This is a genomic window from Allobaculum fili (assembly GCF_020969955.1).
Taxonomy (GTDB): Bacteria; Bacillota_I; Bacilli_A; order Erysipelotrichales; family Erysipelotrichaceae; genus Allobaculum; species Allobaculum fili.
The window spans coordinates 1-55,410 of record NZ_JAHDSX010000012.1; the positions used below are offsets into that span (position 1 = coordinate 1).

A 55,410-nucleotide genomic window follows, 5' to 3' on the forward strand; every position below is an offset into this window, starting at 1 on the left:
CAAGCAGGGATCGGATAAGCGCTGAAAGCATCTAAGCGCGAAGCCGAGCCCAAGATAAGATCTGCGGTATATAAGACCCCTTGAAGACGACAAGGCGATAGGCTGGAGATGGAAGCGAAGCGATTCGCGGAGTTGGCCAGTACTAATCGGTCGAAAGCTTAATCTAAGATTCGAGAAAGCTATACGCAAGAAGCCACTACGAAACCAACGATCGCGTTAGATCGTTATGTTGGAAGACTGATGTTTGTTTTTGGAAGATCCATTCAAAAAAATCTAAGTACGGTGACGATAGCCTGCAGGATACACCCAGAAACATATCGAACCTGGCCAGTTAAGCTGCAGAACGCCGACAATAGCCGCAAGGCAAAGATAGGAAGTTGCCGAACATGAAGAATCCCCCGAGAGATAAAGGAGAAATCCGATATCTTTCGGGGGATTTTCTTTTTATTGTCTCGTCGGTTTCAACCTTCGAGCGGGTCGGATACTCGATTACGGCAACTGGAAGTCAGTCTGGGCAAGCTGACGAATACGGGTCTCGTCTTGCCCAGTCATGCCGTATCTGTGCCGCAATGGGCACTTCCTGCTCATAAAAAACGGTCTCTCTTGGATACCGGATTGCTGCATGGGGCGTTTGCAGAGCGTATACAACGTGTACAGCTTGTACAGTTCGATCTGCTGCAAAGCTGTGTCCAGATAAGGCCTTAGCTAATCCGGAATGGGCGCTCCACAAAGCAAACGTTTTCTCTTCGCTAAACATCAAACGGGCGGTCCCGTTCTGTATCTGCCGTTTTACATGATCCTGTTTTATGGTAGTTTCCAGGTATAGCCGCTGGGCTTCGGCATCTTCATTTTCTTCCCGTTCGCAAAGAAAACCCCTGCGGTCCGGTTATGTCCGGTCAGCAGGGGTTTGGCGTTTCTTATGGAAAATCAGGCTTCAGGGGTTACGTGTTTCTCGTTCCATGAGTTGAGAAGATCTTTCAGAGATGGAATGGTGGAGAAGGTATCGATCGAGTAAACGAAGGCACAGTCGGTGTACAGATCCGAGCCGAGAACCAGATCCAGATCGTCGTAGTAGTAACGGGGATCGATGATGGTAATCGATGAGAAATACGGAAGGAGATACTGGATCATGCTGTTGGCATAGGAATCCTTGAACAGCAGCAAAGTCCGATCGGTCTGGGCATCGGTATCGATCCGTATGCGGGACTGGTTGGCGCCCAGGAAAACCTGATACTGATCCTTGGTTTTCAGCGCATCCTTGTTATAGATCGAAGACGACTGCGTACCGTCCGCCCAGGTCACAATGTAGCCCGGGTTGTTTTTGGATACTGCGATTTCGATACGGTCTTCCAGACCGACGGATCCGGTTTTGGACGCGAGCGTTCCTTCGAACGTATCGGAAACCGGCATGCGATCGAAATCTTCGGGATTGGGCGCGATGCCCATGGAATTCAAAAGCTGAATCGACGCAATTGCCGCACCGAGAGAAGTCCAGTGATGGTCAGTTCGATAGTAGATGTATTCGTTTTTCTGATCGCTTAAGCCGGAGCGGACATCTACGCCGGCCGGTCCGTTCAGCGACGAATAGATCAGATCGAACGATGGATTGACATCGCGCGCCTGCGCATCGAGCGGCAGTTTCTGCGGCTGAATGGTGGCGGCAGATGGTGCTGTCAGCACGTAGCAGGGAATGCCCTGCAGGGAAGAAAACTGATTGATCGCATCCACGCTGGAGCGGATAAGATCTTCATTCGCCTCTTCCGGATTCGCGAGCAGCGCTCCTTTTCCGAGAAAAACAGAATTCAGCTCACGCTGACCGGACAGCTTTCGAATCAGATAGTTCGCGTGAAAAAACGTATTTCGGCCGGGAATCTGGTCCGTGAACCAGGTGTTCATTTCCTCGCCGGTTTTTCCGGTTTGCAGCGCATTCAGCGACCAGTCTGCCCCCCTGGCCAGCGAACGGTTTTCAACATCGGAAAACGAGCGGTCGGGCTCAATGAGGGAAAGGACAAGCATTCCCGCCAGAAGAACGCTCATCGAGGGAACCAGATAGGGATTGGTTCTTTTCTTTTTCTTCATTGGGAAGTCTCCTTTCTAAAACGCCGCATAGAGGAAGGTCTGCGCCGTAGCGCTCACCAGGAACGATACGCAGATCAAAAAGACAAGGCACCAGCTGACGGTAACCAGAACCGAGCTGGCTTTCGGGAACAGGCGATGAACCAGACGGCCCAGATAGACGCTCAGACCCGAAGAAAGCACAATCGCAAGGATCAGCAGGAAAATGGACTGACAGAGCACAAACAGCGCGTCTGCGTCTGCAAAAGACGATACGCCGATAAAGAAGTAACGGCCGATGACGGAAAGTCCGCCAAGCAGCGTCGGCGAGAAGAAGAAGGTCCAGCCGATCAGCTGCGTCAGCACGAGATAAATATGACGAACCCAGTGCGGCATCTTCTCCATGAACTTGTTGATCCACTGGTTTTCCGCCAGAATCAGAGCGCCCTGATACAGTCCCCACACCAGGAACGGAAGGGTTGCTCCATGATACAGGCCGGTCAGTACCCACACCGTCAGGACGTTCAGAATCCAGCGCGTATGACTGACGCGGTTGCCGCCCATCGGAATGTAGACGTACTGCCGGAACCAGCTGGTCAGTGAAATGTGCCAGCGTCTCCAGAATTCCTGAACGGAAAGCGCCATGTACGGCAGGGAGAAGTTGGGATCGATCGTAAAGCCAAAAAGCGAACCGATGCCGCGAGCCATGCGGGAATAGCCGGAAAAATCGAAATAAAGCTGGAAAAAGTAGGCAAATCCATACAGCAGGGAACCGACCCAGCTCGTATTGCTGGCGAGGGCCGCAAAGATCAGAGCAAAGTTATCCGCAAGGATGACTTTACGAAAGAGCCCCTGTAAAAACAGCGTCATGCCGTCGAACGTCTTCTGTCTGGATGTCGGATGATCTTCAAGCTGTTCCTTCATTTTGGCGTAATGGGCAATCGGTCCCATGTTAATGCGGCCAAAGAACGCGGCGAAGACACCGAATTCCACAAAGGAAGCCGGTGCTTCGGCTCTTCCGTAATAGACGTCAAACAGGCAGGACATGCAGGAGAACATGTAAAACGAAAGTCCCATCGGCATCAGAGACGGCAGGCGCGAAAGCGTTGGGCTTAAAAAGCCAAACCAGACGCCGATATAGCGATAGAACAGCACGATGAACAAATCCACGCCAATGGCTGTCCAGAGCATGATTTTGCTCGTGTGTTCGTCTTCGCTGGCGCCGATCGTATGGGCAGCTCCATAGTTCCAGAGCAGAATGATCAGAAGCGTAAGCAGAGACGTCAGACCGCCCCACGCGTAGAAGAGCAGGGAAACGATCAGAATGTAGAGATTGGCCAGGTGCGTACGGCTGACATAGCGATAGAGCAGCCAGACGACGGGCAGAAAGCCAAACAGAAAGGTCAGATCCGTAAATACCATAAATCCATCATCCTTCCTTTAAGGCCAGTTCAAACGTCGACTGGATCTGTTCCGGATGGTCGCCGGTATAGTAAAGTGCGTAGTTGTCCTGGACATCGACCAGGGCGTTTTCCATCAGGCCGGCCTGTTCAGGGGCATAGCCCGAATAAATGTCATGCTGGGTGGAGATGCGGGACTCGACCGCCTCTTCAAATTTCTGCGCCTGTTCCGGAGTGGAAAAACGTACGAGCACCAGTTCGCTGGCGGACATGGCGTCGTCCACACGGTACATGGCCGCATTCTCGAATTCATCCGGATTGAGATTGATGTAGCGGCGAATTTTTGACGCCGATACTTCCGGATAGACGGCGGAATCAAGCGTTTCGGTGAGTTTCGCCTGAACGGTTTCAAAAGGGACTTCGGAATGAATCTTTCCGCCAAAGAGCTGAAAACCGAACAGCGCAAGCAGCAGAACCAGAGCCGCGCCCTGTAAAAACAGATAGCGTCTGGATTTAGAGGAAGACTGAAAATGCATGGGCAGGCTCCTTTCGCTAAAACAAAAACAGGGAAAACAGTCCGTAAGGACTGAAAAAGGTCAGAATCCGCATCCAGTCCAAAGGGAAAAGGAAAGCGGAATTTCAGAAAGATCCAGAAGGTTAATTCATGCCGGCCATGATCATGTTCTGGGCCCATTCGGGGTAGAAGCTGGTCAGAAAGTGAATGCCGTCGCGTTCATAAATGTTCGCGTGCCCGCCTTCGCTGAGGGAATCGTTATCCACATACGTCCAGCCGCGGCGTTCGCACATTTCCCTGATCTGCCGGTTGTAATCATCGATCTTCGTCCAGCGCGGATTCTGTTCTGTCTGTTCTGGAGAAGCGGAAATGATCGAGTTGATAATGATCTGCGTATTGGGAGAAACCGCGAGAATCTTATCGATGTTTTCTTCATAAATTTCGGCATAGCCGTTGTCGCCGCGATCCGCGCCGACATTGAGTTCCATATCGTTTACGCCATAGGAAAAGTAAATTTTCTGCGGCTGAACCTGAGCAATCTGATCCACAAAATCGGGAATGTTCAAAATCGTATCGCCGGCATGGGCGTCGACCTGTTCGGCGGGCAGGAAGCTGTACGCTTCAAAACCGTACATGCGGGAATCCCCAAGAAGCAGAGAATTGCCAAAAAGGGAGAAGATCGAGCTCTTCCCGGACTGAACGGCTGCCAGCATCCGCTCTCTTCGCCGTTCGGAAAGCGAAGAGGAGAGGTCCTTAGTATCTTTTGTCGCCTGCGCTTCGAGATAGTCGCGGCCGGCTTTCAGATCGCTGTTGGGACGCGATAAAAAGAAGACGGCAGTCCCGATCAGAATGCAGGCAGCCAGAAAGACGGGCAGACCAATTCTGGAAAAGCGGGAGCGGCTGGATTTTTTATCGGCAGCCGGTTTCTTTTTTTTCGTGCGCGCAGAAGGCGATGCCGCATTCTTATTCTGTCTCATACACACCTCATCAAAATCTATATCGACTGGAGTTTCTTTTAAATTCCAGATTTATACAAAACCAAAAAAATGGGAAACAAAAAGATGGCTGTTCGCCATAAATTTGCCGATTCCTGAACGGAAAGAACGGAAGGCGACGGGATAAGTTTGAAAAAGGCGCGCTTCCGTTTTCGCCAGAAACTTCTGTCGAAAAAAGAAACAGTCGCCAAAAAATTCGTATTCGCGTTCCTTGCTCATTATCGCATATTTCCAGGGACTTAGCCGTCCCGATACGGCAAAAAAGAGGGAAGCGCCTTCGGTTATCAAACGAAGGAACACATTCGCCAGACCAGTGGAAACTTCGTGCGCTTCCAGGCCGGTTCCGTTTGAGTGATCGGCTTTGAAATTGCCCGGAACTGTTGATTTCCTTATCGGATCTGGACAGCATGTACGCTCATTATAGGGGATCCGTACGGGAAAAGAAGGTCAATCTCCGGTTTTCTCCAATTCCCTTTCGAAAACGGGTAAAGCGCAGAACACCGTTCTCAGTACGGTTCCTGCGCGCTCGTCTGTACGGTCAGCTTGTAGTACGTGCGGGCGGTCAGCTTATAAATCAGATAGTAGACCAGCGAGAACACGGCGAAGCAGAGAATGGAGATCGTATAAAACAGACGATCCGGAATTCTTGTCATGCCCGTAAGAATCAGCCGCAAAATCGGCAGAGCGAACAGCGTATGGATCAAGGCCACATTTAAAGGCAGAAAGAACAGAATGCGCGTCTGCCGGGTAATCAGCCTGCGCAGTTCCTTTCGCTCAAAGCCGAGGTTTTGCAGGATCGTAAAGCGTCTTCGGTCTTCACTGCCTTCGGAAAGCTGCTTGTAGTACATGATCAGAATCACCGCAAGCATGAAGAAGGCACACATGTAAATGCCGAGCAGAAACAGCGCGTTAAAAAGCTCCATGACGTCACTTCGATAGGACGTCCGAAACTGACAGTTAACACGGAAGGCATCCGAGTAAACCGCTGGATCCAGCCGTTTCGCAAATTCTTCTTCCAGGTGCTGCTGGAGGACGGGATCGTCCGCGCCGGGAAAATCGATCAGAACCTGCCAGCGCTGATTTTGCGAATCCATCGTTTCCGGAATATGTCCGGCGTAAAGATAGCGGGACATCAGATAGGCAGGGATAGTTCCTTCCAGCGTTTCGATCAGGCTGTCGTCTTCCACAATTTCATACATTGCCGCCATCGAATCGGATCCGGAAGCTTCTGTCGCGGCGCTGCTCAGCGGAATATACAGCTTCAGCGGGTCCGGCTGGACGGCTGTTTCGGTCAGCGCCAGCAGCTGACCGTCCTTAAGGGAAAGATGCGTTCCATTCATGCGATTCAGATCGTCAAGGTCGAGTATGGCCACATACTGGTCGGAAACATCGGCACAGAGCATCCATGCAGTGTGCAGGACGTGCACGGAAGACGCATCGATCGAAAGGTCCTGAAGAATGTCTTTGGAGTCCTGTTCAAGCTGCGTGCTGTCAAAAGCCAGCGGTTCTTCACTGAGCAGATCGATATCCACTTCGACAGGCGCAGGCATGACGGCCTGCACATTCATTTCCATGCCCGTCACCAGCGACAGTGTGGAGGACATGGTCACAATGAGCATGGTCGACAAAATAGCGATATTGGCCAGCGCCCATGCGTTTTTGCGCAGACGAAATTTCTGTATGGACAGCGAGACAAAATGGTCCGGCGTGTAATAAAACCGTTTCCACTTCTGAAGCAGGCTCAGAAACGCCTGAGCGCCATACAGAAAGGTGAGCCAGGTGCCGATAATGACGAGAAAGACCGCCGCAAAAAACAGGAAAAGCGCCGCACTTGGAGACTCGGTCAAAAGCGCAATGAGATAGCCGCTCACCAGACAGGCGAGCCCCGCCAGAGCGGCGATCCAGTGGGTCCGGCGGCCGCTTTGCGAGACGTGAGAGGCCTGCATGGATGCCAGCGGATCGCTGCTCCACAGCTGCAGAAACGACCACAGAAAAAGCGCCCCGTAACAGAAGGCGGTCCAGCAGCACAGACCGCGCAGGCCGAGCGGGGAAATGTGCAAAGACGTCAGAGGCAGCACTTCAATCATGCGGCAGATGAACAAATACAGAATCTGATCAAAGCTGACGCCAACGAGCAGAGAAGCCGGTACGGTCACCAGAGCAAACAGACCCAGCTGATAAAACAGAATGCGGTAGAGGTGGCGCTTCTCCATGCCAAGCACCATCATCAGGCCGTTCTGTTTCTGGTTGGCCGAAATCCAGGCGGAATTGAGATAGAAGAAAAGAATCAGAGTAAAAAAGATCAGAAGCGGCAGTTCGAGGAGGAGCATTTCCCGATACCAGGAAATGCCGTAAATCGGTGAGGCTGAAAACATCGGGTTTTCGATCATCGACAGGACGGAATACACCATGGCGCCCATAAGAATGCCGCCGCCCGCAAACGGGACGGAAAGCCTGTAGTTTTTCTGAATGAAGTGCAGGGCGAGATGGAGATAGAGACGTTTTTTCATAAACCGTGCTCCTGACGGTTCATTAAAAGCAGTGCGTCCGTAATTTTCTGGGCAAACTCGCTCTGGCTTTGCCCCCCGCGGTAAATCTGATGGAAAATGCGGCCGTCGCGAATGAACAGCACCCGGTTCGCAAAACTGGCGGCCATGGCGGAATGCGTCACCATGACGATCGTCTGGCCGCGCGCATGAAGCCGCTCAAACAGCTCAAGCAGCTGATGCGAGCTCGAAGAGTCGAGCGCGCCGGTCGGCTCATCCGCTAAAAGCAGATCGGGATTACAGATGAGGGCTCTGGCCGCTGCGGCCCGCTGTTTCTGTCCCCCGGAAATTTCAAAGGGGTATTTATTGAGGATGGACTGAATGCCAAGTTCATTGGCGATGGAGCGCATTTTTTCTTCCATTTGCGCCGGAGCTGTGCGGTTTAAAACAAGCGGAAGCAAAATGTTGTCGCGAAGGGTAAAGGTATCGAGCAGCGCGTAGTCCTGAAAGACAAAGCCGAGATGATTGCGGCGAAACGCGCTGCGCTTTTTTGCGGAAAGGGAATAGAGATCTTCGCCATCGATCAAAACGCTTCCGCTCGTCGGAGCGTCGAGCCCGGCGAGAATATGGAGCAGCGTAGATTTTCCAGATCCGCTTTCGCCCATGATGGCGGTAAATTCGCCGCGCTCAATGGAAAAGCTGACATCCTGCAGCGCCAGCGTACTCAAAGAGGAAAAAGACGAACGATAAATTTTCTGAACATTGCGTACATCCAGTAAAGCCATGTCTTTCTCCTTTCTCTTCTGGACACCGGGCTGCCGCTTTCAGGCAGCTTTGGCTTTTTCCAGAGTCTTTCCTGCATGCAGACAGGCAAATAAGCAAATGCAATTATGCAAAAATGATTTTTCATTTAGGGGATCAGTCGCTGATCCAGGAGCTGACCGGGAAAGTCAGCCGCACATCCAGACCGCAGGGCCCCGGCAAAGGCGGTGCTGGTGAGCAAGCCGGTGCATTCGGATCCTGCCGACGGACAGTGCTGTCCACCCCTTCATCCAGATCTTCTTCCCCTTCGACATCGCTGTCGTCTTCGGGTGCATCGAGATAGACCAGCGGACAGCTGCGGTTTTCGAGTTCAATGGAAATGGAGAGCTGATCGCAGACTCCTTTGACCAGAAACAGGCCCAGACCGCTCGAAGCGGACATGTGCGTTCGGCCGTTTTCGCCGGTAAAGCCTTTTTCAAAAACGCGGGGCAGATCCGATTCTGGAATGCCCGGTCCTTCATCCCGGAGGATGCACGTTGCCCCCTCGGAAACGATCTGAATGACGGAAAAGTCCGGGGCGTATTTCAGGGCGTTGGACAGAAGCTGCTCAAAAATAAAGGTCGCCCACTTCTGATCGGTACACACTTTTTCGCCGCGCAGATCGGTTTCCAGACGGATGTGCCGCCGAATGAACATTACGGCGTTTTCCCGCAGAACGGGACGGATGATGGATTCGAGAGAATACCAGCCGATCTGAAAATCGCTGCCTTCCATGCGTACGTACGCCATGGCCAGCGAAATACAGGAATCGATGCGCTGGCATTCGTGGTCGAGCGCGTCCGCATGCAGCTCGGGCAGTTCGAGCTGCAGATGCAGAGCGGAAAGCGGCAGCTTGATCTGATGCGCCCACAAAGAAAAGTAGTCCTGCATTTCGGTACGCATCTTCTTTTCCTGCGTCGACTGCTTCTGCATTTTTTCTTTCTGGTCCGCCATCTTTTTCACGCAGGCGTCCACTTCGACTGGATAGAGCGAAGGGTCAAAATCTTCGGCCTGAAGCAGATGCCGGATGCGGTGCAGACGGCCTAAATAAAACCCGCACCAGATGATCAGAGCGATCGCACTGAGCATGAGATACAGAATGGCGGGTTCAACCGGCAGCTGATACAGCCACAGTAAAGCGGCCATTAAAAGGCCGCTGACCAGCCACGCGGCAAAGAGCAGACGGTTTTCGCGCAGCATGATTTTTAAGTAGTCCCAGTACTTGTGTTCCATAAATGCGCCTTTCTTCCTTTCTGCTCCATTTCCGTTTTGGCTTTTACTTTACGGCTTCCAGAACCCAGAAGCCTTTTTCGCGCAGCGGGCGTTCGACTTCAAAGCCGAGCGACTCCAGATAGTCCACAGCGCTCTGGGCGCCATGCTGCTTGCGGATGACAATATACAGCGTGCCGCCTTCCTTTAAGTGGTCATACGCCTGCGCAAACAGGGAATAGATGACGGTTTTGCCCGTACGAATCGGCGGATTGAGCACGATCGAGTCATACAGCGCGTCGTTGATGTGATCGGCTTCCATGATTGTTCCGTCAACGTGATTGGCTGCATAGTTTTCTCTGGCCAGATGGCAGGCCTGCGCGTTCGGATCGATCCCGGTAATTTTGCACGGGTGAAAGCGGGAAAGAATCACGCCGATCACGCCGATGCCGCAGCCCAGATCGAGGACGTTTTCCCCCAGATCAGCCGCACGGTGCTCAACAATGTACTCGCAGAGAATGCGCGTTCCGGTATCGAGCCTGTCCTTGGAAAAGACGCCGTCGGAAGAGAGAACGCGAAAGGACTGTCCATTCAGCTCAAAGGTAAACGGTGTTTCGGTGCGATCCAGATTCGGATCGTTTTCATAATAGTGAGACATAAAAATCTCCTTTCCATACGCCCTGTTCCTGGAAGAAGAGGGCTGAATTCAGCCGACTGAGAAGAAGATCGGACTTTGTTTTCAGTTTGGCGTCTTTTCGGGTAATTCTCAAAAATATCTGCCTGAGCAATACGGACTTTCCGCACGCCATGAGAAATGGAGAGGATCTTTTCGCATCCCGTACGTCCAGTATGACCAGAGAAACGAAAGAAAAGCGCCATTCTCTTAAAAAAGAAAGGATAGCCCGCAAAGCGCGGACTATCCTTGAAATTTCTTAACGACAGATGAACTAGTCCTGCGGACGGGTTACCTTGAAAATCTGGGCGCCCAGAGCCGGAAGCTGGACGTTGATGCGCCAGGGCTGGCCTTCGAGCGGGAGATGGAACGCGCGCAGAACCTGCGGCTGTTCGTTTTCAATGCGTCCGCCAAAGCGGGACCACTGCGTATTGATGACTTCCTGATACATGCCCTGGAACGGAACGCCGAACTGGAGCGTGTACGGGTTGGTGGAGAAGTTGATGATGAAGACGAAGACATCCTTCGAACCCTTGCGCATGAAGGAGAAGGTGTTGTGATCGGAATCATCGGCGTTGATCCACTGGAAGTTGGTCGGATCGTAGCCGTAGAAGAAGGCGTCGTTTTCGGTGCATACGCCGGTCATTTCCGCGAAGAAGCGTTCGAACGAAGAATGCATCGGGTACTTGCGCAGGAACCAGTCGCAACCTTTCTGCTCATCCCATTCGCGCAGCATGCCGAGCTCGTTGCCCATGAAGTTCAGCTTCTTGCCAGGATGTCCGAACATGTACGTGTACAGCGCGCGGGCCTGTGCGAACTTGTCTTCGTAGCTGCCCCACATCTTGTCGACGATGGTCGCTTTTCCGTGAACGACTTCATCGTGGCTGAGCGGCAGAATGAAGTGTTCGGAATAGAAGTATGCCATCGAGAAGGTGATGTCGTTGTGGTGCCATTTGCGGTAGATCGGGTCGAGCTTGAGATACTTGAGGGTATCGTTCATCCAGCCCAGGTCCCACTTGTAGTCAAAGCCAAGACCGCCGTCGAGAGTGGACTTACAGACGTTGGGGAAGTCGGTGGAGTCTTCCGCAATCAGCATGATCTTGCCCTGGTATTCGGAGTTCAGCATGTAGTTCATGCGCTTGATGAAGTCGGTCGCGCCTTTGTTTTCCCCCATCATCTTGTTGCCTTTCCAGAAAATGGCATTGGAGATGGCGTCCATGCGCAGACCGTCAAAATGGTATTCCTTCAGCCAGTAGTTGGCTGCGGACATGAGGAAGGAACGTACGGTTTCTTTCCAGAGGTCGAAGTTGGCGGTGCCCCATTCGGAGTTGGCGTCTTCGGGCTTGGAGTATTCATACAGCGGCGTGCCGTCAAAGCTGGCAAGCGCGTAGGCGTCTTTTACAAAGTGAACCGGTACGAAGTCCATGATGACGCCGATGCCGGCTTCGTGCAGACGGTTGACGAACTCTTTCAGTTCGATCGGGGTGCCGTAGCGGCTCGTTACCGCAAAGAACGCGGAAACCTGATAGCCCCAGGAACCGTCAAAGGGGAATTCGGAAAGCGGCATGACTTCCACATGAGAGAAATGGTACTTCTTGCAGTGCAGAATCAGCTCATCGACGATGTCGCCGTAATGAACGAAGAGCCCTTCTTCGTTCTGGCCCGGATCGTTTTCGAGTTCTTCGACACGAATGTTCTTGTCGCGCCAGCTGCCGACGTTCATTTCATAAATGGAGACGGGAGAATTAAACCCTTTGTTCCGGTTTTTCATCCATTCCTGGTCCGTCCAGCCGTCAAAGGCAAGGTCGGTGATAATCGAATCATGATCGGGACGCAGCTTGGCCTGGAAGGCAAACGGATCGATCTTGTTATTGATCTGACCGTTCTTGGACGTGATCTGATAGAGATAGGCTTCTCCCGGCTTCGCGTTTTTTACGGTAGCCATCCAGACGCCGTTCTCATCCTTTTTCATTACATCTTCTGTTTCGTCCCAGCTGTTGAAGTCGCCGATGACCGAAACGGCTTTGGCATTGGGGGCATATACGCGAAAAGCGATCCCGTCGTCCGCGGCATGCGCACCGAAATATTCGTAGGCGTTCAGTTCCCGCCCCTGAAAAAAAGCGGTGAGATCCATGGTTTTCATAAATGTCCTTTCTCAATCGGCTATCGGACAGCCAAGGGCAGGCTGCCCGACCGATTTTGTATCTTTTCCTGATCATATTAATGAACGAAAAAGCCAAAATTCGGGAATTTGGCTTTTTATTAAGCGTTCTCTTTTTTGAATATTCTCTTGTTTATTGTAGCGGAAAATGAAGGAATGTGAAAAGAGACAACAAAAGGGATCTGCCGGTCTCAATGCGCCATAAAACATTTTTTAAGGGCTTTCAGACGGTTCGGGCCAGAGAGGTCAGGGGTTATCGGGCGTTCGAATTGACAGGATCTTTCTTCAGAGCATCCGCACTGGATTCCTGGCTGGAAAAACCGTTTTCTGCAGGGGATTCCAGAGACGGTCCCGGCATATTGTGGAGGCGCAAATCGGGATGATCGCTGGCGGCATCTTCGCGCAGAACCTGCTCGTATTCCGTAAGAATTTCATCGAGTTGGGCATACGTCGTGATTTTGGAAAGGCGATCCTTGTAGGCGTGGCTGCGCGGCAGTCCCTTGAGATACCAGCTGGCCAGACCGCGCATCTGCGACAGCGCCACCCTCTCGGGCAGATCTTCGCAAAGGTAGTGGGCATGACGCCGGCAGGCATCCATGCGCATGGACAGCGTGAACGGATGGGATGTCCCGTTAAAGTAGTCGGCGCATTCCTGAATCAGATACGGATTGCCGACCACGCCGCGGCCGATCATGACGCCGTCGCATCCGGTTTCTTCCATCATGCGGACGGCATCATCCACGCTCAGTACGTCACCGTTGCCGATGACCGGAATGGACACCGCGTCCTTGACCTTCTTAATCCAGGACCAGTCGGCTTTTCCTTCGTACATCTGGGCGCGTGTCCGGGCGTGCAGCGTAATTGCGCTGGCCCCGGCGGCTTCCATGGCTTTCGCCATTTCGACGCAGTTGATCGAGGACGAGTCAAAACCCAGACGCATTTTGACGGTGACCGGCTTCTGGACCGCATCCACGATAGCGCGCACGATCTGGCTGGCGTAATCGATGTCCTTCATTAGATAGCTGCCGGCTTTTGCCTTGATGACTTTGTTGACCGGGCACCCCATGTTGAAATCGATGATGTCGCAGTCGGTTTCCTGATCGAGAATTTTTGCCGCGTGAACGATCGTGTCGATATCGTGGCCGAAAATCTGAAAGGAAACCGGATGATCATCCGCTTCGCACGCCAACATGCGGCGGGTTCTGGCGGAATCGTAGTACAGAGCCTTGTCGGAAACCATTTCGTTGCAGACAAGCCCGGCTCCGAATTCACGCGCAATGCGCCGGAAGGCCCGCGTCGAAACGCCGGCCATCGGGGCGATGACGATTGGAGAGGGCAGCTCAATTTCCCGAATCTTCAGCGACATGGGACTCCAGTTCTTCGGTTTCTTCGAGATGCTTCTCGGTATCGTTGAGAATTTCACGCAGTTCGTGTTCGTTGAAGTGATACGTGCTGCTGCAGAAATTGCAGGTGACTTCGGCACCGTGGTCTTCTTCGATCATGGCTTTGATCTGATCGGGCGCTACAGTATGCAGCAGACCGGCGGTCTTTTCCTTCGAGCAGGTGCACTTGAAGGAAATCGGGATCGTTTCGAGCACTTCGGTATCGTCAAACAGGTCTTCGGCCAGAAGCGCCAGAGAGGCGTCATCGTAATCCTGAATGATGGCCGTCATCGGTTTAAGGCCGCTTAAAACGTGCTCGCAAATGCGGATATTGGTATCGTCCGCATCCGGCATCATCTGCAAAACGAGCGCGCCGGCAGCGAGCACTTTGCCTTCTTCGTTCATGCGAACGCCGACGCTGACCGCAGTCGGGGTCTGTTCACTCAGAGTGAAGTAGTAGGCGAAGTCCTGACCGATTTCTCCGTTCTGGAGTTCTACGGTGCCGGACCAGTTTTCCGACATCGAAAGGTCCTTGGTTACGGTCAGCGTACCTGGCAGACCGATCAGGCTGCCGGCGGTTACGTTGGGATCGCCGTCCAGGCCGGCTTCCGGGTTGTCGACAAAGCCGCGGACGGTACCGTCGGCCTGCGCATCAACGACGATGCTGCCCAGTTCGCCCTGGCCCTGGATGTTGATCGTTAACATTTCTTTTTCGCTTTTCAGCATGCTTCCCATGATGGAAGCGACAGAGAGCACACGACCAAGAACATCTGCGCTTGGCGTGCTCATGCGGAAGCGGTCCATCGCTTCCTGAACCAGATCGGTCGTCCGGTTAATATACAGGCGGACATGGCCGTCGAGAGCCATGGCTTTGACAAGAGAATCTTTCATGTCTGTACCTCTTTTCTATGCATTTTGTATCCGATTTTAAAACTTCGACTAAACGCGCCGGGCACGACGCGTTTTCGATTTCATGAAGCCTGTACGCATAAAATCGTATGTAAACCATACGGATTCAGACAGGCTTTTATATTTCTTTATTATAGTCAGTTTCTGCTAACACTCCGTTTGGAAAGCCTGATCGAGCCGCTAGGCGATACAGGGCATTTTTCAAACTGCAGGAAAGAAAAAGCACTCGCTTTCTCAGTCGAAAGGGAGTGCGATTTTTATAAAGAATGGAAAGCCCGAAGCTGCGGAACTAGTGCTTTTTGGTCAGCTCGTTGAGCGCTTCGTCCATGTCTTCCTGCGAAAGACCGCGATGCGCTTCCGGTTCGGAAGACGTCTGACCGCCGTCTTCTTTTGGAAGAGCGGGCAGCGCAGCATCAGAAGACGAATCGGAATGGCTTTCGTTCGCATCCGAAGAAGCCGCCGGTGCTGTTTCGGCCGGTGCCGGCTTTTCCGGCGCGTTTGGATCGGTAAGCGTTCCGTAGTTCATCAGGTTGTTGATTTCTTCGCTGGTGAGCGTTTCGTGATCGTACAGGTTGTGAGCGATCAGATCGAGCAGTTCCCGGTTTTCTGTCAGGATCGCCTTGCACTTTTCATGGCACGAATCGACAATCGAACGGACTTCGCGGTCGATTTCGGTCGCAACACCGGCGGAGTAGTCGGAGCCTTTCGTGTAGTCGCGGCCCAGAAAGACGTTGCCTTCCGGATCGGCGTACTGAATCGGGCCGAGCGAGGACATGCCGTAAACGCGGACCATGTTTTTCGCGATGGACGTCAGACGTTCGATATCGTTGACCGCTCCGGCGGAAATTTCGCCAAAGACGATTTCTTCCGCCGTACGGCCGCCAAGCAGACCGGTAATTGTCGCTAACATTTCCGATTTGCGGTGGAAGTATTTTTCCTCACGCGGCGTCATCAGGTTGTAGCCGCCGGCTTCACCGCGCGGAATGATGGTGACTTTCTGCACGATGTCGGCATCTTCGAGCTTCAGACCGATAACCGCGTGACCGGCTTCATGATAGGAAACCAGCCATTTGTCTTTTTCGGTGTATTTCTTCGATTTTTTCGCCGGGCCCATCATGACGCGGTCAATCGCCTCGTCCAGATCGGTCTGGGTAATTTTCGCTTCGTGGTTGCGCACCGCGAGGATGGCACTTTCGTTAAGCACGTTGGCCAGATCCGCACCGGAGAAGCCCGGGGTACGCTGAGCGAGATTTTTCAGGGAAACGCCAGGTTCGAGTTTCTTGTCCCGGGCGTGTACTTCCAGAATGGCTTCACGGCCGCGCACATCCGGCAGAGAGACCGTGATGTTGCGGTCGAAACGTCCCGAACGGCGCAGGGCCGGGTCGAGAACGTCCGGACGGTTGGTCGCCGCGATGACGACGATGCCGTTGTTGTTGGACATGCCGTCCATTTCGACGAGCAGCTGGTTGAGCGTCTGTTCGCGTTCATCGTTGCCGCCGCCCATGCCGGCGCCGCGCTGGCGGCCGACCGCATCAATTTCATCGATGAACAGGATGCACGGAGCGTTTTTCTGCGCGTTCTTGAACATGTCGCGGACGCGGCTTGCACCGGTTCCGACGAACATTTCCACGAAATCCGAACCGGAAATCGAGAAGAACGGAACGTTGGCTTCGCCGGCAACGGCTTTGGCCAGGAGCGTTTTACCGGTTCCCGGAGGACCGACCATCAGGATGCCTTTTGGAATGTGGGCGCCCATGTCGGTAAACTTTTTCGGCGAGCGCAGGTAGTCGATGATTTCCTTGACTTCCTCTTTTTCCTCATCGCAGCCGGCGACATCCTTGAAGCGGACTTTGACGTCGTTTTCAATGCGGGCGCGGGATTTGGAAAATTCAAACGCCTTGTTGGCGCTCCCTCCACCGCTCATTTTCGAAAGCATGAAGTAAAACAGGACGCCGATCAGCAGCAGCGGAATGATCTGCGCAAGCAGGCTGACCCAGAGGCTGTTGGCGGAAGGATCGCTGACGGTAATCGTACCGCCGTTTTTTTCGAGAGTGGTCGTGAGCCATTCCATGTTTTCTTCCGTGTTCGGAACGATGGTGGAAAAGGCTCGCTTGTTGGCGCCGCTGGTGTAGACGCCTTCGACTTTGATAATGGAGCTTGAGATGTTGAGGGTGGATTCGTCAAAATGCGCGGTATCCGCGATTTTCTGAAAATCCGTATAGTTCATTCGGTTGACGGATCCCCGCGTGGAGAACCCGATAATCGAAATGAGGATGATAATCACAAAAAGCGTGGGCAGATAATTCAGCCATTTTTTCATGGAAGCTCCCCTTTCTTTTTTCTATTTCCTGGTTTGCGTAGTTACGTGCCGTTCGCTTTTTTCAAAGCGTCGCTTTGCCCGTTCAGACGCGCATAAGCATGCCGTCTTAGCGGTAGGCTTCTTCTTTCAGTACGCCGATGTAGGGCAGGTTGCGATAGCACTGGTTGAAGTCGAGTCCGTAGCCGACAACGAATTCGTTGGGCACTGTAAAACCGACATAATCCGCTTCAATATCGACAACGCGGCGGTCCGGCTTGTCGAGCAGAGACACGATGCGCACATCGTTTGCGCCCTTGTTTTCGAGCAGACGGCGCACTTCACGAATGGTGCGGCCGGTATCGACGATATCTTCCACGATCAGAACGTTTTTTCCTTTGACAGACAGGTCGGTGTCCTTGTTGATTTTGACATCGCCGATCGATTCGGATCCGGAATAGCTGGAAACGGACATGAAGTCGATTTCAATAGGGTGACGGAAATACTTGATGAGTTCCGCCATGAAAGGAACGCTGCCTTTGAGCAGACCGATCACGATCGGGACGATCCGCTTTTCCTCATAGTCGGCTTCAATCTGGCCGGCGAGTTCCTTGCAGCGAGCTTCGATTTCGTCTTCGCTGATCAGAACGCGTTCAATATCTTCACTGATCACTTTTGACATGATGAAATGTACCTATCCTTTTCTGTTGTATATTTGAAGTTTCTTCTTGTTCTGGAAGTTTCTTCAATGCAAAAACGGCCCGTCTGATCCAGAGAGCTTCTGTTCAAAGCTCTTCTCTTTGCACCTGGTCAGGCAGGCGAAAAAGCGTAAGAGATCGGGTCAACGCAATGCGAAATCCTCGGAATCTGGATGAAACACGCGCCCGCATTTTCTTTATTTTCAGCCTGCAGGGCACACGAAGAGGATTTTATTCAAACGCAATGCTTAGGGGAAATTTTACCATAAAAAATAAGGGCTTTTCCACATAATGATAAACATCACAGCCCGTATCCATCGCAAAGAGAACACCTTGATCCGAAGCGATCACCCGATAGAGATCGCGCTCGATAGCCGGGATTTTTCTGGAGATCATGCGCCGGCGAAGATGAAGTCTTCCACCGCGCATTTCAATGGTATCCCCGTTTTCCCACGGACGGATGAGCAGGGGGAAATCGTCATCCGAAACCGAGAAAGTTTCCATACGGGTGCCGTGCGTGCTCAGCTTCATGCCGTACCAGACGTAGTCCATCTCGCAAAGCTGCTGCAGCTGGGCAAGCGAGCCGACATAAAAGGGAAGCGGAGGCGCTTCCTTTTTGCGCAGACAGATTTTGCCGTCCACGTTCTGAATCCAGAAATTTTCGATTTCCTTTCGCCTGCCGCTTTGAAGCTGTTCGATCAGCTCTTCCATATGGCGTCTGGAAAAATGATGCTTCACATGCGCAAAGAGCAGCTGATCGAGAAGCAGCCAGCCATCCTCCCTGTTCAGATCGTCCATCGTTACGCCCTGTCCGCTTCGCGTTTGGGCGTTTTCCTTTCGCCTTTCCAGTTTTCGATTATCGGCTTCCATTTCGCTCAGCCACGCCTGTTTCTGGCTGGCGCTGGCGGGTTCGATTGTTGCGTGGCGGATCTGATTGCGCCGGTAGTCGTTTTGAAGATTGCTTTCGTCAATTCCGTACGGCAGACGGCGCCGGTCCATTTCCTGCTGAATTTCGGCTTTGGAATACGCCAGCAGCGGCCGATACAGCCGAAGGCCTTCGTAGTCAGTCCATTCCTGCAGACCGTAATGGCTGACGATGGCGTTTCGCTCCTTTTGCATCATCCACGTTTCGATCGAGTCGTCCATATGATGGCCGAGCGCAATCGTGTCCGCTCCCGTCATTCGACAGAGCCGGACAAAAAAGCCGTACCGGTCGGCTCTGGCCTGCGCCTGAAAATTGCCGGCTTCATGGACGGCCGGATGCAAAATCCACAGGGTTTTCTGGTGCTCGGCCGCAAACTGACGAACGATCGCCTCATCGCGCGAAGCACTGGGGCGATGGTGATAGTTCACGTGGGCAATAAAGTAGGGGACATGGCGGGATTCGAGAAACCAGAGCAGGGCCATGGAATCCGGACCGCCGCTGACGGCTGCACAGATCATGGCTTTATTGTAGCGAGTGCCCAAAACAATTCACGCAAAAACGGACCTTCGCTTCGCTCCGACCAAAAAGCCGGTGCCAAAGACACAAAGGTCCGAAAGGGAAAACGGCTTAAAAATAAGTCCCGTACATTAAGGAGAAAACGGCCTGTGTACTCAGCCACGCCAGGCCAAGCGAGCAGAGAAAGAGCAGAACGATCGGTCGAGAGCCGCTGTTCTTTCGGGCATCCCTGGAAAAATCCAGACTTTGCAGGCCGTAAAAGGCGAGGCAGAAAAACGCCGCAAAGACGATCATGTACAAAATGCGGCTGCTGTTCATCGAATCGGTCCTATGTACGCGGGATAGACAAAGGGATAAATTTCCGCGAGATTTTCGCAGGCTTCTTCCATGACGTCGTCATCGACGCAAAAGCCCATCAGACACGAACCGGAGCCGGTCATCAGAACGCGGACCAGGCCGTTGTCCTGCATCTGTTCCTTCTGTTCGACCAGTTCGTCGAGCGCTTCAAACGCCTGCGGCTCAAACGCGTTGACCATCGTCTGATACAGCAGACCGATGTCCTTTTTGCGGACCGCATCCGAAACGATATCGATATCTAAAGCCGAAGACGGGGCGCTTTCAAAGCGTGCGAACGCCTCGGGCGTCGAGATGCCCTTTACGCCCTGTACGAGCAGAACCGGAATGTGCCAGTCGCTCGCAATTTCCTTTACCTGTTCGCCGGCACCGCCTATGCGAGTAAAGGCGTTGTGCAGGCAGCAGGGAACGTCGGCTCCGACCAGAAAGCCGAGCCGGTCCATGTCTTCCATGGACAGACCAAGCTGTTCCATGTCGTTGAGCGCCTGAATCAGCGCGGCGGCATCGGCGGAGCCGCCGCCCAGACCGGCTTTGTCGGGAATGGACTTGGTCAGGGTAATGACATAGTGATTTTTCAGACCGGCATGCTCGCGAAGAACGGCCAGCGCTTTATGCAGGGTGCTGCTGCCTGGCAGCTTGAAGCCGACGGCAGAAATGATATCTTCTTCCGTATTGGACGGTTCGATATCGAGTTCATCGTAAAGAGAGACCGGCGCGTTGACCATATCCATGATGTGGTAGCCGTCCGTGTCCCGTACGCCGAGAATATCGAGAGCCAGATTGACTTTGGCATAGGCTTTAACTTTCATAATTCACCTTAAACAGGCGGATGAAATCATCCACGCTCAGCTGCTGGGCCCTGGTCTGCAGGGGAATGCCGGCTTTTTCCAGCATGGCCTGCGCTTTGGCTTTGTCTTCGGTCCAGCCTTGAAGATTGTTATAGATGGTTTTGCGGCGCTGCGTAAAGCAGGCTTTGACCATCGAAAAGAAGCACGCTTCATCTTCTACGGGATGTTCGTTTCGAAACCGAAACTGCAGCACCGTACTGCCGACATTGGGGGACGGCCAGAAGACGTTGCGGTTGACGTCCATGACTTTGCGGATCGTGCAGCGATACTGCGTGATGACGGAAAGCGCGTTGTAGGACGCCGATCCGGCGGTAGCCGCAAAGCGGTCGGCGACTTCCTTTTGCATCATGACGGTAATGGCGGCGATCGGCTCGGTCGCTTCAAACAGCTTGAAGAGAATCGGTGTTGTTACGTAGTACGGAAGATTGGAAGCAAAGCGGACGGGCAGTCCTTCTTTGGCAAACGGCGCCAGAAGCACATTGACATCCACATTCAGAAAATCTTCCTGAATGATTTCGAGATGATCGCTGCCGATTTCTTCTTTTAAAATGGGCGGAAAGCGCGGATCGATTTCAAACGCGATGACTTTTTCGTTGTCTTCGCAAAGATACTGGGTCAGGGCGCCAATGCCCGGACCGATTTCGATCATGACGCCTTTTCCGTCGCCCGAAGCTTCCCGGGCGATTTTTTCAACGACGCCAGGTTCGACGATGAAGTTCTGGCCAAAGCTCTTTTTCGTCTGCGCGTTCCACTTTTCCTGGATTTCGCGCGTCCGGCTTTTGGTAGCAATTGGACGATCGATCATAAAACCTCCTCAATCTGCGTACGGGTGACGCCCATCGCGTTCAGCCGCTTGAAGCACGTTTTCGCGTTGCAGGGGCCGATGCGGAAACGATCGCAGACTTGTTTTCGAAAGGCGGCGTCGCCTGTCAGGCCCAGATCGAGAAAATCGTTCCAGGAAAGGGTGGACAGACGCTCGTCGTACGAAATGAGATGCGAAAGGCTTTCGGCGAGATCTTCGTATTCGGCATGCTCGACGCCGACTTTCTTGTCGGTTTTGGCTTTGTCGCGATCGATATAGGCGTGTTTCACGCCGGGAATTTTGCGGGAAATGATGCTGCGGATGTGTTCGCCCGAGCGGTCGGGGTCGGTAAAGACGATGACGCCGCGGCTTTTCTGCGCCGCCGCGATCCGATCGAGAATCTGACCGGTGACATGACTGCCGCACGTTTCGATCGTGTCGCAGTCAAAGAAGGTTTTCAGCCTTCGCGTATCGCTGCGTCCTTCCACGACAATGACTTCATGAATGTGCATGGACACACTCCTTTCCAGGAAAGAAAAAGATTCGAAAAAGAAATACGTAAAAGCGATTCGTTCCAATGAACCGAAAAGCGATTCCGAACGAAACGTCCTCCCGTATAAAAAGCATAAAAGATAAAAACGCGTAAAAGAATCAGGAGGCAGGAAGAGACAAAAAGCCAGGGAGAGATCCCCTGGAATTGTCTTCTGGAGTACAGACTCAGGCTTTTGGCTTGGCGGAACTGGCCTTGGCGAGTTCAGCGGCCGTTCCGGACTGCGTTGTACCTTCCGGCTTTTTCTGATGATGGAGCAGTCCGGGATTTTTCTGGGGATTGTCGCTCCACGTAAAGCCTTCGCCGCGGACTTCGTGAACGGAGTTGGCGATCACAAAGGCGTGCGGATCGATGTCCGCGATTTCCCGCAGCAGCTGGCCGTATTCACGGTTGCGTACGCAGCACATCAGAACCGGGCGCTCCTGTTCGGACCAGGCCCCCTTGGCGGAAAGAATGGTTACGCCGCGGCTGAGGGTATTGAGCAGGAACGTCTGGATTTCTTTATGCTTATCGGAAATGATCATGACATTCTGCGCGTTTTCACCGCCGAACGTCGAAATCCAGTTGATCGCAAAGGAAGACGCAAAGACAGCGGCCAGACCAATGAGGATGGAATTCAGACCGAAAATCCAGAGACCGGAAAGAATGGTCAGCGTATCAACGATCATGACGCACTGGCCGGTCGGCAGACCGGCGTACTTGTGGATTAAAAGCGCGGGAATGTCCATGCCGCCCGTACTGGCATTGACACGAAAGACCAGACCGAGGCCGGCACCGGTCAGCAGACCGGCATAGACGGCGGAAAGGACGGGGTCCACTTTTTCAAAGGGCGTCACATCCAGCATGGAAAAAAGCGAGACGAGCGTCGGGTAAAGAAATGTGGAAATGAGCGAACTTGCCGCGAATTTTCTGCCCAGACAAAGATAGCCCAGAACGAACAGGGAAATGTTCAGAATGGCAATCATGGGCACGCGTCCAATCGGCAGAAAAGAAGAGAGAACCATGGACGCGGTCGTTACGCCGCCGCACAAAATGTTCTGCGGCAGAATAAAAAAGACCGAAGCAAAGGCCACCAGCAGGTTGCCGGCGATGATCAGAAGCAGGCGGCGCATATTGGAAGCATTAAAATTAAAATAGGAACGAAACGTTTTCATAGATCACACCTTCTGTTTAGTATATCATGCACGCCTGCGCCACAATCTGTGCGCGCGACGCGCACAGAAAATAAAATCCGGCTTTGCATGGCGAAAAGAAATCCCGTGCGTGTCCGGTACCATAAGACTGTATTCCAAGGAAAAACGGTGACAGGAAGCCGCAGAGTCTTCAGAATAAATGCGCAAAATGCGCGCATGAATAAATTTATATTGCGTAAAAATAGATTTTAGTATAAAAGAAAAACAGCCGACCCATTCGGTTCGGCAGAAAGCGAGGGTCATAAGATGAACTTTGAACCCAGCACGACATGGATTGCCCCTTCGGCGCTCCATCTCAGCCTCTATCGAAAAATCATTGAAGAAAACGGAAGCTGCCTCAATCAGAACGTCATGACGCTCGACACCTGGCTTGCCCAGTCGCTGTCCCGTCCCCGCACGCCTCTGATCCGGCTTCTTTACGAATACAGCGCAAGGCTGGACGATCTGTCGCCCGACAACCTGTTTTATGCCTCCCGCAGAGATTATGACTTTCTTCGCGAATGCGAAAACTTCATGCTTCTCTGTCAGCTTTACGATCTCAAGGACTTTCCCGTCCGAACGCGCCGCGAAAAGGATCTGAAGGAAATTATCGACCGGCTCATGCCCGTAAAACTGTGGGTAGACCAGGCGAAAACCCAGGCGTTTGAAGGCGCTTCAAGTCTGCGCATTCTCCTTACGGAAAGCACGCTCATTGACCGGTACTGGATCCGGCTTCTGGTTTCCAAAGGCGCGCACGTTGAAAAAATGCGTCATCATAAGCGGTTTTACTACTGGTCGTGTTCGAATGCGCGCAAGGAAATGGAAGTGTGCGCGGATGCGATCGTCCGCAATAAACTGGATGCTTCGACGTGCATGATCGCACTGGCCGATCCCGAACAGCGCTGGGTGCTGGCCAGAGCACTCGAATCGCGCGGCATTCCGTTTACCTTTATTCAAAATGACGGTTCGCGAAAAATTGTCGATCAGTGGAAAAGCGCGCTGACCTGGGTCATGAAAAAGGATGACGAATCCCTCATGGCGCTTCTGGAGACGCTCTATCCGATGGCCGCCTGCGATCTGCGCCGCTATTTGCGCCTCTTTGGAAACGAGGGGACGACGCTGCAGAGTCTTACATGGCGTCCCAACGCGCTGATCAGCGAAGAAACGTTTCTTTCTCTGCAGGCGCTTGAAGTCAGCGCCTCCCAGTGGAAGCCAGTTCTCGAATCGCTGCAGGCGCTCGATCTGAACTCCATCGACACCATCGGCCGTCTGATCATGGACCAGTCCCCGGATCCCAGTCCGGACGATCTCAACGCCTTTGAAGGCGTCATGAATCTGATTACCGCAGTACGCAGCGAACTGCATAAGCCCGAAGATCTCGCCCTTCTCATTCGCGAACTCGATAATCTGCAGCCTTCGCAGGCCATGAGCGAACTCAACGGGGTTCTGATCGGTTCGCGCGCGCAGATTTGCGGACTGTACGAAAACGTATTTTATATCGGAGCCGACGCAGCGCATTTCCCAGGCTCGCAGGTGCGCGGCGGCATCTTTGATGAAGCGTACATGGACCAGCTGAATTTCCCTTCGCTCGAGACACGCACGCAGGAGCATTTTGAAATGCTTACGCAGGTTCTCGAAGAGCCGGAAAGCCTGTTTCTGATGACGGCGCAGTCCGATTATATGGGAAAAAGCATCGATACGAGCCATGAGCTCAATACGTGGCTCGGTCTGCTGCCCAAGTTCATGGCGCCGGCGGAGCCGATTTCCGATCCCCGGCCGTCCTTTACGTTAAAGGGCATGCACGCGTCTTCGCTGTTTGCTTCCCAGGACGGCATTTTGCAGACTAGACCGCGCTCGCTGGCCGCCTTTGAAGACTGCGCTCTCAAAAACATGCTCCAGTACGGGCTCCGTCTGAAAAAACCGCCGACGGAGCGGGATCTGTTTAAGGTCAGCTCGGATCTGCTCGTACGCATGGTCGAAGAGGCCGGAAGCCGCTTTGGCGTTTCGTGCGATCAGCTGAGCCGCGAGCAGATTGAAACGCTGCTTACCGACGAATTTTCCTTTGCGCGCGAACTGTTTGCCGAGCGCCGCAAGAGTGAACTCGATGCGCTGTATGCGCAGAGTCTTCTTCGCATGGAGCGGATTTTCCATTCGCTCAAGCCGCTGAGCGCCATGAAACTGACGATGGTGCCCGGCAGTCCGGATGTGCAGATGAAGGAAGAGTATGACGGTCTGGCGATGAATATCGAAGGCCCGATTGCCTCTTCGTCCAGAAACCGGGCGGTGTTCAATCTGGTCGATACCGAGCCGTCGCCCTTTGTTTCCGATTCGCTGCCGCAGGCGACGATCAATCTGTCCATGCAGCCTTCGGCCATGCCGCAAAAAGCGTTCGCTCTGCGCTACGGCCGCGGCGCTTCGCCGGTTCTTGCCGAATCCATCGGAACGCAGGAAGCCCTGATAGACGGCCAGCGCGATCATCTGCGCCATGCGCTCGTCGCTCAGAATTTTGGCGAGGACGCTCAGGGCATGCGCGCCGAACTGGCAGGCCGCGTACCGACGTATGTGAGCACGCAGGAAAAACTGAGTTCGCAGGCCGAACAGCTGGCCGACAGCCTGCAGAAAAACGACATTCAGCCGTATCATCGTCCGGCAGCCTGTCAGCACTGCCCGTACAAAACGATCTGCCGCAACGCGGCTCAGGAAAAGGAGTAACGCCATGGAGGATTCCACAAAAAACGAAGCCGTCCAGCAGGCCCTGGAAAACGATGCGCAGCTGGATCGGTCCCAGGACAGCCAGATGCAGGAACTCCCGAAAAAGCCGCTCGTCTTTTCGCCGGCCCAGCAGAAAGTCATCGACTCGCGCAATAAGAATCTGCTGGTCAGTGCCAGCGCGGGCGCCGGTAAAACCGCCGTTCTGGTGGAACGGCTCTGCCGTCTGGTCGTGGACGATCATGTCCCCGTCTCGTCCATTCTGGCGGTGACCTTTACCGAAGACGCGGCTGCCGAAATGAAAGTCCGTCTGAAAAACCGTCTGATGGAAGCAGCGAAAACCGACCCGTCTCTGAATAAGGAAATCGGGGCGCTGGAAACTGCCATGATCTGTACGATCCATTCCTTCTGCCTGTCCATCGTGCAGCAGTATTACTTCGTCGCTGGCCTTCCGTATTCGATGGTCAATCGCATCGATAACGATCTCGCGGACAGTCAGGCGCTTGAGGAAGCGGTGGAGCAGAGCATGCAGGCACTCGATCCCGCCAGAAGCGCCGAACTGCTTCTGTACATGGAAGCGTGCGGTCAGAAGGAAGAACATCTGCGCAGCCGCCTGCTGCGCTATTTGTCGCTGGCCGAAAGCAAGGCCGATCCGGACGGGTGGATGAACGCCTGCCGCCATGAGGCGGAAGACATGTCCGCCTGGTTTTTGAAATACTTTGACGTGCGCTGTGAGGCGCTGATCGATATTTTTGAGGAAATGATCGAAGAAGTGCAGGTCATGGACTTTGCCAAAGCCGCCAAGCAAAGCGAATACATCGAGCGCTTCTCCCGGAAAGTCGAAGCGCTCGAGCGCTGTCGCGAAGCGCTGGCCAAAGGGGATTATGAAGCCTTTGGCGCGCAGTTTATCGAATATGCGGAAACAACGGACAAATTCACGCCCACCATTAACAAGATTTCCTTTAAGGACATTCAGACCGACTCCCGTAAGTTTGAAAAGGAAATCGCCGATGTCCTCTTTACCAGAAAGCAGTATGAGGAGTCCGCAAAACAGATCGAGCGCGTGCGCAATACGTTTATCGATCTGGCCATCGATGTGCGCCGCCGCTTTCAGGAAATCAAAAAGAAAGCCGGCTTTATCGACTTTTCCGATATGGAACTGTACGCATGGAAAATTTTGCAGGATCCCGAAACCGCCAAAGCGCTGCGCGATCGCTTTGAAGTCATTCTGATCGACGAATACCAGGATACGAACGACTTGCAGGAGACGATCATTCAGGCCATCGCCCGCAAAAACAATGTGTTCCGCGTCGGCGATATCAAGCAGTCCATTTACGGCTTCCGTCAGGCCAGACCCCAGCTGATGAAAAATCACCTGGAGCATCCAGGCGAATACGACGAGATTGTAGCGATGCAGGAAAACTACCGTTCCAGCGACAGTCTGATCCGCTTCAACAACGACTTCTTCCGCCATCTGATGAACGTCGACGGTCTTCCTTCCCAGTTTTCGGCCATCGATACGGCGGTAACCGGCAGTGCGCGCCAGAAGGAACAGGCGCAGAAGCCGGTGCGCTTTCTGTATACCGAGTTTGGAAAGGATGCGCGCCTTGGCGAAAGCCTTAGTGCCGCGGGAGCCCAGAAGGAACACCGGGAAAACCGGTTCGATCTGATCGCGCAGGATATCGAAAACCACGTGAAAAAAGAAGGCATCGCCCTGCGCGACATCGCAATTCTTACCCGCTCGTCCACGTCCCACGACAAGATCAAGAAGGCGCTGGAAGCCTGGGGCATCCGTTCCGTGCATCATGTGCGCCATGGCTTTTATACGAACAAGGCGGTGCAGGTCGTTCTTTCCGCCATGCGCGTCATTGAAGACGAACGAAACGACATCGCGCTGATGTCCGTGCTCGCTTCGCCGCTGACCGGCTTTACGCAGCAGGATATTTTGCCGATGCTGAGCGGCAGCGAAGACGGTCAGTCGCTGTACACCCGGCTTCGTCAGAGCGAAAAAGGCTACGAACTGTTAAAAATCGTGCGCGACCTCAAAACGCTGAAGGATCTGAGTCTGCCCGAAATGATTGTCGGCATTTATCAGATCCGCGGCTTTTACGACTATTCCACTTCGGCGCAGGACAAGACGAACCTCGATCTGCTTCTGGAAAAGGCGGTTTCGGCTCAGGGCCTGCTCGATCTGGAAGGCTTTCTGTCTTCAGCCGCGCTCGAAGAAGATCTCGATAAGACCAGTGAAGCGATGCCTTTTGGCAAGGAAGAAGACGCGGTGCATATTTCCACCATTCACGCCTCCAAAGGCCTGCAGTACAAGCTCGTCTATATTCTTTGCGAACAGCGGCAGAGCGACATCGAAGGCATGAGTCCGATTCTGCTCGATGCGGATCTGGGCGTCGCCTTCAAGGCGCTCGATCCGAATACGATGCTCAGTCACAAAAGCGCCGCAACGATCGCCTTCGATACGAAGCGCTTCTTTGAAGAGCAGCAGGAAAAGATGCGTCTGCTTTATGTGGCGTGCACCCGTGCGGAAGAAGAATTAGTCTTTGTCGATACGCTCAAAAACGAAAATCTGTACGACGGCACGCTGAACCTGTATCGAATTCTGGCCAACAACGGCTTTACAAGCTGGTTTTTCTCCCTGTATCATCGAAACCCGATTGATCTGGTGGACTTTGAAGACGTGCCGGAGCTGCTTCAGCGTCCCGATCGCGGCGTCAGCCATCATAAGAAAATTTCCATTCGCCGCTATCAGGGACCCAGACAGATCGTCTATTCGCAGACCGCCTCCAAAACCAAGGCCCACGCCTCCTGGCCCAAAGGCGGCTATGGCAAAGGCGTCGAAAGCGGACTGGCCAAAGAGCGCGGCACCCTCTTTCATGAAATGGCCGCCACATTGCCCTGGCCGTATACGCGCGAGGACGTAGAAGAGCGCCTTCGCCAGTCCGGACTCGGTCTGTCGTCTGGCGATGCGGACTTGCTGCTGCGGCTGAACGACAACGCGACGTACGCGAAGTGGATGGAACTGCCCCATGAATTTGAATGCCCCTACTGTGTCATGGAAAAGGGTACGATCATTCACGGCTACATGGACCTGGTCGTTTTTGACGGCGACACGATCGACATTCTCGACTTCAAGACGGACGCGGCCTTTGATGAACAGTCGCTTGCGGACCGCTACCGCGGCCAGCTCGAAACGTATCGAAAAGCCATGCAGAGCATTCATCCCGACCGGAAAGTGCGCGCCTGGATTTACTCCTTTGAACTGGCGTCTCTGTTCGAAATCTGATCAAAACCGGCCAAAATCCGGATAAAATGTGGGAAAGAAATCCAGATCAGGAAACGATGAATAAATCCTGTACAATGCCCTAATCTTTATTGGATTGCTTTACAGACCGCTTACAGGATGCGAAAAATCATACAGTTTTAAGCAGAACGTAAGACTTGTTTTGAAAGCCTTTCGTTCTGTTATTTTACTTTTCAGGATTGGAAACGAGGACAATGACCGGTAAAACTAGCGGTTTCTGTAGATATTATTTTCCAATCGTCCTTTACTTTTCACTCGAATCCGTCCTTTTTTCAAACGGTGAACCGCAAAAGAATCCCTTTTCCGTACACCCTTACATCCATCATTGACCCATCAAATGTCAGAAATTGAAAAAATATTCTGCTCCATTATACTGTGTGTGTCCGGAAGACAAAGACCGGGATCTTTGTACAAGCGGACAAATGATAAAGGAGGATTCTTCAACCTTATGGAAAAGCTTTTCCATCTTAAAGAAAAAGGAACGAACGTAAAAACCGAGATCATTGCCGGTATTACCACGTTCCTGGCCATGGCGTACATTCTGGCTGTAAACCCGATGATTCTTGGGGATGCTGGCATGAAACCAGAAGCTGTATTCATGGCAACTGCACTTTCTTCCGCTGCTGCCTGTCTTCTGATGGGTCTGCTGGCTAACTATCCGGTTGCTCTTTCCGCCGGTATGGGTGTCAACGCCCTCTTCTCCTATACGGTCGTTCTGACCATGGGCTATTCCTGGCAGGCTGCACTTGCCGCTGTTTTTATTTCCGGTCTTGTATTTGTTCTGATTTCCGTTACCGGAATCCGTAAGAAGATCATCGATTCCATCCCTGTTCAGCTCAAGCTGGCCATCGGTGCCGGTATTGGTTTCTTCATCGCGTTTGTCGGCCTGAAAAACGCCGGCATCATCGTGGCGAACGAATCGACGTTCGTAGGTCTTGGCTCCTTCGTAGATCCGCAGGTTCTGCTGGCTCTGCTGGGCATCATCATCACAATCGTCTGCGTTGTCCGCAAAATTCCAGCCGGCGTATTTGTCGGCCTGATCATCACCGCGGTGATCGGCGTTATCCTCGGCCTTTGCGGCGTAGACGGCATGCCGGCCATCAACGGTGTTCTCACCACAAACTTTGACATGAGCGCTGCCGGTGCGTTCGCAAGCGGATTTGGCGAACTCTTCTCCCATCCGATGAATGCGCTGGTAGTTATCTTCTCCTTCCTGTTCGTAGACTTCTTCGATACCGCCGGAACTCTGGTTGCGATCGGAAACGAAATCGGTCTCGTTAAGGAAAACGGCGAACTCGAAAATGCTGAGCAGGCTCTGCTGGCTGACTCCATCGGTACCTGCATCGGTGCTGCTCTGGGTACTTCCACAGTAACCAGCTTTGTTGAATCGTCTTCTGGTGTAGGCGTAGGCGGACGTACTGGTCTGACTGCCGTAACTACAGGCGTTCTCTTCATTCTGTCCATCTTCATCAGCCCGCTGGTTCTCGGCATGATTACCAACGCGGTAACTGCTCCGGCTCTGGTTGTTGTCGGCGTCATGATGGCGCAGCAGCTCAAGGGCATCCAGTGGGATGATCTGACGATCGCAATTCCGGCGTTCATCACCATCATTTCCATGATCCTGATGTACTCCATTTCCAACGGTATTGCGTTTGGCTTCATCGCCTACGCAGTGTGCATGGTCGCTGCCGGCAAGATCCGTGAAATCCATCCGACCGTATGGATCCTGATGGTAATCTTCGTGATCTACTTCGCTTCGCCTTACCTGATGGCTTAGTCCATACTAAAAAAACAATCGATCGAATATCCGCCTCAGACGGAATCCATACAAAAAAGAAGCAGGGAAATCCCTGCTTCTTTTATATCTGTATCGTAGTGATTTTTTTAATGGATCGCAGGTCGTATGCCGGCCTGCTTTCTGTTTTTCCCGTTCTGGAAAAGGGTTTAGACGGACTGGCTTTTCGACTGGCCATTCTGTGTTGCGCCGGACTGCGCGTCCCAGTCGCCGTACGTGTCTGTATCCGGTCGTCTGGACGGACGGTTTGGACGGCCGCCGTTCTGGCCATTGGAATTTCCGCTTTCTCCATCCGGACGTTCTGGGGGCATCATGCCTTCAAAATCGTCGGGCATGTCTTCCGGATCAAAGTCATCCGGCATGTTTTCGGGGTCAAAATCGTCCGGCAGATCTTCCGGATCAAACTCCTCCCGCATCTGGCCGCGGCCTGGACCGCCTTGCATGCCGCCCGGGCCCATAACGGAAATGTTTCCGACTGTGGTCAGGCCTTCTTCCACAGTAAAGAATTCGCTCTTTGTGCCGTCCAGCCAGAGTTCGGCGTCCTTTCCAGCTGTGAGGTCCTTGCAGGAAAGAGTCAGCGTGATCGAAGCGGCATTGCCTGTCTGGGTATTGTTCCAGGTGATCAGCGTTTTTCCGTTCTGCTTCAGTTCGAGTTTCTTGAAGGAAGAGGCTGCAATCATGACGGTGTTCTGGGCGGCATCAGTCGGTTTGGTCGCCGTCGTGGAAAGACCGACTACCGTTCCGCCGCTGATTTTAAAGGTGCCGCGATCCGTATCGAAGGCGCCTTCCGGATTCTGAAGAGCGGCCGCGTAAATTTCGCCGCCCGAGATGAGCAGATCGCCGTTCGAATCGACGCCGTCATTCGTTTTGGAAACGAGGGTGAGCTTGCCGCCCTGAATGATCAGGCTGTTGGCGGCATTGAGGCAGTCATCGGTACTGTTGATGGTATACGTTCCTTTTTCGATGGTCAGCGTGTCCTTGGATTCGATGCCTTCGCTTTCGGACTGGATCGTGTATGTGCCGTCTTTCAAGGTAACGGCGCCTTCGGCGCGCAGACTGTCGCCCTGGCTGGTGATCGTAAAGGTGCCTTTTTCGATGGTCAGCGTATCGTTGACATCTACGCCTTCATCTTCGGACTGAATGGTCAGATCGCCGTTTTGAATGGTCAGCGCGTCGCTGGCGTGAATGCCGTCTTCTTCAGCACTCAGCGCATACGTTCCGTTTTGGACAACGAGATCTTCTTTGGCTTTGACGGCGGAGCCGGCGGCATCGGAAATCGTCAGTTTCGCGCTGCCCGAAAGGGTCAGCGGCGCACGGGAATAAATCGCCGCGTCAAGAACGGCAATTGTACTGTCTTTGGCATGCGAGTTCGAAGAAACGGTGCTGGCTGCACTCGTTTCGATCGCCACGTCTTTCGCGTTGCGAACAAAGATTGCCGGGCCGTCGGTTACCGAAAGGTTGGCGCCGTCCAGCTTTAAAGTCACGCTCTGGTCTTTGGCGTCCACGACAACCGGATACTTGCCGGTTCTGGTCAGCGTGTACGTGCCACCGTTTACGATTTTCAGACCGGAAGACGCGGAAGACAGATCGATAGTACTGGAAGATACGCTTTGAAGGTCGGCGATTTCAATATCGTCGTCAACTTTTTCGGACGTGTCTTCCGTTTTCTCTTCGTTCTGTTTTTTATTGAACCGATCCTTTTCGTTCTGGATCGCGGAAGAATCGGTTTCCGGCGTGTTTTTTGAAGGTACACATCCCGCCAGCATGGATGCGGCCAGCGCCGCGCCAAGCAGGGCGCGAACGCCATATTTTCGATGGGTTTTAGGCATGGTCTAATGTATCCTGTGTTGGATAGATTTCGAAGAAAAATCCGGATCCGTCCGGATTTTTCTGATTTCAGGCAGAGGGAAATCCGCCTTACCCTTCGGATTTTTGATCCAAAGTTCAAAAAGCAGATGAAAGGATAAAAATGGAATTGTGGGAAAACAACAAGCAAATAAGGTTTTAATATTGTCTTTTATGGACAATATGGATTGGCTTTGCCTGCAGGAAGATTTTCCTGCCTGACTTTTTAGAGCTGTTCGCCGCCGTCGTGCAGATCGAGCAGGGTGACGGAAAGGTTTCCGTTTTCCGCGCGGATTTCGTTGAGCAGGCGCGTACTCTCAAAATGGCTGTTGGGAAGGAACGTATAGGAAAGTTCGTACAGCGTGCCCATGCCGGCGGTTTTCATCTTTTCAAGGTGCACCTTTTTTCCAAAGCGCGAAAGAATGTCCGTATAGACTGCTTCGTTTGGCATGGATTCGGGCACAACGATCTGAATCTGCATGAGGCTGCGGCGCGAAAAAATCCAGGCGGCCAGAAGCATGCAAAGGTCCATGCCAATGCAGAGATCAAGCGCCGCAAGGCTCGCCCCGCAGGCACAGAGCAGACCGGTGACCATCGAGTAAATGATGCAGATCATGTCCGTTCCTTTGGCCGGCAGAGAGCGGAAGCGGACCAGGCCAAAGACGCCGAGGACCGCGATGGACGTGCCGACTGAGCCGTTGACGGCAAGCAGGCACGAACAGACGAGCGGCGGCAAAAAGGCGCAGGTCAGAAGCATGGAGCGGGTCGGCCGAAACGCGGCCAGACAAAGCAGAGCGCCGACAATGCCGATTCCAAACGCGGCAAGAGTCGGAAGAAACAGATTGGTAAAAACGAGTTCAGTCATCGTATGGGTTCCTTTCTAGTGAATTTTTTCTGAAAAAGTCTTTTGAAAGCGGACTGTCTGGGGGAGGACAGTCCGAGACGAATCGGCTGGATCGGGAAAATCGTTTTCTTTCGATTCAAACCGCCGGAAGGCGGTCGGTTTTCTGAATCTGGCGGGCATACGCCGCCCCGGCTTTGGAAAAGGAGCCGGGCACAATGCCGGGACGCTCAAGCAGGCGGCAAAGTTCTAAGGGCAGCGGACGGGAACACTTGATCTCAAAAATGTTCCATCCTTTTTCGAGCAGCGGGACATCGTCGGGATCGCGATACAGACCCGGGCGAACATCGCGATAAAACAGCTGGTCATCAAACGTCAGCCGCAGCGTGGGATCTTCCTTCCACACGTAGCAGAAGCGATGGGCGTACAGCGTGAAGCGCGGCCGTACCGGCCAGGTGTTTAAAAACGAAGCGATTTCTCTAGTGACGGAATTTTCGCCGGCATGTTCTGGATGGTCATAAAAGTTCTGAAGCGAAGCTTTCGTAAACGGGTGCCTTCGCTTAAACGAGCAGCCGCGAATTTTCTTTTTCAGCTCGAAAAAGAAAGCATCCTCCTCGCTATATACGGGCTTGTAGGCGCGCAGTCTGGCTTTGCACTTGTAGTCGGGCTTGCCTTCGCAAAGGCGCATGAGATCAAAGTGTTCGGTATCGAGGTAAATCGTGTAAATATCGCATTCAAAGTAAGTGTCCGGAATGAGGTGCTCTCCGGCTTCTTTTAAAAACGCCGCCTTGGCGTCTTCCTCGATTCGGTATTTCAGTTCTTTTCGAATAAACGTTTCCATGGCCTCATCTTGCCGGGAGCGTTTCAAAGGATTGTTAAAATTCTTAAGAAAATCCAAAGAAGCGAAAAAAAGCCCGTCCTTTTCAAAAAAAGGCAGGCAGACAAATCGATATACTGCAAAAGAGGAACAAAACCGGCAAAACGGCATACAAATGCGAATAAAAAAAGCGCCTGTCGTTCAGGCGCATTAAATCTGGTGAAGAGCGGCTAGTCGGCCTGGGCTTCTTCCCACGTCCGTCTTTCCGGAGAAAGATTATCGACGTAGTAGCGTACCGTCAGCTTGCCGGCAATTCTGGATTTGACTTTGGGTTCTACCACAAAGCAGTCGCCTTCCAGCATCTGCGCCAGCATGGCCTTGCAGGCGCAGGAAAGGTTTTTCGATCCCGGCTCGCATTCGTCCTGCATCTCTTTTGCATTCACTTCAATGTACAAATTCAATGCGTCATGAGCATTCTGTTTTCTGGTTTTCAGATACTGCTCATACTGCTCCTGAGTCCATTTTTCCATCGTTTTGCATCTCCTTTCGCTTCGGCAGCTCTTCGCTAGGAAGAAATGCCTTAGCTATCATAGATTGTTTGAAAGTGATGTCAAATATTGCATGGAAAGGACACAAAATGAAAGCGGCTACGAAAATTCAGGATGGCTGGACATGCGTCCAAACGAGAATGAAAGACGAGGAAAAAGAGTGCTTTTTTGGCGTTAGGGCTTAATGACGGCGTCGGCTTCCATCATGCATTCCGTCATGTCCTTTAAGGATGTCGGCTCGCCGCATTCGAGATTTGCGGCCAGAGAATAGAAGACCAGACTTTCCTCGTTGACCAGAACTTTGCAGCCAAGATCCGCCAGCGCCTTGAGAGGCTTGAGAAGTTTCGAATCCTTGCAGGCGAGAACGACCGCCGAGTTATAGAGCAGGATGGCCTGCGGGACATTTACGCTTTTGGCGAGCGTATCGAGAAAGTCTTCCATCAGCGATTCGCCCAGACGCGGATTGCCCTGACCAAAACGGCTGGAGTTAAGAACGACAATGCGTGCGTTTGATTCTGACATGTAAATCCTCCTTGGATCCGAATCCCGGCGACAGGCCGTATTCGAATTTCTGTTTCCTTGAGTATTATACGTAAAACGAAAGAACCCATTCCAAAACTTCTGCTTTTTGGGCGGTCCGCCTTTTTTGCCCACACGGATCCGGAGAGATTTTTGAATGTCTGTTTTTACAGGCATTCGTTTTTTTATGCACATTGATTTTTACAGGGGCTCTCCGTACAATTTTGAAAGATTTAAAGAAAAGAGTGTTTTCAGGCGCCACAACGCCTGAAAGGAAAAGGGAAAAAGCGGGTATGAAGAGAGTGTGCGGAAAGATCGCTTTGTGTTTGATGGCGGCTGTTCTGGCTGTCGGGCTGTCCGGTACAGGATGCAGTGAACGGCTGATGGCGCAGGAAAACAGGACGGAAATCGATGGAAATGCATCGGTTAAAGCTCTGACATCTTCGCAGGCTTTGCGGGAAATGATGAGCCGCATTCAGGATGGCGTCGATCTGCGGCTGGCCAACGCCATTTCGCCCGGCAGACCGTCCGCAAAAGGCAATGCGCAGGCGCTGCAGGAAGCGCTGAATGAGGAGATGGACAAAATTATGGAAGAATACGCCATCGATGAAGATTCAACGGGCATCGCCATCCATTCGCTGGACGGTTCCATTTCCTGGACGCTCAATGAAGATGAGCTGTATACCGGAGCGAGTCTGTACAAGCTGCCGCTGGCGATGATCTGGTATGACCGCCTGGAGAAAGATCCGTCCCTGCTCAAAAAGCCCCTGCTGTACCGGGCCGACATGTACGAAGATGTCTCTGTTATTGCCTCACGCTATGCGGCCGGTTCGTATATCGATCTTGAAGAACTTCTCGAACAGGTTATTCTGACTTCGGACAATACCGCCGGCCACATTTTGTTTGAACATCTTGGCGGCTGGGAAAAGTTCAAATCGATCATGAAAGAACGCTGGCCGAACCATACAGAAGACAAAGACTTTGTTTCCATGGACAATCTGATGAGTCCGGGCGTTATGGTGGATGTTCTTCTGGAAATCGCAGCTTCGCCTGAGCGGTATGAAGAGCTGATTGAAGATATGGAAAACGCACAGCCGGCCAACTATCTCAACCGTTTCCTCGATCGGCCGATTGCCCAGAAATACGGAGCCTATGGCTCACAGGTCAACGGGGCCGGGCTCGATCTCGAAGCATCCTGTCCGTATGTCCTCTGCGTAATGACCGACGATATTCAGGCGGAAAAATTTGTCGGCGATCTGGCGCTGCGCGTGCAGAGTCTTCTGGATACCGAAGAGAAGCAGGGGGAGTAGTTGAGGAGCGTTTCGGTGTTCCTGTTTCCATTCCCGTTTAAAAAGAATACGATAGGACTAATGGCCTGCGGATGGATCATCGGCAGGCTTTCTTTGACGGTACTCGCACGCGTTCCGGCAGGAAAGCCGCTAAGACACCGAAAATACAAATACGTAAAAAGAAAAAAAACGGAAAAGCAGAACGCGCAAAACGAGGCACATTGGATCGGCGCGCAGTGGGAAAACCAAAGCAGATCCCGAAGCACATGCCAAAGCGAATGCCGAAGCCCAGCGGAAAATAAAAAAAGCTGAAGGCGTGCCGCATGGCTTCCTTCAGCGTTAAGTTCTCGTGGCGGAGACGGTGGGATTCGAACCCACGAGCCCTTTCAGACTACCTGATTTCGAGTCAGGCCCGTTATGACCACTTCGATACGTCTCCGTGTTGCGTTCAATATTCTACCATATATTTTCAGAAAAGAAAGAAGGCAAAATTATGGTTACCTGGCTGGTCAACCGAATTCTCCGTAAGGAAAAAACAGACGATATGACGAAACTGCGTTATATCATCAGCCGGCTCTTAGGCTGGGTGGGCATTGCCCTCAACTTTACACTGTTCCTTTCGAAATACATTATCGGCGTTCTCGTCGGCAGCGTTTCGATCTGCGGCGACGCCATCAACAACTTAACGGACTCGCTGAGCAATGTGGTTTCGATCATTTCGTTCAAGATTGCTGAAAAGCCGGCGGATAAGGAACATCCGTACGGGCATGAGCGGACGGAAACGATCGCCGCGATGTTCATGGGCATGGTCATTGTCTATCTGGGCATCGACATGGTGACGCAGTCTTTCCAGAAAATTATTCATCCGACGCCGGTTCATTTTGAGTGGGCCGCCGTCATCATTCTGGTGCTTTCCATTTCGGTCAAGCTGTACATGTACGCTTATAACCATAAGTACGCGAAGCTGTATAAAAGCGAACTGCTGGAAGCCAACGCCATCGATTCGCGAAACGATGTGATCGGTACGGCGATGGTTCTTCTTTCCACGCTCATTTCCCGCTTTACCGGATTCGATCTGGACGGTTACATGGGTGTCGTTGTATCGGGCATTATTTTCTATTCGGCCTGGGGTCTGCTGCGCGAAGACAGCAACATCCTTTTAGGTGAAGCGCCGACGCCGCAGGAAATGAATCAGATGATCGATCTGATCATGATCAATCCGATGGTCATCGACGTCCACGATATCGCCATCCATAAATACGGTCCCCGCTACAAATACGCGACCGCCCACGTAGAAGTGGACGGCACCCTTAATCTGATGGACGTCCATCAGGAAGTGGACCGAATTGAACGCGAAGTCATGAAAGTCATGGGCATCGAGCTCGTCACACACGTCGATCCGGTTCTTCTGCACGATGAACAGACGACCCGCGCGGAAGAAAAGCTTACGGAAGCCGTGCGCAAAACGAATCCGAACTGGATGATTCAGGACTTCCGCATTGAAGAGACGCCGGAAAATCAGATGGTTCTCTATTTCGATCTGATCGTCCCCTATGACGAAAAGCGTTCCAAAAAGGAAATCGAAGACGTACTGAAATCCCGTCTGAACGACGACAAAATCGCCTGGATGGAAATGCGCATCGTCCATCCGTACTCCTGATTGAATTCTCAGCCCCCATGGCTGGCTTATCGTTTACATTTATTCACACGAAAAGCGCCGGCTCGTTCTTGCAGCGAGCCGGCGCTTTGATATGTCTGGGAAATGGAAATCCTGAAATCGCAAATGAAATTCGGAACAGAGAAAGCGGATTTCTGTCTATTCCGAGAGCCATCCGGCCGCGAACCATCCGGCGGCAGCGGCGACAAGACCGATCAGAAGCTGTCCGATGGAGAAGGACGCCCAGCTGGTCTTGAGCAGAATGGCGATCGGGCTGGCGCAGATCAGGCCGATGATGGCCCACATTGTCTGCAAATGCCATTTGTTCATAATCCACTCGATCAGCTTGGCGATCGCAAAGATGCCAAGAACGACGCCGATCGCAAAGGGGACGCCAAGAATGACGCAGTGACCGATCATGCCCCAGTCGAGCTTGAGCAGAGCGGTGATGCCGTCGGACACCAGGTTGATGACGGGCTGATAGTATCCCATCAGCATGAGCATCATCGAACCGGAAACGCCTGGGATAACCATAGTCGCCGCCGCGATGACGCCGACGATGAATAACATGAACAGGCCGAAAAAGTTCGTATGCAGAACGACATCATTTCCTGAGCTTTCGTTAACGACGGCCAGCACGACGATCAGCACGAAGAAAGCCGCAAAGCAAAGGCCGCAGGAAAGCTTGAATCCCTTATGCTTCACGTGCTTGAAAATCGAAGGCAGAGAGCCGAGGATCAGACCGCAGAAGCCCAGGTTGGTCGCGATCGGCCAGCGCGCCAGCAGAAACGAAAACAGCTTGGCTAAAAGTGCGAGCGCCAGAACGATACCGATCAGAATAGGAAGCAGGAAACGGAAGGACTTTTTGAAGTCCGAAAACAGATGCGTTACCGAATGAATCAGTTTGTCATAGATGCCCATGGAGACCATCATGGTGCCGCCGGAAACGCCGGGGATGATATTGGCTACGCCAATGACCATGCCGCGCAGGACATCCATCCAGAAACTGGAAATTTTCATAATTACCTCTCTTTAAAGCCGGTTCGCAAACCGGCGCTGAAACCCAAGTATTATATAACATCCGCTTAACACCCGCCGGGCCGACCTGCCACGGGTCTTCCTTACAGTTTTGTCTGACAGCGTCTGCAAAACGCATCCTCAAAAGAAAACTGTTGTCCAATAATCAGAAAAAAGCCGGCAAAAACAAAGCCGCAGGCGATGCCCATCGGCATAAAAAGAACGCTTTCAGACCCTCATCGCAGAAGGCGGTTTTTCCTCGATTTACGAAAACGGGGTGCGAATGTAAAAAAATTCGATTATTTGACGTTAGAAATTGCAATGGAACGCATCGCGCATATAATGGGCTTTGCGTTTATATAAGTTATATTCTTTGTTTAGTATTGCTAAACAGCGACTGAGCCCGCAAGGGCTTGGCGGTATGGACGCCCCGGAAAGGAGAGGACAATGGATTTGAAAATCGGAGCGCGGATTCGCAGCCTCAGGCAGGCGAATTCCCTGACGCTTGAAGAGCTCGCCAGCCGATGCGAGCTGACCAAGGGATTCCTCTCCCAGCTCGAGAGGGATCTGACTTCGCCTTCCATTTCTACGCTGGCCGATATTCTGGAAGCCCTGGGCACCAGCCTTCCGGAATTTTTCAGCGAAGAGCCGGAAAGCCAGATCGTGTTTCGACAGGATGATTTCTTTGTCGATGAAAGAGACGATCATACGATTACCTGGATCGTTCCCAACGCGCAGAAAAACGAAATGGAACCGATCCTGGTCCGCATTGAACCGTTTAAATCCTCGATGACGACAGCCAATCATCAGGGGGAAGAATTCGGCTATATCCTTCGCGGAACCGTCTGTCTGACGTTTGAAGACGGACGGCGCATGACGGTACGCACCGGCGAAACGTTTTATACCGACGGCAGCGTCCGCCACTGGCTGGAGAACCCCTATAAAACGCCCGCACTCGTTCTGTGGGTTTCGACACCTCCGGTGTTCTAGAAAGGAAAGAGATGGAAAAAGACAATACCCTGATTCAGTTCAGGAACATCCAGAAGAGTTTTGATGACCAGATTATTCTCAAGGGCATCAATCTCGACATTAACAAAAACGAGTTTGTCACTCTGCTTGGCCCTTCGGGATGCGGCAAGACGACCCTTCTGCGAATTCTTGGAGGCTTCCTTTCTCAGGATGAAGGAGAAGTTTACATCGAGGGAAAAGAAATTTCTTCGCTGCCCCCGTACAAGCGGGAGCTGAATACGGTCTTCCAGAAATACGCGCTCTTTCCGAATATGAATGTTTACGAAAACATCGCGTTCGGTCTGCGCATCAAAAAAGTATCGGACGACATTATCGAACAGAAAGTCATGCGTATGCTTCGTCTGATCGGACTGGAAGGCTATGAAAAACGGGAAATTACCCAGCTTTCCGGCGGCCAGCAGCAGCGTGTGGCCATCGCCAGAGCGCTGGTCAATGAACCGAACGTGCTTCTGCTCGACGAACCGCTCGGCGCGCTGGACTTAAAGCTGCGCAAGGAAATGCAGTACGAGCTCAAGCGCATTCAGCAGGAAGTCGGCATTACCTTTATTTTTGTTACCCACGACCAGGAAGAAGCCCTGACGATGTCCGACAAGATCGTCATCATGAAGGAGGGCGAAATCCAGCAGGTCGGCTCGCCGGTTGAAATTTACAACGAACCGGTCAACGCCTATGTCGCCAACTTTATCGGCGAAAGCAACATTTTGCCCGGCACGATGGTCCAGGACGAACTCGTCCGCTTTGACGAACAGGATTTTGAATGCGTCGACAAGGGCTTCAAGCCCGGCGAAGCGGTCGATGTCGTCATCCGTCCCGAAGACATTGATATCGTTCCCGTCGGTCAGGGAAAACTGACCGGTACCGTGGAATCGGTTCTGTTCAAGGGCATGCTTTACGAAATGATGGTCGAAACCGTACCAGGCACCCACGTAACTGTGAACATGCACATCACGACCGAAGATGCCAACCAGAAAGACGACGGCCACATCCACATTTCCGGAAACAGCTTCTATCTGGACGTGGAAGATATGGAAGGCATCGAAGAAAAGGATCTGATCGCCCGTGCCGACGCGCAGGCCTGGAATGACGAAACCGATGAACAGCTGTCCATCGAACACGTCGAAACCGACCTGGAAAACAAGATCGGTACGTATTCGATTACCTTCACGACGCAGGGCGGCCTGTCGATTACCAAGACCATTCAGGTCATCGACCAGCAGATCGTCCGCGATGAAAAACGAAACGAGGGCGTTTCCGCCTTTAACTTCTTTAAATCCAAGGATGAAATCAAGGAATCCGTGGCGCTTGATACCGACCTGAAAACGTGGGCGAACGCGCAGGGCTGGCGTCTGAACAACGAAGACCAGTCCATTCCGCTCGATGTCACCTACGATTTCGATCCGGAAAAAATTGAACCGGGCGTTTACCCGGTAACGTTCTGGACCAAAGGCCGCGAGTTCAAGATTCATACGACGGACTTTTATAAGGAAGGTTCCCGTGTCGGTCTGACGTTTGGTCCGGAAGACATTCACGTCATGGAGAAGGAAGGCTATACCTCATGAAGACCTGGCGCAGACTCGCAATCCCGTATCTGATCTGGGGAACCGGGATGCTGCTGCTCCCGATGCTCCTGATCGTGTTTTATTCCATTGTCCAGCCGGGAAACGAAGTCACGACTTTCCGCTTTTCTCTGGACAGCTACATCCGTTTCTTTACGGATCCCAACTTTCTGATCATTCTCGGCCGCTCGCTGAGCGTTGCGATCAAGACGACCGTTCTCTGCCTGCTGATCGGCTATCCGGTGGCGTACTGGATCAGCCGCTGCAAGCAGAAGACGCAAAATCTGATCGTTCTGTTCATTACGCTGCCGATGTGGATCAACATGCTGGTAAGAACGTATGCCTGGATCGGCATCCTTTCCAAAGGCGGACCGGTTTCGATTGTCCTGAGCTGGTTTGGCATTAAGGACGCGGAAATTCTGTATACCGAAACCGCCGTTCTGATCGGCATGGTCTACAACTATCTGCCGTACATGGTGCTGCAGATTCACGCGTCGCTGACCAAAATGGATCCCTCGCTGGTCGAGGCGGCCAGCGATCTGGGCGCTTCGCCGTTCCAGACGTTCTGGCGGGTTATTTTCCCGCTGTCGATTCCGGGTGTCATTTCCGGAATTACCCTCGTCTTTCTGCCGGCGATTTCCGCCTTCTTCATTCCGAAACTGCTCGGCGGAGGCGGCTGGTTCCTGATTGGAAACGTCATTGAAAACCAGTTCATCACCGTCGGCGAATGGAACTTCGGTTCGGCGATTTCCGTCATTATGGCGATGATGATGATGATTCTGATGTCCCTTGTCCGCAAGGCGGACCGTAAGGCGGCCAAGGAGGGCAAAGCATGAAAAAAAGACGCCCCGTCGGCGCGCTGCTGACGACGCTGATGATGATCTTCTTTTATGTGCCGATCCTCTTCATGATCATCTTCTCGTTCAACAGCTCCAAATCGCTGACAAGCTTTACCGGCTTCTCGCTGCGGTGGTATGAGCAGATGTTTGCCTCGCATGACATGATGAATTCGCTTTATGTCACCATCGTCATTGCGGTTCTGGCCACCGTCATTTCGACGATCGTCGGAACGATCACCGCGATCGGCCTGCGCTATTCGAAAAAGCTGGTGCGCTCCTACGTCACGCAGATCAACGATCTGCCGATGATGAACCCGGATATCGTGACCGCGATCGGTCTGATGCTGCTGTTCATCACCTTCCATATCGAACGCGGTTTTGTCACTTTGCTTCTGGCGCACATCGCGTTCTGTACGCCGTATGTCATTCTTTCGGTTACCCCGAAACTGCGGCAGCTTGACCCGAACCTGGCGGATGCGGCCATGGACCTTGGCGCCACGCCGTTTCAGACGCTGACTAAAGTCATCGTTCCGGAAATCATGCCGGGCATTGTCTCGGGCGCACTGATCGCCTTCACGATGAGTTTTGACGACTTCATCATTTCCTACTTTGCGACGGGAAAAGGCGTCAAGAACCTGTCGATCATGGTGTACACGATGGCCAAGCGCGTCAATCCGTCCATCAACGCGATTTCCACGCTGCTTGTCGCTCTGATCACGATCATCTTGCTGGCGGTCAACATCATCCCGGTCGTTCGCAAGCGCATGGAAGAAAAGCGCATGAAAGACCCCAATTACGTGCCTTCGGCACACAAGCACACCGCGCGCAATTCGCTGATCGGTGCGGTCATTGTCGCGCTGGCGTGCTGCCTGTTCTTCTTCCGCCCGGATCGCGGTACGCAGGCGTTTGCGGGCCAGACGCTGCATCTGTATTTGCCTGGCGAATACATTTCGGATGAAATGCTTTCGAACTTTGAGCAGCAGACCGGCGCTCAGGTTGTCGTGGACAACTTTGACTCCAACGAACAGATGTACATCAAGGTGGCGAACGGCGAATCCTTCGATGTGCTGATTCCTTCAGACTATATGATTCAGCGTCTGATCGACGAAGACCTGCTGATGAAGCTCGATCCGGAAAAAGTCGATGAAGCGATCGTTCAGCTCGACGATCAGGTATGCGATCTCGCCTACGATCCCGGAAACCAGTATTCCGTTCCGTATTTCTGGGGTACGGTCGGCATTGTGTACGACAAGGAAAAAGTGTCCCAGGAAGATCTCGAAAAAGACGGCTGGAACATTTTCCGCAATCCGAAGTACAAAGGCGATGTATACCTGTACGATTCGGAGCGCGACCAGTTCATGTCCGCTCTGAAAAATCTGGGCTATTCGATGAACACGTCGGATTCCCAGGAGCTCAAGGACGCCTTTGACTGGCTGAGCGATGTGGTCCGCACGATGGAACCGGAAATCGTAACGGATGAAATCATCGACAACATGGCCAACGGCCGCAAGGCGCTGGGCATGGTGTATTCCGGCGATGCGACGTACATCCTTCAGGAAAACGACCAGATGGGCTACTATCTGCCCAAAGAAGGCACCAACCTCTGGGTCGATGCCATGTGTATCCCGAAGAGCGCGGCCAATCCGGAACTCGCCTACGCCTTCATCAACTACGCAGCGTCCTACGAAGCGCAGATGATCAACTCGTCCTACGTCGGCTATACCGCGACCAACAAGGAAGCGGAAGACGAACTGGCAGCCACGGAGTTTGACGGCACCAACGCCTACATTCCGCGTACCGGCTATGCGAAGGACGAAGTCTTTGAATACAATCCGGACAGCCGCAAGACGATTGCGCAGTACTGGAGTCAGGTCAAGATCATCGCATCCAACAGCCGCTAGCCAGCGTGTCCTGAAGCGAAAAAACCGATGGATCGAAAATCGATTTGATCCGGAACATCCATTTGCAAAACGAATAAAGTCCCGAATGCGAAGCGGCAGAAACCGGTTCGATTCGGGACTTTTTACATGTGCAGTGCAGAGTGCAGAAACCGGATGGATCTTTGAAAAAGAAAGCCGGATTCAGATCGCGTAAATCGAAATGAGAATCAGTGAAGAGAAAAACGCGCAGGCAAAAGGAATCCAGAGAACAGCCGCAGGCGGCTGTTTCGGTTCGCTTTGCGACGTGTCGATCAGAACGCGGATGCGCGATTCAAGAGCACGGGTCGACGTGCTGCGGGAAAAGGCGGAGAGCCGCACAAAGTTGGTATGCGGAAACGTGCGGGAAGACGGAGCCGCAAAGCGAAGCACCGTCCGGGAGTAATTGAGACGATTTAGCGGCGTGCGCTGTTCGGTGATCTGTCGATCGACGCGGATTTCGCTGAACAGTTCCAGCACGGGACGAATCCGCGTGAGGCCCGGCAGCCACCAGTAGACAATCGTCAGCGTCAGATACAGCTTTTTCAAGAGCGCGTCCTCGTTGCACAGATGACACACCTCATGCAAAATGATGAACTCATATTCGTCTGGATGCATCGGCACGTCCGGCAGGATGATAGCCGGATGATGATCGAGGCGTACAAAGGAAAACGGAACGGACGGAGAAATATAAAGATCAAAGTCCGGACCGCAGTAGTCCGGGATGAAATCGGTAATCGCGTACTGTTTTGCGGTATCGAGAACCATATCCATCAGAACCTGTTCTTTCTCATATCGTCGCCGGTATCGCACAAACGCAATAGCCGCGCCGGCCAGCCAGATCCAGCTCAGCCAGCCAAAGCCGTTCGTACCAAGAAACGACACGGTTTCCAGGTGGTGATCGATCAGAGGAAAGAGGCCATTCCAGGGCAGCTCGACCCCGAGCTGAAAGCTGCAGGGAAGAAACATGCGAAAGAAATAGGTGCACAATACCGCCATAAAAAGGCAGGGATGAATGCGGCTGGCCAGAGAAGAATTATGAAGAAGTACAGCCAGCACAGCCATCAGACATATACAAAACAGAAGCGCCATGAATACCGAATAGACAGACAGCAGCATAATGTACCTTCTTTCCATATTCGGAGTTGCAATTCAGAGGCTTAAAAAATGGAAGGGACGGATCGCATGCTGCATTGTGCGGGGAAAACCGCATGCAAATCCAAGTGGTTCTATTTTAGCAAAAAAAATGCTCATCAAACTCAAAAAGTATAAAATACGCAATTTTTTAAAGGAATATATCTATTCGATGAAAATTTGAAATTATTCGCTAAAAAATACAATCATGACGGAAAATCCGTATATCCATTGGACCTGCGCTGTTTTTGCTATTAATACATCCGCTTACATTTGTCTAAGCCCGCGGGAAAATATACCAAAAAATTCATACTGACGCTAAAAAAAAATAACGATTTGGAAACGAAAATCAGCATTTGGAAAAGCGCTTCCAGAAAAGAGCGTTTTTTTGCGAGTTTGTTTAAGTAAACTTCTGAGAAGACCGATCGAAAAGAGCGTGCTACAATGGCTCTGCAAGCACTCAGGGGATGTGAGTGCTGATCTTTATGCACTCGCTGCAGTTTTCTGCACCGCTCAGAGAACAGGCATTATCCGGGATATCGATGGAAGTTTCTTTTACGATGTTTTTGATTTTGAAGGCTGCAGTCTGAATCGACTCCGATTTGCGGCGCCTTGCTTCTGTCCGGTTTTCCATCGGATTTCCCATCCGAAAAAGGCGGAGCCGCAAGTCGATTTCGCCGGTGTACAGACTGTATGGAACATAAAGAATCACGGTATAGAAAGGATGGTCCTATGGAAAAAGAGATGGAAAAACAAGTCTTTGACGTTTCCGGCATGACGTGTGCTTCCTGCCAGGCAGCCGTTACCCGGGCCGTTTCCAAACTGGACGGCGTCGAAAGCGCGGACGTGTCTCTGCTCGCACAGAACATGCGGGTGGAATACGATCCAAAGCTCGTCAATCCGGCCGAGATTGAAAAAGCGGTAGCCGATGCCGGCTATTCCGCCACGCTTCAGCAGGCGGAAACGGGTTCCTCCAAACCGGAAAGTGCCGCGCAGATCTGGGAAGATCGAAGCGAACGCATTCGCAAGGAAACGGAAGACAAAAAGAAAAAGCTGATTTGTTCGCTTATTCTGCTGGCAATTCTGCTTTGCTTCTCCATGCTTCCAATGCTGGGCGTGTTCTCCTTTTTCATGGATATGGAATGGATGATGGCCGATGCCTGCATCCAGATGTTCCTGTCCACGGTAATCCTGTTCATTCAGCGGGATTTCTTCACGCACGGATTTAAAACTCTGCTTCACGGCAGCCCGAATATGGATACGCTCGTTGCGGTCGGCTCTTCTGTATCCTTTATTTACGGCTTTTACGGCCTGCTCACCATGGCGTACGGCTATGGAACGATGGATCATGAACTGATCCATTCCGGCATGAACGCGCTGTACTTTGAAAGTGCGGCGATGATCGTTACCCTGGTTTCTCTGGGCAAGTATCTCGAAGCGCGCTCCAAATCCAAAACCGGCGACGCGCTGGCCAAACTGGTCAGTCTGGCGCCGAAAACCGCATTTGTAAAACGCGGGGATGACTTTGTGGAAATCCCGGCGGAAGACGTCCGCGCCGGAGATCTGGTCCGCATTGTTCCGGGTGCCTCGATTCCAGTCGACGGTACCGTTGTGGAAGGTTCCGGTACGCTGGACCAGTCGGCCATTACCGGCGAATCGATGCCGGTCGAAAAAGCCATCGGCGACGAGGTCATGTCCGCTTCGACCAACCTGAACGGTTCGTTTGTCATGCGGGCGACGAAAGTCGGTTCCGATACGACGCTTTCTCAAATTATTTCGCTGGTCGATGAAGCCGGCAACTCCAAGGCACCAATCGCGCGTCTGGCCGACAAGGTTTCCGGCGTGTTCGTTCCGGTCGTTCTCGGCATTTCTCTTGTTACCCTGATCGGCTGGCTGATCGCCGGCCACAGCATTGGCTTTGCGCTGAACTGCGCGATTTCCGTACTCGTTATTTCCTGCCCGTGTGCGCTGGGTCTGGCCACGCCGCTGGCCATCATGGTCGCGACCGGCAAAGCCGCGCAGTACGGCATTCTCGTCAAATCCGCCGGCGTGCTCGAAGAACTGGCGAAAGTCAATACCGTGGTTCTCGACAAGACCGGAACCATTACCCGCGGCAAACCGGCCGTCGTATCCCTCACCCTGTTTGGCGATCGATACGATGCCGATGCGTTTATGACGATTGCTGCTTCGGCGGAATCCGGTTCGGAACATCCGCTGGCTAAAGCGGTTCTGGAAGAAGCCAAAAAAGAAAACCGCAGTCTGTATGCGGCCTCGGATTTCAAGGCCTTTGGCGGACGCGGTCTGGAAGTTATGGTGAACGGCATTTTCGTTCAGGCCGGCAACCAGGCATTCATGAACGAAGAACATGTAGCGCTCGATGAAAAAGCGCTCGAAGCTGCTTCAGAAATTGCGCGCAAAGGCGGAACGCCGCTCTTCTTCGCCTTTGATCATGAACTTTGCGGCATCATCGGCGCGGCCGATGAAATTCGTCCGACCTCGCGCGATGCCATCGCGTTGCTGCGCAAGGAAGGCATCGATGTCATTATGCTGACGGGGGACAACGCGCAGACCGCCAAGGCGGTTTCGCAGGGCCTCGAACTCAGCAATGTCATCTCGGATGTTCTGCCGGGCGATAAAGAATCAGTTATTCGCAAACTGGAAGACGAAGGCAAGATCGTGGCCATGGTCGGCGACGGCATTAACGATGCCCCGGCTCTGACTCGTGCTGACGTCGGCTTTGCGATTCAGTCCGGTACCGATATCGCGATGGAATCCGCAGATATCGTTTTGATGAAAAACAATCTGCTCGATGTCGTTACTGCCGTTGGGCTGTCCCGCGCCACCATTCGCAATATTAAGGAAAACCTGTTCTGGGCGTTCTTCTACAACATCCTGGGCATCCCGGTTGCCATGGGTCTCTTCTACCCGATTAACGGCTGGCTGCTCAACCCGATGATCGGCGCTGCAGCGATGTCCTTCTCGTCGGTTACCGTCTGCCTCAATGCCCTGCGTCTGCGCTTCTTCAAGCCGGCCAAGGCGATTTCCCAGATGGAAAGCCCAGAAGCCGAAAAGCAGCAGGAAGCCATCCAGATTTCCAAACTGCCCGCTGTGCCGTCCGCTGAGATGACCGCCTCTGCACTGGCATCCGAAGTGAGTGCCGCTTCCACCGCACAGAAACGGGCAGAAACAGCCCAACCGTCCGAACCGGCGCATAAAGGCCTGAAGGGAACCCCGCTCGTATGGGGCGATGCGAAATCCGCAAAAGCGGCTCAGGCAGCGCCTGCAGCGCGCAATGCCGAACCGGCGGCAGAACAGACCGTTCGCTTTGACGTAGACGGCATGACGTGTGCGCATTGCCAGAAGCATGTAACGCAGGCTTTGCAGAAGATCGATGGCGTACGCGCTGCAGAAGTCACGCTGAAACCGGGCGAAGCCCTCGTTCTGGCCGATCGTCCGATTGAACTTTCGGCCTATGAAGAAGCGGTAAAGGACGCCGGCTATGAAACCCGCACAGCCATTCCGCAGATGAGTGCCTTCCTCAAGGATTTCCATCCGCAAAACGAAGGCGAAATTACAGCTTTATTTGATGATTTAAAGAAAGACTATCCAGAACTGACCTGGATGGTTTACAGTGCCCCGGCGCAGCAGATTACCCTTTGCGGAGATACGCTGCCCGAAGAAGGCGATATTTTTGAAGAGATCGCAAAACTGGAAAAATCCAGCAACGAAGCAGGCGAAGGAGGTGAGATGATGACTCTGACTATTGACGGCATGTCCTGCCAGCATTGCGTTGCCCGCGTTGAAAAAGCGCTGCAGGGCGTAGAAGGCGTTGAATCCGTAAAAGTGGATCTCGCCAGCGGCAAGGCAGTTGTAACGGGAAAAGATCTCAGCGCAGCTGCACTGGCAAAAGCCGTAACCGCAGCCGGCTATTCGGTATCCGCAATCGATGACTGATTCAAGGATTGAAGCCGAAAACAAAGTTTTTTTCACTGTATTACACTGGTAAAGTTTCAGAAAAGTACAAAAAAAGGGTGCCGAAAGGCACCTTTTTTTACGGCTGAAAGGCAGCGGTTTTTCAAATGGGATGATCGTACGCGTTTAGGCGAACGGCCTGGCTAGTTCTGTCCGTTTCCGAAGAAGGTCGGATCGTACAGGACGATATCCTGCGCCTTGAGCGACGCGGGAACATCGATCAGACGCTGGTTGGACGAGCCGCAGAACAGAAGTGAGAGATCTTTCTTGGCTTCCACAAACGGGCCGTCGACGAGGACGTTCAGGCTGTTCAGAATGGTGTCGGTCCATGGGGTGTGGCGACGGCCGCCATCGAGCAGGTCGCGGTCGAGAATGTAGCCGGTGTACATCCAGATCGTTTTTTCCGGGAGTTCTTCACGAACGCGCGCAACCAGATGGGATACGGCTTCCTGATTGGAAATTTCAAACGGATCGCCGCCAAGAACGGTCAGGCCGTCGATGTACTTCGGAGCCAGCGCTTTTAAGATTTCGTCTTCGGTCTGGGATGTCCATGGCTTTCCATAGTCGAAATCCCAGGTTTCCTGCTGGAAGCAGCCAGGGCAATGATTGAGGCATCCGGAGACGAAAAGCGAAACGCGGACACCGGTACCATTGGCAATATCAAATTTTTTAATTTCACCGTAATTCATGATAGTTTTCCTTTACATTTTTATATATGAATATAAATCCAGTTATCTTTTTTTCGCATCTTCAGCGGCTGAGTCACCAGACAGGCGGCCTAGGGGTTGAGGGTGCATAGCCAATACTAACGGGCAGAGAATTTTCTGTCAAAAATACCGTACACCCGACAAGCGCAGATGGAGTCTGCAGAAATCTGCGCCCGCGCAAAGTCGCGGATCCCGCCGATTCCAGACCCTTTCATCGAAAAAGCCGGGAGCAGACGGTAAAATCAGAAGAGAGAACGAAAAAGAAGAAAAAGCGGCGATCCGTCTGTGAATCGCCATAAGGAGAAAGCCATGTACGCCGTATACAATCTGACCACAAGCCCTAACGTGAGCGTTGAAGACCAGTCCGGCCCGTTTCGCGTGCTCAAGCACAAGCTGGATTATTCGATCCCGTATGAAAACGCCATGGAAGCCTGGTTTGCGGCGAAAATGGGCAAGCATAAACGCCAGCTCGTCTGTTCGCTCGATGTCGATGACGTGCGCATTGCGGAAGGCATGATGCAGTGGATGGTCGGTTATTGCGAAATGGACAGCGGCGTGCGCAACGTGACTTCGCTGTTTGGGAAAATGATTACCGGCAAAATGACGGGGCAGAAAGCCGTCTCCCCCTGCTATCGCGGGGAAGGCACGATCGTCTGCGAGCCGGTAGACGATGAGATTTTGCTGATCGATCTGGCGGAGTGGCCTGACGGCATCGTCATTTCGCCCAACAGCTTTCTTGCCTGCTCCGGCGGCGTACGCCAGAGCGTCACCAGCCGGACGAGTCTGTCTTCGGCCGTATTTGCCAAGGAAGGCCTGTTTTCCATGCGTCTGGATGGAGAGGGCACAGCGGCCATTCTTTCGCCCTGCGTGGAAGAACAGCTCATTCTTGTGGAAATTACCGACGATGTGCTGCGCGTGGACGGCAGTTTCGCGATCGCCTGGTCGGGCAGCCTGACGCTGACCGTGGAAACGCCGGGCTCTTCAGCCACAGCGTCCTTTCTCAGCAAGGAAGGACTTGTGAATACGTACCGAGGAACCGGCAAGGTCCTTCTCGCGCCATTTATCCGGGAAGAGCTGTCCGAAGACGCTTTAGCAGATTCTGCATCCAAAAACGAGAGCGCTTCTTCCAATACGGTCAGCTGAATGCCGAAATGAGGCCAGATTTGGATTTTGTAGGAAATTCTTGATTATTTTTGTCTGTTCTTTTGTATAATCGTTGTTCAAAAAATTTCGTTTTACTAAAATGAAGATGGTGGAAAAGTGGTTAAACTCAATCGGCGATTTAACCGGATTGAATTTTTACGCAATAGGGAGATGAATTTATGGAACAAAACGGACTGACCAAACGCGAATCCCAAATAATGAATATTCTTTGGAACAGCGAACAGCCTATATCTGCACACGAAATTCTGCTGGCTTCCCCGGAACTCAGCCGGAATACGATCCAGATCGTACTCAAAAAATTACAGACGCTCGGATTTATTGAGGTAGCTGGATTCAGCTATCACAAAAATGCACTGACGCGTACGTTTAAGCCGATTATTTCGCAAAGTCAGTACATTGCCCAGTCTCTGGCAGATAATGCCTCTTATGAGCTGGCGATGAACTTCATTCGTCAGACCGAGGATTCAGCGATTCTTGATGAACTGGAAAAGCTGATCCAGGAAAAGCAGAAACTGCTTCGGTGCGAGAAAGACCGCGGCGAATGATCTAAAGGAAAAAAATAAATACGTGGGCAAGCTGACCGCCTGTCCGCAGAAACAAGCCTAAAGGCCCGCATTCTGGATTTTATAACCAGGATGCTTTTTTTAATGCTCATAAAAAAATAGTTCTATACATTTTTGCCAAAAAAGGCTGGAAAATGTCAAAAAATGTACTATGAGCGCTCAAAAATGCACGGCTGAACTCATCGGATATATCATCGTATTCATACCAAGAGGCCTAGTAAAATGGGAAAGAATAATACGAAAGATATGAAAATACGACGAGAACGGCTTTTGATGCTCGGACAGAGACCGTTTCCGATCACCATCGAATGGAAGGCGATTCCGGCCCCTGTTCTGTACGTCAGGGAGGATCTGTCCCTGCATATTTCTCTTTCGCTATATGAGAAAGAAGAAGAAATTCTGTCGAGTCTGCAGTCTCGAGAAGCGGATCTTCTCTGTCAGATTGCGACGCGGATTCGAAACCGGGACTTTTCCCGTCCAATCGATCTGGGTGAGGAAAACGGGTATCCGTTCTCTGTGCGCACAATTTTCGGTTTCCCCTGTCACGAAGAAATTTTACCGGGTAAAGATTTCTGCAAGCTTGAGGAAAGCGTATACCGCATCTATACGTCCAGCCTGGACGTTTTTGACCACATCCGTACGCTCATTCGCGAAGATCTTAATGCGCGCCTGCAGATCGCCTATAAAGAAGCCTGGGCCGATTCGGCGGATCGTCTGGCAGCCGCCGGACTGGATGGACCTTTTCCCGTACTGGAGATTCATGCCGATCAGCCATGGCCGATGCAGGTCGATCTGGATCGGAAGATCGTTCAGGTGCATCCCTACGTCGTGGAATATCCCAGAGAATACATTCTCTATTCCGCGCTTTCCGCTCTGGCTCACCTGGCCTGCGAGGAAGATGAGCAGGCGTACGCGTTTTTGATGGATGAACTGCTCGAAGACTGGGAAGAAATCCGCGAGCATGGCCGCAGAGTGTCCGGCGACCGTAAGCGTTCGAAGCAGCAGTCCTCACTTTCCTGATCCTCGGATCAAGCGTTGGAAACAGAACAGCCCCGCTTTCTTTCCAGTTCGTTCTGGCAAAGAAAGCGGGGCTGTATATTTTGTATTCCGTCCGGCGGGTGTTCTTGAAGCAGCCTGTTCAAGGGAGTGTTCAAGGATGGCCCGCGTATTCAGAGCGTTTATTTGGCAGGGCGTCGATTATTTCGCGCCTTTATTGTTTTTGCGGGTGATGATGAAGAATGCGCCAAGGGCAACGAGAGCGCCGATGAACAGACCGATCATCGGGTACAGGTTCGTCTGGGTAGCTGTGTCTGCACCGCTCGATTTGGGCTGTGCCGCTTTTTCTACGTTAAACGGATCGGTGTTCCAGTTGCGTTCGATCATGCCGTCGTTAAAGCCGAGAATGATCTGTTCGGTTCCGCTGCCGGAAGCAGGCGGGTTGAAGGAAAGGATCGCGCTGATCTTGGTGTCCGGTTTCATGTTCTTCACCTGATCGGCGTTGAAGGTAACGGTATAGACTTTCTGTTTCTTATCGTTGGTGGATTCGGCAATTTCCGGTTTTACTTCGGTTCCGTCCACTTTCACGGTTTTAACGCCTGTGAGATACGTACCCTGTTCCTGGGTGAAGGTCAGAACCATTTTTTCCGGTTTGTTTTTGAGCGTCAGATTGATGGTCATCGTCTGATCGTTCTTGTTGTAGGATTCGTAGCCGGTCACTGGGTCGCAGACAAAACGGAACGCATGCTTGGATTCGTAAGGAATGGTATGAATGCCGTTGTCGACATCGGCCAGGATACGGCTGTCACCGGCAGGAGCGTTGCGGTTCAGCTTCAGGACAAACTTGATGCTTGAGGTTGCTGTCATGGCATCTACGGCACTCTGCGGGAGCGTTACGAGAACGCCGTTTGTGCTGGCAGCGGTTTTGGTGCTGGATTGGGAGCTGGACGAATTCGAAGAATCCGAAGTGCTGGAATCGGCTTTGCTTTTCGTCTGAAGTTCGGTTTTTACGCCGTCAATTTCTTTTCCGTCTACGGTAACGGTGACTTCCGGCAGACGGGCGGATTCGCTGGAGCCGGAAGTCTGATCCTTGATCAGCAGAGCTTCCGGACTGGATTCAAAGCGAACGCTGAGCGATTTTGGCTTCTGGCTGGCTTTGAGATCGAGCGTCCAGGTCGCATCCTGTGCGGAGTAATTGCTGGAAACGGAGGACCAGTCGCTGGTCAGTTCAAAATCGCAGCTCTGTTCCTGCATTTCGTCGTGGGAAGCGTCAGTCGCGTTTTTACCGGCATACACCTGGGAAGTGGTACGGATTTCTACATCCTTGCTTCCGGAATAGGCGTTGAAGGTGAAGACGACAACGTCGCCGTCGCGCAGATCCTTAAGCCGATCCGCGGAGAAGGAATACAGGTATTTTCCGTCGAGGTCCGAAGTCGTCTGATCGCGTCCGTCGATCTCGATCGCTTTGTTTGCGACCGTAATGGAAGCGGGTTCCGGATCAATTTCAGCATCGCCGCCGGCGGTCTGAACCCAGTTCAGCTGGAAGGCCAGCGATGTCGGAACTTTTTTCACGGTAAACGTGCAGGTCAGCGTGTTCTTTTCCTTGTCAAAAGCGGAGGATGTGTACTCTACAAACTCCGATTTTTCTTCCGAAGAAGAGTCGGAAGAATCCGAAGAGTCCGAGCTGGAATCGGAAGAATCCGCAGCCGGATTTTTCTCCGTCTGATTGTTCTGGATTTTTTCTACGGGAATCGGCTTGGACGGAGTACCGGACGGGCTGGTTCCCGGATCGTTTTCCCCTTTCAGCGCCTCTTCGTTTGCGGCATCTGCAGCGGAAGAATCCGTTACGGTCGAAGTTTCTTCTTCCGGTGCGGTATTCTCCTGAGCAAATAAAGGGAAGGTTCCCAGAGAAAGAGAGGCGGAGAGCAGCAGAGCTGCCAGAGAGCGGACATTAGATTTCATATCAGCAATTTTTCCTTTCTTAAACACCCGGACCAGCACAGGGCAGCGTCTTGAACAGACAGCCGGCCGCTGCGGAAGCGGGCAAATGAAAAAGCAGAGTCAGAATTCAGCCCGGGCTCTTCTCAAAAAAAGCGCGGGGCGAAAGATCTCCTGCATAGCAGGATACGGGATGCCGCGAAAGCTGTCAGTTCAAAAACAATTGCACAGCCATTTTCGCGGATTGATTCGCCCTCTATTCTACTAGCCAATTCGGGCGAAAACAAACGCATATTGAAAACGCAAACAAATGAAAGAAATGAAGCAAGCCGGGTTAAAAAGATACAGAACGCTTCAAAGAGCGTATCCGGAATGTAAGCGTCAAATAAAAGACGGGTATTTTCTCGACCGCCTCCTTGGGATAATTCCTTTATTCAAGGAGGCTTTTTCATGGAATCAATCATCCCTGCAATCGATCTCGGTATCGATTTCTCCAAAGT

General features: G+C 52.5%; 42 protein-coding genes, 1 tRNA gene and 2 rRNA genes. 16 read left to right on the forward strand and 29 right to left on the reverse strand.

Annotated elements, in window-relative coordinates; translation table 11 throughout:
* Both Afil_RS04295 and rrf read left to right on the forward strand, forming a co-directional pair.
* A 23S ribosomal RNA gene (locus Afil_RS04295) occupies positions 1–166 on the forward strand; the annotation flags it as partial.
* A gap of 112 nt (positions 167–278) precedes the next feature.
* Positions 279–386 (forward strand): 5S ribosomal RNA (gene rrf, locus Afil_RS11505).
* A gap of 541 nt (positions 387–927) precedes the next feature.
* Here the strand turns inward: rrf and Afil_RS04300 are convergent.
* From Afil_RS04300 to Afil_RS04390, 19 genes are all read right to left on the reverse strand, one after another.
* Positions 928–2,079 carry a DHHW family protein gene (locus Afil_RS04300; protein WP_230267284.1) on the reverse strand — a complete coding sequence of 384 codons (1,152 nt, stop codon included), beginning with the start codon at positions 2,077–2,079 and terminating at the stop codon, positions 928–930.
* A 15-nt stretch (positions 2,080–2,094) separates the two neighbouring features.
* A complete protein-coding gene (locus Afil_RS04305; RefSeq protein ID WP_230267285.1) occupies positions 2,095–3,477 on the reverse strand; it encodes an MBOAT family O-acyltransferase in 1,383 nt (460 codons plus the stop codon).
* A gap of 7 nt (positions 3,478–3,484) precedes the next feature.
* Positions 3,485–3,991 carry a DUF4358 domain-containing protein gene (locus tag Afil_RS04310; protein ID WP_230267286.1) on the reverse strand — a complete coding sequence of 169 codons (507 nt, stop codon included), beginning with the start codon at positions 3,989–3,991 and terminating at the stop codon, positions 3,485–3,487.
* Positions 3,992–4,112: 121 nt separating this feature from the next.
* Positions 4,113–4,946 (reverse strand): GDSL-type esterase/lipase family protein, encoded by an 834-nt coding sequence (locus Afil_RS04315; protein ID WP_230267287.1) that lies wholly within the window; start codon positions 4,944–4,946, stop codon positions 4,113–4,115.
* Between the two features lie 524 nt (positions 4,947–5,470).
* Positions 5,471–7,474 (reverse strand): ABC transporter permease, encoded by a 2,004-nt coding sequence (locus Afil_RS04320; protein ID WP_230267288.1) that lies wholly within the window; start codon positions 7,472–7,474, stop codon positions 5,471–5,473.
* On the reverse strand, positions 7,471–8,235 hold the full coding sequence (locus tag Afil_RS04325) for an ABC transporter ATP-binding protein (protein ID WP_230267289.1): 765 nt from the start codon (positions 8,233–8,235) through the stop codon (positions 7,471–7,473). The genes Afil_RS04320 and Afil_RS04325 overlap by 4 nt, the downstream gene beginning before the upstream one ends.
* A gap of 133 nt (positions 8,236–8,368) precedes the next feature.
* Positions 8,369–9,484 (reverse strand): sensor histidine kinase, encoded by a 1,116-nt coding sequence (locus Afil_RS04330; protein ID WP_230267290.1) that lies wholly within the window; start codon positions 9,482–9,484, stop codon positions 8,369–8,371.
* Between the two features lie 43 nt (positions 9,485–9,527).
* Entirely contained in the window at positions 9,528–10,118 is a 591-nt protein-coding gene (locus tag Afil_RS04335; protein WP_230267291.1) for a class I SAM-dependent methyltransferase, read from the reverse strand.
* Positions 10,119–10,407: 289 nt separating this feature from the next.
* Positions 10,408–12,276 carry a 1,4-alpha-glucan branching protein GlgB gene (gene glgB, locus Afil_RS04340; protein WP_230267292.1) on the reverse strand — a complete coding sequence of 623 codons (1,869 nt, stop codon included), beginning with the start codon at positions 12,274–12,276 and terminating at the stop codon, positions 10,408–10,410.
* 271 nt (positions 12,277–12,547) lie between these two features.
* Positions 12,548–13,660 (reverse strand): tRNA dihydrouridine synthase DusB, encoded by a 1,113-nt coding sequence (gene dusB, locus Afil_RS04345; RefSeq protein ID WP_230267293.1) that lies wholly within the window; start codon positions 13,658–13,660, stop codon positions 12,548–12,550.
* Positions 13,635–14,567: an Hsp33 family molecular chaperone HslO gene (hslO, locus tag Afil_RS04350; RefSeq protein WP_230267294.1), complete on the reverse strand. Its 933-nt coding sequence runs from the start codon at positions 14,565–14,567 to the stop codon at positions 13,635–13,637. Before hslO ends, dusB begins: the two co-directional genes overlap by 26 nt.
* 307 nt (positions 14,568–14,874) lie before the next feature.
* A complete protein-coding gene (ftsH, locus tag Afil_RS04355; RefSeq protein ID WP_230267295.1) occupies positions 14,875–16,905 on the reverse strand; it encodes an ATP-dependent zinc metalloprotease FtsH in 2,031 nt (676 codons plus the stop codon).
* Between the two features lie 106 nt (positions 16,906–17,011).
* The gene (gene hpt / locus Afil_RS04360) at positions 17,012–17,563 is read right to left on the reverse strand and encodes a hypoxanthine phosphoribosyltransferase (protein ID WP_255658214.1); all 552 of its coding nucleotides are present in this window, start codon (positions 17,561–17,563) and stop codon (positions 17,012–17,014) included.
* A 247-nt stretch (positions 17,564–17,810) separates the two neighbouring features.
* The gene (gene tilS, locus Afil_RS04365; RefSeq protein ID WP_230267296.1) at positions 17,811–19,022 is read right to left on the reverse strand and encodes a tRNA lysidine(34) synthetase TilS; all 1,212 of its coding nucleotides are present in this window, start codon (positions 19,020–19,022) and stop codon (positions 17,811–17,813) included.
* Positions 19,023–19,131: 109 nt separating this feature from the next.
* The gene (locus tag Afil_RS04370) at positions 19,132–19,338 is read right to left on the reverse strand and encodes a DUF1146 domain-containing protein (RefSeq protein WP_230267297.1); all 207 of its coding nucleotides are present in this window, start codon (positions 19,336–19,338) and stop codon (positions 19,132–19,134) included.
* On the reverse strand, positions 19,335–20,183 hold the full coding sequence (gene ispE, locus Afil_RS04375; RefSeq protein WP_230267298.1) for a 4-(cytidine 5'-diphospho)-2-C-methyl-D-erythritol kinase: 849 nt from the start codon (positions 20,181–20,183) through the stop codon (positions 19,335–19,337). The genes Afil_RS04370 and ispE overlap by 4 nt, the downstream gene beginning before the upstream one ends.
* Complete coding sequence (gene rsmA / locus Afil_RS04380) at positions 20,173–21,027, reverse strand: 16S rRNA (adenine(1518)-N(6)/adenine(1519)-N(6))-dimethyltransferase RsmA (RefSeq protein ID WP_255658215.1); 855 nt, start codon at positions 21,025–21,027, stop codon at positions 20,173–20,175. The genes ispE and rsmA overlap by 11 nt, the downstream gene beginning before the upstream one ends.
* The gene (rnmV, locus tag Afil_RS04385) at positions 21,024–21,536 is read right to left on the reverse strand and encodes a ribonuclease M5 (RefSeq protein WP_230267299.1); all 513 of its coding nucleotides are present in this window, start codon (positions 21,534–21,536) and stop codon (positions 21,024–21,026) included. The genes rsmA and rnmV overlap by 4 nt, the downstream gene beginning before the upstream one ends.
* Positions 21,537–21,741: 205 nt before the next feature.
* Positions 21,742–22,728 (reverse strand): YitT family protein, encoded by a 987-nt coding sequence (locus Afil_RS04390; RefSeq protein ID WP_230267300.1) that lies wholly within the window; start codon positions 22,726–22,728, stop codon positions 21,742–21,744.
* Positions 22,729–23,013: 285 nt separating this feature from the next.
* Between Afil_RS04390 and Afil_RS04395 the strand changes: the two genes are divergently transcribed.
* The 3 genes from Afil_RS04395 to Afil_RS04405 all read left to right on the forward strand — a co-directional run bounded on the left by Afil_RS04395 (position 23,014) and on the right by Afil_RS04405 (position 30,545).
* Complete coding sequence (locus Afil_RS04395) at positions 23,014–25,458, forward strand: PD-(D/E)XK nuclease family protein (RefSeq protein WP_230267301.1); 2,445 nt, start codon at positions 23,014–23,016, stop codon at positions 25,456–25,458.
* 4 nt (positions 25,459–25,462) lie between these two features.
* Complete coding sequence (locus Afil_RS04400; protein WP_230267302.1) at positions 25,463–28,750, forward strand: UvrD-helicase domain-containing protein; 3,288 nt, start codon at positions 25,463–25,465, stop codon at positions 28,748–28,750.
* A 466-nt stretch (positions 28,751–29,216) separates the two neighbouring features.
* Positions 29,217–30,545: an NCS2 family permease gene (locus tag Afil_RS04405; RefSeq protein ID WP_230267303.1), complete on the forward strand. Its 1,329-nt coding sequence runs from the start codon at positions 29,217–29,219 to the stop codon at positions 30,543–30,545.
* Positions 30,546–30,712: 167 nt separating this feature from the next.
* Here the strand turns inward: Afil_RS04405 and Afil_RS04410 are convergent, their stop codons facing one another.
* The 5 genes from Afil_RS04410 to Afil_RS04430 form a co-directional block, all read right to left on the reverse strand.
* Positions 30,713–32,392, reverse strand: a complete 1,680-nt coding sequence (locus Afil_RS04410; RefSeq protein ID WP_230267304.1) for a carbohydrate-binding domain-containing protein — start codon at positions 32,390–32,392, stop codon at positions 30,713–30,715.
* 242 nt (positions 32,393–32,634) lie between these two features.
* Positions 32,635–33,273, reverse strand: coding sequence for a DUF4956 domain-containing protein (locus Afil_RS04415; protein ID WP_230267305.1), 639 nt, complete (start codon positions 33,271–33,273; stop codon positions 32,635–32,637).
* 115 nt (positions 33,274–33,388) lie between these two features.
* Positions 33,389–34,090, reverse strand: coding sequence for a VTC domain-containing protein (locus Afil_RS04420; protein WP_230267306.1), 702 nt, complete (start codon positions 34,088–34,090; stop codon positions 33,389–33,391).
* 206 nt (positions 34,091–34,296) lie between these two features.
* Positions 34,297–34,596 carry a hypothetical protein gene (locus tag Afil_RS04425; RefSeq protein ID WP_230267307.1) on the reverse strand — a complete coding sequence of 100 codons (300 nt, stop codon included), beginning with the start codon at positions 34,594–34,596 and terminating at the stop codon, positions 34,297–34,299.
* Positions 34,597–34,788: 192 nt separating this feature from the next.
* Positions 34,789–35,136, reverse strand: a complete 348-nt coding sequence (locus Afil_RS04430) for a hypothetical protein (protein ID WP_230267308.1) — start codon at positions 35,134–35,136, stop codon at positions 34,789–34,791.
* A gap of 290 nt (positions 35,137–35,426) precedes the next feature.
* Here Afil_RS04430 and Afil_RS04435 point away from each other — a divergent pair, with 290 nt between their 5' ends.
* Positions 35,427–36,443 (forward strand): serine hydrolase, encoded by a 1,017-nt coding sequence (locus tag Afil_RS04435; RefSeq protein WP_230267309.1) that lies wholly within the window; start codon positions 35,427–35,429, stop codon positions 36,441–36,443.
* Positions 36,444–36,772: 329 nt separating this feature from the next.
* On the opposite strand, the gene Afil_RS04440 is transcribed toward Afil_RS04435, so the two are convergent.
* Positions 36,773–36,861, reverse strand: a tRNA-Ser gene (locus tag Afil_RS04440).
* A 54-nt stretch (positions 36,862–36,915) separates the two neighbouring features.
* Here Afil_RS04440 and Afil_RS04445 point away from each other — a divergent pair.
* A complete protein-coding gene (locus Afil_RS04445; protein WP_230267310.1) occupies positions 36,916–38,082 on the forward strand; it encodes a cation diffusion facilitator family transporter in 1,167 nt (388 codons plus the stop codon).
* Between the two features lie 156 nt (positions 38,083–38,238).
* Here Afil_RS04445 and Afil_RS04450 read toward each other — a convergent pair whose 3' ends face one another.
* Entirely contained in the window at positions 38,239–39,099 is an 861-nt protein-coding gene (locus tag Afil_RS04450; protein ID WP_230267311.1) for a DUF368 domain-containing protein, read from the reverse strand.
* A 450-nt stretch (positions 39,100–39,549) separates the two neighbouring features.
* On the opposite strand from Afil_RS04450, the gene Afil_RS04455 reads away from it, so the two are divergent.
* The 4 genes from Afil_RS04455 to Afil_RS04470 are packed head-to-tail and all read left to right on the forward strand — an operon-like array spanning position 39,550 to position 44,421.
* On the forward strand, positions 39,550–40,086 hold the full coding sequence (locus Afil_RS04455; RefSeq protein ID WP_230267325.1) for a helix-turn-helix domain-containing protein: 537 nt from the start codon (positions 39,550–39,552) through the stop codon (positions 40,084–40,086).
* Positions 40,087–40,097: 11 nt separating this feature from the next.
* Complete coding sequence (locus Afil_RS04460) at positions 40,098–41,684, forward strand: ABC transporter ATP-binding protein (RefSeq protein ID WP_230267312.1); 1,587 nt, start codon at positions 40,098–40,100, stop codon at positions 41,682–41,684.
* A complete protein-coding gene (locus Afil_RS04465; protein ID WP_230267313.1) occupies positions 41,681–42,517 on the forward strand; it encodes an ABC transporter permease in 837 nt (278 codons plus the stop codon). Before Afil_RS04460 ends, Afil_RS04465 begins: the two co-directional genes overlap by 4 nt.
* Positions 42,514–44,421 carry an extracellular solute-binding protein gene (locus Afil_RS04470; RefSeq protein ID WP_230267314.1) on the forward strand — a complete coding sequence of 636 codons (1,908 nt, stop codon included), beginning with the start codon at positions 42,514–42,516 and terminating at the stop codon, positions 44,419–44,421. The genes Afil_RS04465 and Afil_RS04470 overlap by 4 nt, the downstream gene beginning before the upstream one ends.
* Positions 44,422–44,601: 180 nt before the next feature.
* Here Afil_RS04470 and Afil_RS04475 read toward each other — a convergent pair whose 3' ends face one another.
* Complete coding sequence (locus tag Afil_RS04475; protein WP_230267315.1) at positions 44,602–45,555, reverse strand: M56 family metallopeptidase; 954 nt, start codon at positions 45,553–45,555, stop codon at positions 44,602–44,604.
* Between the two features lie 747 nt (positions 45,556–46,302).
* Between Afil_RS04475 and Afil_RS04480 the strand changes: the two genes are divergently transcribed.
* On the forward strand, positions 46,303–49,524 hold the full coding sequence (locus Afil_RS04480; protein WP_230267316.1) for a heavy metal translocating P-type ATPase: 3,222 nt from the start codon (positions 46,303–46,305) through the stop codon (positions 49,522–49,524).
* Between the two features lie 161 nt (positions 49,525–49,685).
* On the opposite strand, the gene nrdG is transcribed toward Afil_RS04480, so the two are convergent.
* Complete coding sequence (gene nrdG, locus Afil_RS04485; protein WP_230267317.1) at positions 49,686–50,231, reverse strand: anaerobic ribonucleoside-triphosphate reductase activating protein; 546 nt, start codon at positions 50,229–50,231, stop codon at positions 49,686–49,688.
* 327 nt (positions 50,232–50,558) lie between these two features.
* Between nrdG and Afil_RS04490 the strand changes: the two genes are divergently transcribed.
* The 3 genes from Afil_RS04490 (at position 50,559) to Afil_RS04500 (ending at position 52,996) form a co-directional block, all read left to right on the forward strand.
* The gene (locus Afil_RS04490) at positions 50,559–51,392 is read left to right on the forward strand and encodes an AIM24 family protein (RefSeq protein WP_230267318.1); all 834 of its coding nucleotides are present in this window, start codon (positions 50,559–50,561) and stop codon (positions 51,390–51,392) included.
* A 179-nt stretch (positions 51,393–51,571) separates the two neighbouring features.
* Complete coding sequence (locus tag Afil_RS04495) at positions 51,572–51,958, forward strand: BlaI/MecI/CopY family transcriptional regulator (RefSeq protein ID WP_230267319.1); 387 nt, start codon at positions 51,572–51,574, stop codon at positions 51,956–51,958.
* Positions 51,959–52,222: 264 nt separating this feature from the next.
* Positions 52,223–52,996: a hypothetical protein gene (locus tag Afil_RS04500; RefSeq protein WP_230267320.1), complete on the forward strand. Its 774-nt coding sequence runs from the start codon at positions 52,223–52,225 to the stop codon at positions 52,994–52,996.
* A gap of 177 nt (positions 52,997–53,173) precedes the next feature.
* On the opposite strand, the gene Afil_RS04505 is transcribed toward Afil_RS04500, so the two are convergent.
* Positions 53,174–54,934, reverse strand: coding sequence for a hypothetical protein (locus Afil_RS04505; RefSeq protein WP_230267321.1), 1,761 nt, complete (start codon positions 54,932–54,934; stop codon positions 53,174–53,176).
* Between the two features lie 286 nt (positions 54,935–55,220).
* Between Afil_RS04505 and Afil_RS04510 the strand changes: the two genes are divergently transcribed.
* A partial coding sequence (locus Afil_RS04510) for a hypothetical protein (protein ID WP_230267322.1) occupies positions 55,221–55,410 on the forward strand: 190 nt, incomplete at its 3' end.

Coding starts and splice junctions, on each gene's coding strand:
- Afil_RS04505 (WP_230267321.1), bottom strand. CDS start 54,934: ATGAAATCTAATGTCCGCTCTCTGGCAGCTCTGCTGCTCTCCGCCTCT.
- Afil_RS04330 (WP_230267290.1), bottom strand. CDS start 9,484: ATGGAACACAAGTACTGGGACTACTTAAAAATCATGCTGCGCGAAAAC.
- rsmA (WP_255658215.1), bottom strand. CDS start 21,027: ATGATCGATCGTCCAATTGCTACCAAAAGCCGGACGCGCGAAATCCAG.
- nrdG (WP_230267317.1), bottom strand. CDS start 50,231: ATGAATTACGGTGAAATTAAAAAATTTGATATTGCCAATGGTACCGGT.
- hpt (WP_255658214.1), bottom strand. CDS start 17,563: ATGTCAAAAGTGATCAGTGAAGATATTGAACGCGTTCTGATCAGCGAA.
- Afil_RS04310 (WP_230267286.1), bottom strand. CDS start 3,991: ATGCATTTTCAGTCTTCCTCTAAATCCAGACGCTATCTGTTTTTACAG.
- Afil_RS04420 (WP_230267306.1), bottom strand. CDS start 34,090: ATGGAAACGTTTATTCGAAAAGAACTGAAATACCGAATCGAGGAAGAC.
- Afil_RS04445 (WP_230267310.1), top strand. CDS start 36,916: ATGGTTACCTGGCTGGTCAACCGAATTCTCCGTAAGGAAAAAACAGAC.
- Afil_RS04460 (WP_230267312.1), top strand. CDS start 40,098: ATGGAAAAAGACAATACCCTGATTCAGTTCAGGAACATCCAGAAGAGT.
- Afil_RS04335 (WP_230267291.1), bottom strand. CDS start 10,118: ATGTCTCACTATTATGAAAACGATCCGAATCTGGATCGCACCGAAACA.
- Afil_RS04470 (WP_230267314.1), top strand. CDS start 42,514: ATGAAAAAAAGACGCCCCGTCGGCGCGCTGCTGACGACGCTGATGATG.
- Afil_RS04410 (WP_230267304.1), bottom strand. CDS start 32,392: ATGCCTAAAACCCATCGAAAATATGGCGTTCGCGCCCTGCTTGGCGCG.
- Afil_RS04430 (WP_230267308.1), bottom strand. CDS start 35,136: ATGTCAGAATCAAACGCACGCATTGTCGTTCTTAACTCCAGCCGTTTT.
- Afil_RS04450 (WP_230267311.1), bottom strand. CDS start 39,099: ATGAAAATTTCCAGTTTCTGGATGGATGTCCTGCGCGGCATGGTCATT.
- Afil_RS04320 (WP_230267288.1), bottom strand. CDS start 7,474: ATGAAAAAACGTCTCTATCTCCATCTCGCCCTGCACTTCATTCAGAAA.
- ispE (WP_230267298.1), bottom strand. CDS start 20,183: ATGAAAGTTAAAGCCTATGCCAAAGTCAATCTGGCTCTCGATATTCTC.
- tilS (WP_230267296.1), bottom strand. CDS start 19,022: ATGATCTGTGCAGCCGTCAGCGGCGGTCCGGATTCCATGGCCCTGCTC.
- Afil_RS04495 (WP_230267319.1), top strand. CDS start 51,572: ATGGAACAAAACGGACTGACCAAACGCGAATCCCAAATAATGAATATT.
- Afil_RS04435 (WP_230267309.1), top strand. CDS start 35,427: ATGAAGAGAGTGTGCGGAAAGATCGCTTTGTGTTTGATGGCGGCTGTT.
- Afil_RS04395 (WP_230267301.1), top strand. CDS start 23,014: ATGAACTTTGAACCCAGCACGACATGGATTGCCCCTTCGGCGCTCCAT.
- Afil_RS04480 (WP_230267316.1), top strand. CDS start 46,303: ATGGAAAAAGAGATGGAAAAACAAGTCTTTGACGTTTCCGGCATGACG.
- rnmV (WP_230267299.1), bottom strand. CDS start 21,536: ATGCACATTCATGAAGTCATTGTCGTGGAAGGACGCAGCGATACGCGA.
- Afil_RS04500 (WP_230267320.1), top strand. CDS start 52,223: ATGAAAATACGACGAGAACGGCTTTTGATGCTCGGACAGAGACCGTTT.
- Afil_RS04465 (WP_230267313.1), top strand. CDS start 41,681: ATGAAGACCTGGCGCAGACTCGCAATCCCGTATCTGATCTGGGGAACC.
- Afil_RS04415 (WP_230267305.1), bottom strand. CDS start 33,273: ATGACTGAACTCGTTTTTACCAATCTGTTTCTTCCGACTCTTGCCGCG.
- Afil_RS04300 (WP_230267284.1), bottom strand. CDS start 2,079: ATGAAGAAAAAGAAAAGAACCAATCCCTATCTGGTTCCCTCGATGAGC.
- Afil_RS04490 (WP_230267318.1), top strand. CDS start 50,559: ATGTACGCCGTATACAATCTGACCACAAGCCCTAACGTGAGCGTTGAA.
- Afil_RS04390 (WP_230267300.1), bottom strand. CDS start 22,728: ATGAAAACGTTTCGTTCCTATTTTAATTTTAATGCTTCCAATATGCGC.
- glgB (WP_230267292.1), bottom strand. CDS start 12,276: ATGAAAACCATGGATCTCACCGCTTTTTTTCAGGGGCGGGAACTGAAC.
- Afil_RS04305 (WP_230267285.1), bottom strand. CDS start 3,477: ATGGTATTTACGGATCTGACCTTTCTGTTTGGCTTTCTGCCCGTCGTC.
- Afil_RS04315 (WP_230267287.1), bottom strand. CDS start 4,946: ATGAGACAGAATAAGAATGCGGCATCGCCTTCTGCGCGCACGAAAAAA.
- Afil_RS04370 (WP_230267297.1), bottom strand. CDS start 19,338: ATGAACAGCAGCCGCATTTTGTACATGATCGTCTTTGCGGCGTTTTTC.
- Afil_RS04475 (WP_230267315.1), bottom strand. CDS start 45,555: ATGCTGCTGTCTGTCTATTCGGTATTCATGGCGCTTCTGTTTTGTATA.
- Afil_RS04400 (WP_230267302.1), top strand. CDS start 25,463: ATGGAGGATTCCACAAAAAACGAAGCCGTCCAGCAGGCCCTGGAAAAC.
- dusB (WP_230267293.1), bottom strand. CDS start 13,660: ATGTCGCTGAAGATTCGGGAAATTGAGCTGCCCTCTCCAATCGTCATC.
- Afil_RS04425 (WP_230267307.1), bottom strand. CDS start 34,596: ATGGAAAAATGGACTCAGGAGCAGTATGAGCAGTATCTGAAAACCAGA.
- Afil_RS04405 (WP_230267303.1), top strand. CDS start 29,217: ATGGAAAAGCTTTTCCATCTTAAAGAAAAAGGAACGAACGTAAAAACC.
- hslO (WP_230267294.1), bottom strand. CDS start 14,567: ATGAAAGATTCTCTTGTCAAAGCCATGGCTCTCGACGGCCATGTCCGC.
- ftsH (WP_230267295.1), bottom strand. CDS start 16,905: ATGAAAAAATGGCTGAATTATCTGCCCACGCTTTTTGTGATTATCATC.
- Afil_RS04325 (WP_230267289.1), bottom strand. CDS start 8,235: ATGGCTTTACTGGATGTACGCAATGTTCAGAAAATTTATCGTTCGTCT.